The organism is Tellurirhabdus rosea, from assembly GCF_026278345.1.
In the GTDB taxonomy this organism is placed as follows: domain Bacteria; phylum Bacteroidota; class Bacteroidia; order Cytophagales; family Spirosomataceae; genus Tellurirhabdus; species Tellurirhabdus rosea.
The window spans coordinates 1-55,953 of sequence record NZ_CP111085.1 but is presented as its reverse complement, the minus strand read 5'-3'; the positions used below and the strand labels follow the sequence as shown (position 1 = coordinate 55,953).

The following is a 55,953-nucleotide window of genomic DNA, read 5'->3' as shown; positions in this document are numbered from 1 at the left end:
TCATTCAAAATTCATCAGTTGCCCACAAAGAACACCGCGTTGGCGAAGAGCAGTTTGCCGTTGTACCAGAAGCCCCGGAACAGCGGATCGTCCATCATGTAGATGACGCTGCCGCGACCGATTTGCTGGACGGCGTGAACCGGCGTGTTCTGCAGTTTTTCCCTGGCGTTTTTGCCGACAAAACCGGACACGTAGTTGTTGCTGCGCAGGTAGCCGACGTTCCAGCCGTCTTTCAGCAGGTCGTAGTCGTAGGCGTTCTGAACGAGCGAGTAGTAGCCGTTGGTATAGCCGAAGGCCAGCGGGTGGGTTTTGTCCAAGTCCACCCGGAAAATGCTGCCCGGCGTTTCGTCGGATACGGCGTCTCGCTCCCGCGAGCCGAAGCTTTTCAGGGAGTCCATCAGGTCGCTGTCCTTTTTGCCTTTTTCCTTGCTGTCTTTCCCTTTATCGGTCTTTTTCGCCAGACCAAAGTCGGCCTTGTCGGCAAAGGCGGAGGTGGCGCGTTCCATCGCAATCAGCTTTCCGCCGCCGCGAACCCATTCCCTGATGTCACCGAGCGTACGGTCGGAGAGGATGCGGCTGTAGCTGTAGCCATTGGGCAGCACCAGCACGTCGAGGTTGCGGAGATTGGCCGCGTTCAGGCCGCTGGCGTCGAGGAGCGTAACCGGATACTGGAGTTCCTGGTCGAAGAAATGCCAGACCTCACCGGCTGCCGTCGGAACGGTGCCGTCGCCCATCAGCGCGCCCACCCGGGGCGCTTTCAGGGCGAATACGCTTCCGGAGCCGAAATCAGCGCCTTCCGTCACAAAGCCGCTTCCCGCGGCAATCAGCCGGACGCCCTGTTTCTGCGCTTCTTCCTGAATAATCCGGTGGAAGCGGTCGCCCAGCCGTTCGTTTCCGCCGCGCGTGATGATCAGCGTCCCGGCATCAAACACGTCGTTGTTTTGCTTGAAGCCCCGTTCGGCCACCCGCACCCGGACCTTGTTTTTCAGCAGCGCCGCCAGAAAGGCCGCATCCTGGGCCGATTTCCAGCGCACCAGATAAGCGTACGGAGTGCCCGTAACGGCGGCCGCGGCCGGATTGGCGGGCTTGCCCGCTGGGTTCAGCCGTTCTTTCAGACCATACGTCCGCAGGCCATACGCGTAGGGCAGCGCCCACGACGTGATGTCGTAGGTAACCGAATCTTCGAGCACCGATTTTGGCTCGAAAAGAATTTTCAGGAAGGTCGATTTCGGCTGGTAGGCGCTGATGACCAGATCATTGTCTTCCACCGTGACGGCCTCCGACTTCTGAGAGAAGTAGTTGAATCCCTGCGTTTTCAGCGATTTTCCGGCGACGCCGTACTGAATCTGGTTATTGTCCAGCAACTGGGTCAGCGCCTGAATGCGGCCTTCCTCGTTCTTGGTCTTGATGACGTACGTTTTGTATTCACCCACCGGCGTCCGGGCCGCTTTTTCGAAGAAATTCCGGTATTCCATCACGACCTGATCGCCGCGGTCGGCGATGGACTCCAGCGTAGCGAAACTGGCCACGACGTGGTGGTCGATGCGTTCCCGGAGGGTCAGCGTGTCGCCGTCCGCCTTCTGAAGGGCCAGTCCGGCCCGGCCGCCGCCGCCCTGCTCGAACGTCATGCCGATGGCGCCGTTGTAGGTCGGCCAGGTGTCGCCGTAGCTGGGGTAGAAGAGGTCAAAATTTTCGCGGGTGAAATATAGCCAGCCGTTCTTGTCAAAATATTTCGTGTTGTACTGGCCGATCACCTGCTGAAATTCACGCTGCCAGGGCGTAATGTCCTCGTGGTAGGGGCGGGCCGCCGGGGAGAAATAGTACGGGCTTTCGGCCCCCATTTCGTGAAAATCGCCGTGCAGATGAGGCATCCACTGCTGGTACAGAGCCATGCGCTGGCGGGTGATTTCCTGGGTCTGCCAGGCCCAGTCGCGATTGGGGTCGAAGATGTAGTGCGTATAGCGACCACCCGGCCAGGGCTCGCTGTGTTCGCGGGCAAAGGCGGTCGGGTCAGGATTGACGCCCGCCATCTGGGTATACCAGTTCACGTAGCGGTCGTGGCCGTCGGGGTTGGCGCAGGGGTCCAGAATCACAACCGTTTTGTCCAGAATTTTCCGGGAAAGCGGGTCGTTGGCGTTGAGCAGACCGTGCAGGACCAGCATGAACGCTTCGGAACTGACGGCCTCGTTGCCGTGGACGTTGTAGGTAAGCCAGGCAATCGGCGGCCCGCCGGGGGTCGTGGGCGTGCCCGATAGGAGCCCGATCTGCTTCAGGTTATTGGTTCTGATTTCCTCCAGACGGGCCATGTTGGCTTCCGAGGCTACCACCACCGTCAGCAGGGGGCGACCTTCGTGCGTGGTACCGTACGGCAGGACTTTGACCCGGTTGGGAAACTGACGGGCCAGTTGCTCGGCGTAGGCGTTGACGCGGTGCTGCGGCGTAAACTTTTTCCCGACCGTGTAGCCGAGAAACTGATCAGGATGTTGAAGAGGTGTATTCTGGGAAAATCCGGCGGTGGCCGTTAAGATTCCCAACGCCAGTAAAAATTTTTTTTTCATTAATCGTGGGTTGGCAAGTAATTGGAACTGAACTCCCAAAAGTACTTCCAAACGCTGGAAATGCCGTTTTAAAACGTTCAAATTTTCATTTTTTGTGCCGGGGACTTGCATTGTTGAAATTTCGCCGTACCTTTGCACCACGATTTCGGAAGACGGTCACACAGAAAACGAAGTCAACAGAAAAGGCCGATTCGTCTAGCGGTTAGGACGGGACCCTTTCACGGTTCAAACAGGGGTTCGATTCCCCTATCGGTCACCAAGGTAGCAGAGTTTGCAGTGTTGAACCCTACCAGATTTTTAAAAACACTGCCTCATATAAGGCCGATTCGTCTAGCGGTTAGGACGGGACCCTTTCACGGTTCAAACAGGGGTTCGATTCCCCTATCGGTCACTGAAGCCAGTCAGCAATGACTGGCTTTTCTGTTTTATCCGGGGCCTGTTTCATGGTACAAACAGGGCCGGGGTCGCGCTCGACTTCGATTCCCCTATCGGTCACTTAAGCCAGTCATTGCTGACTGGCTTTTCTGTTTCTCTACCCGCCGGTTTTCCGGCCCGACGCGTCCCAAAGCGGGTGTTTACCGTCCTCAGAAACCGCTGGTGTAAAGAACGGCCCCCGCTTCCCGGCTTCTGATTACCTTTCTTCCAAAATGGCCTCTGTCCCTTCCCGGACCCGTTAACTACCAAACTCAGGAGATTATGTTCAGAACAAAACCCAAAACGACGAAAGCCGACAAAGGCCGCAAACCGGCCTGGAAAGAATGGCTCGATTCGCTGGTGTTTGCGGTCGTGGCCGCCACGGTGATTCGTTTTTTTACGTTTACGGCCTTCGCCATCCCGACCCCTTCGATGGAAGGCAGCCTGCTGGTGGGCGATTTCCTGTTTGTCAGTAAACTGCACTACGGCGCCCTGACGCCCAAAACGCCGCTCCAGATTCCGCTGACGCATCAGAAAATCTGGGGAACCAATCTTCCTTCCTACAGCCGCGCCATTCAGTTGCCCGCCTATCGCCTGCCGGGATTTACCACGGTCAAAAACGGCGATGTGGTCGTGTTCAACTACCCGCCCCCGATTGCCGGCGAGCCGGACCATCCGAGCGATCTGCGGACAAATTACATCAAGCGGTGCGTCGGCATTCCGGGCGATGTGCTGACGGTCAAACTGGGGGAAGTATACGTCAACGACCGCAAACTGCCGCTGCCGGAAGATGCCCGGTCGTCGTATTTTATCCGGACCACCGAGCCGCTCGGGGAGGCGTTTTTCAGGCGCTACGGCATTGTCAACGATTTCAACTCGGCCGAAGGACCATTTATCAACTGGCAGCCGCTGGAAGCGTACGATGCCGCCCGGCGGACGTCGGTTCCGGTTGGGTACCGCGTGTTTACGTCCCGCCGGGTAGTTGAGGAATTAAAGGCGCTGGACTGGGTGCAGGGCATTGAGCCCGTGCTGGAGCAGCCCGGCCGTCGGCAGGAGGGGATTTACGGAGGTTCGGTCTTTCCCTGGAATATCGATAATTTTGGCCCCGTACGCGTCCCCCGAAAAGGAATGACCGTTCCCATCAACCGGGAGACGATCGCGCTCTACGGCCCGGTTATTCAGCGGTACGAAGGCCATGAAATGCCGGTCGTGACCGCTACCACCGTGGAAATAGATGGAAAGCCGCTGAAGACGTACACGTTCAGACAGGACTATTATTTCATGATGGGCGACAACCGGCACAATTCGGAAGATTCCCGTTTCTGGGGTTTTGTTCCGGAAGACCATATCGTCGGGAAGGCGGTGTTTGTCTGGATGTCGCTTGATCCGGCTCCCAAAAACGGTTGGAATGCCATCCGCTGGAACCACCTCTTCAGCCCCGTCCGGTAAGCGCGGCCCGGGGCAGAAATCCGGAAAGGCAAAAGCCGGACCCGTCCTGGGTCCGGCTTTTTGTTGCTGGGCGATATGCGTTTTCGGACGGGGCCGGACGCGGTGTTTACAGAAAAGGCAGTCCCGGATCAGGAGCTTTCCATTTCCTCAATGATCTTTTTGAGCTTGGTGCGGCTGCGGCTCAGGCGCATTTTGACGGCGCTGATGCCCATCTGGCTGCGTTCGCTGATTTCTTCAATGCTGAGTCCTTCCTCGTAGCGCATCAGGATGATTTCCCGGTCCGTATCCGAGAGCTTTTTAAGGACTTCCTGAACCTGAATCCACTGTTCGTCTTTGCTGGGAGCGGAGGCATCTTCCGTCACCTGGAGGTTGGCCCAGGTCTGGGGTTCCAGGCGCACCGAAGGGAGCTGGTTTTGCAGCTCATCGACCACGTGATGGTGGGTAATGGCGTACAGCCAGGTCGAAAACCGGGATTGTCCCTTGAAACGGCCGATGTTGCGGTGCACTTTCATGAACACATCCTGGGTCAGGTCTTCGGCCTGCTCCGGATTGGTGGTCATGGTGAGGCATTTACGGTACACTTTGCTGACGTACCGCTGGTAGAGGGCTTCGAAAAAGACAGGATCATGGGATGTGCGGACAAGGTTGACAAGATCTTCGTCACTCATGTTGCCGGCTGTCGAACGTCGGTCGATTGGCTGGGAGGCCATAAATGCAGTCGGTTAGTTAAGTAATGGAACAGGTGGATAGCCGATAATTCCTTAGATTATTGCATGACCATGACTTCGTTATGTGCTTGTGCAAAAGTAAGGATTGCTCCGAAATACTGGTAAATCTATCAACAATAATAAATAAAGTTTCTTATGAACGGATACAAAAGTGAGAATTTTTATTAAGGCTGGAGCGAGGCGACGCAGGCTAGTTCGGAATCGACAAGGCGCGTGAGGGAGAGAAGAACTTCGGTATGGCTACCAAATTTGAAGGATACATTTTCCAGACCACTTCCCCGGGAATTGTGGGCAAAGTCGGAGAGTTCGATCCGCAGCGTAGTCATGGTCAGCAGGACGGTTTCCTGGAGTTCGGTAAGCCGGGAGATGAGACTGGCACGTTCGGGGTGCTGGGAAGCGGTATTTTCTTCCAGTTTTTCCAGAGTCTCAGTAAGTTGATAAAACCGGGTCTGCAAGTCCACAACTGCCTGATTCCACACGGTTTCGTCGCCTTGGGGGAAATACTTATCCTCGTTGTCAAAACTGGATGACTCGATTATCATTTTGGTTTATTCATCAAGCATTTGTTAGCCGTAAAAATACGTAAGTAATCTCCATATAAGCAAACGAAAAAAGGGCAACTTGTGCGGAAGTGCCCCAGAATTTCAGTGTCCGGAAAGGTAACGCTCAGACGTAGATCATTTTCTTGGTCATTCCGCCGTCGAGCGTAAAGTTTTCTCCGGTGATAAAAGAATTTTCTTCGGCCATCAGAAACAGGATCATCCGGGCAATGTCGTCCGCCTGCCCGACCCGGCCCGCCGGGTGCTGCTGGTGATCTTCCGGCCGCAGCGAATCATGTTTGGCCTTGCTTTTTTTCTTCCAGGCCGTCACGTCGATCCAGCCCGGACTGATGCAGTTGACCCGGATGGCCGGGCCCAGACTGACCGCCAGGGCGTGCGTGAGCGACACCAAACCCCCTTTGGAGGCCGTGTAGGCAAAGGTGTTGGGCTCCGACTGGAAGGCGCGGGTCGAGGCAATGTTGATGATGCTTCCCCGCGTCTCCTGCAGGTGCGGTGCGGCCAGTTTGGCGCAGAGGAACGGCCCCGTGAGATTGACGGCGATGACCCGGTTCCATTCGTCCAGCGTGAGCCGGTCGATGGGCTTTTCGATCATAATGCCCGCGTTGTTGATCAGATGGTCGATCCGGCCAAACTGGTCGAGCGTCAGTTTCAGCGCATTTTTCACGGCAACATCCGACGCCACATCGCAGTTGATCACGGCGGCCCGGGAATTGGCCGCCTTCAGCAAATCCCGCATTTCATCGAGCGCTTCGGGGTCGGTATCCCAGACGGCAACTTTATACCCATGCGTGAGAAGATACTGCGTTGTGACGCGCCCGATGCCCTGCGCGCCGCCGGTGATGATTACTGTCTGCATAGAAGATAGAAAGGGCGTTTCAAGAATTACAGGTTGTTTGTACGAATATGTAGTCTATAAAAATTATAGGCATATGTGCTTAAGTATCGTTTTCCTGTGAACATCTATGCATTTGATTTGTTCCAATATGTGAATTTGATTTATTGATTGGTAACAAAACCCATTGACTGGCCTACAAAGTATGCTGCGGATTGCCTTTGACCCCTTGTACATTCACCCGCTTCCCCAGGGACCTAACGGCGAACCGCACCGCTTTCCGATGAGCAAGTACGAACTGATTCCGGAACAGCTGCTGTACGAAGGAACCTGCACCCCGGAGAATTTTTTTAGCCCTCAGCCGGTCGAGGACCGCTGGGTGCTGGGCGTCCACACGGCGGAGTACGTCCGGATGCTCAAAACCCTGACCGTGCCTGATCGGATGATGCGAAAAGTGGGCTTCCCGCTGTCGGAAGGGCTGGTTAAACGGGAGTGGATTATCACCCAGGGCACCATCGACTGCAGTCGGCTGGCGCTCGAACACGGGGTGGCCCTGAACGTGGCGGGCGGAACGCACCATGCCTACGCGGATCGGGGAGAGGGTTTCTGCCTGCTCAATGACGTGGCCGTGGCGGCTCATTACCTCCTGGAAAACGGGCTCGTCCGGAAGGTACTCGTCGTGGATCTGGATGTCCACCAGGGCAACGGAACGGCCGTCATTTTCCAAAACGAAGACCGGGTCTTTACGTTCAGCATGCACGGCAAAGATAACTACCCGCTCCGGAAGGAAATCTCGGATCTGGACATCGCCCTGCCGACCGGCACCACCGACGAACCTTATCTGGCGGCCCTTGTTGAAACATTACCCCGCCTGATCGAAGAACAGAAACCCGATTTTCTGTTTTATATTTCCGGCGTCGATATCCTGGCAACCGACAAACTAGGAAAATTCAAAGTTTCTCTAGAAGGATGCCGGCAGCGGGACGCTTTTGTGTTCGAACAGGCGCGTCGGTACGGCCTGCCGATTGCCGTTTCGATGGGCGGAGGATACTCCCCCCGAATCGCCGATATTGTGGAGGCCCACTGCAACACCTACCGGCTCGCTGATCGTATCTTTTTCTAACGACAAAACCCATGAACGGCAAACGTATGAAGGTTGTATTCTCGCTCGTCCTCCTGCTCGGTATTTCCGGCGCGGCAGCGGGGCAGGGGACCGAACAGACCCAGCGGCGACTGCAGCGGAAAGAAACCCGCACGACCACTCCCGAACTCTACAAAGAGCGCGATACGCTGGTCAGTATGCTGAAGCAGCGGATGACGGCCCTGACCGACGCGGGCGGCCCGCTGGGTGGTTATTTTGGGGAGGAAGCGAAAATCACCGGTCCCAGCGGACAGGAGCAAAGCCCCGCCGATTACCAGAAACAGCAGGCGGGTCTGAAGGTGCGGGAATATCGCCTGAGAAACCTTCGGATCGAGGAGGCTACCGCTACAGCCACCGAAACCTACGTCTATACCGAACCGGGTTCCGCCGGTAAACCGAATGCCGATAAGAAAGCAACCGTAAACACTGACCTGCGCAAAGGCAGTGACGGCCGATGGTTCATTACCCGCATGCGAATTTCTTCCAATTAAGGCTCCGGCCTCCTTCTGCATTATGCCAGTTCATCCCATTTATTTCAGTATCGACCTCGGCGAAACCTTTACCGATCTGGTGCTCCTGGACGGCTCCGGGCGGGTCTACATTAAAAAGATTCCGACCACTTTCCACGATCCAACCGCCAGCATCATCGCGAGCATTGTCCGCTTTGTGGCCCGCCGTGAATTTACGTTTGATGACATCGCGGGGCTGGTGATCGGCATGAGCGTGGATGCCACACCCGACCGGGCAGTCACCTGCGTCGTCGAGCTGGACGAACAGCTTCGGAAGGTCGGCTTCAGGGCGCCCTTGTACCTGATTACCCGGCAGGGCGAACTGCTGTCCCTGGAAGAAGCCCGGCAGAACCCGGATGTCATCATGCACCCGGCCCGGATGGGCGGCATGGTGGCGGGTCGTTTTTTCGGGAAGCAGACGGGCTCCGAAAAGCTCATTCTGTTCCGGATGGGCGGGGCTTCGGCCAATATTTCCCTGCTGACCGAATTGTCGGCCGAAACCTCCGTACTGGCCGAACAGGGTCAGGAACTGCCTTTCGGCGGAGACAGCTATGTCCGCCTGAACGCCGCCGGGATGCCCGAAATTCTGTCGGAACATGCCCGTCACGAAACCGGACCGGCCAGTTTTGGCCGGTCAGCTCCGGGCGAATCCCAACTGCCCACGCTGACGGATGTGTACCTGGCGCTGGGCTACCTCAACCAGGATTATTTTCTGAGGGGAGAAATTCCGCTGCACCCCGAGGCGGCCTCGGCCGTCATCGACGAACACCTCGCCCGTCCGCTGGGCGTCAGCGTGGAAGAGGCTTCGTTCCGGGTGGTGCATGCGGTGGAGCAACTGGTGGCGGGCATCATCCGGGATATGACCGGGGAGGCCCTGGATGCCGAATCGGCTTACAGCATGCTCGTTTTTGGAGGCGCCGGTCCGCTGCACGCCTGCGGCATTGCCCGTTTGCTGGGCGTCCGGGAGGTGATCGTGCCGGTGGGCGTCGGGGTGGTGGCGGCGCTGGGATACGCGCTGCGCCTGGCCGAAATTCAGGGAAAACTGCCGCAGGAGGTCCACCGGTCAACCCCGCCGGGACGGGTCAGCGAACAGGACTTTGCGGCGCTGAAAGGCTACCGGACCGTGTTCCTCGACGAAGACCTGGTGCCCAGTTCCAGCCCCATCTACGACCGGTCCAAAATCTGGGCCCGCGACTGCCTTTCGGGACCAGCCATCATCGAGGAGCATGAAACGACGACGGTCGTTCCGGAACAAAGCTACGTGCGGATCGACCAGAACCGCAACCTCTTGATTTCCATGCGGTAACTCAGAGGCCGGCCACCTGCGGCCGGTTGCTGACGGTAAAGGAAGCAATGCAGTCGAACTGCTTGTAGCGGGAGGCGGATTTGGGCGCGGCGTAAACCCGCAGGGTCGCCGTGCCCTGCACACTTGCCTTCAGTCTCAGCGAGTAGGTGTCTCCCGTGCGGGTAATCACGACGGGCACTTCCACCCCTTTGCCCTGACCAAACCGGCTGACCGTGCAGAGAAAGTCCAGCGAACGGGGGTTTCGGAACGAAAGCTGGGCGGGCAGGTTGCCGCCAATCTGGCCGTCCTCCGGAAACTCCGGCCCAAAACCCATCGTGAAATACGGGGCGTACAGCTTCGGAAAGCGGTCGAATTCAGACTTCGTCACCGGCCGGGACAGCAGCTGCCAGCGGGTTTCCGTCGGGAAGTGCTGGGAAACGAACTGCTCGGGCGGCGTCAGGAAATAGAAATCATTGCTGACGGCTCCTTTTTCGGCGGTCGAGACGGCCCAGGCCAGGTCGAACAGGTACCAGTCGCCGTCGATGTTAACGGCGTTCCATTCGTGGTCCACCACCTTAACGGGCAGGCCGGACTCTTCATCGGTCGTGCGGGCGTACCCCCGGATGCAGACGGCCTGCACCCCGGCGCGCTGGAGCATGTGCTTGAACAGAAGCGCATAGCCCGTGCAAAGGCCCTTCCGTTTGTTGAGCACGCGGGTGGCGTATTCTTTTTCGGAATAATATTTCTGACGATACGGGCTGTTGGCGGCGGCCATATCGTACTGTACGTGCGATACCAGCCAGGCGTAGATTACCCGGACCTTGTCCATGTCCGTGCGCGCGGGCGCCGTCAGGTAGTCGGCCAGGCTGTTGATGCTGCGGGCGGCCGATTCCGGGGCGCTGCGGGCATAGGCATCAATGCGGCTGTATTCGTCACTTGGACTCACGGTTTTCAGCCCGTTGACCGTGGCCGGAAACCGCATCCCGCTCCCAACCGTGAGCAGGATAACAAGCATCAAAAAACTGGAAAGGCGGTGGTGCATAGTCGGTTAAATACTCGTCCATAGAACAGATTCCGCCGGCCGTTTATTGCTTGGCGGCATTTATTTTCAATTAAAACGAGGCGCCGGAACGGTCGGAAATTTCCCGCCATACGGGCCCAATTTTTTATCTTTGCCAACGTTCCGGAGCACTTCGTCACGGACCGTTCGTTTTTCGCTTATGTTCAGAATAAACCACTGGCCTGTCCTCCTGACGGGCCTGCTCGCTTTTTTGTCTTTCACCATGGAAGCCCAGACGCCACTCCGTACACCAATGCAAACCGTTACCATTCGGCTGCGGCCGGGTCAGGATTTGAAACAGGAACTCGACCGGCTGGTCAACGAGCAGAAGATCGAAGCCGGGGCGGTGCTGACCTGCGTCGGGAGCCTGACCGACGTACGGCTGCGGCTGGCGAATCAGGAGGGCGGCACCGACTGGAAAGGTCATTTTGAAATCGTGTCCCTTGTCGGCACCCTGTCGGTCAACGGCAGCCACCTGCACCTGTCGGTGTCGGATTCGACGGGCCGCACGCTGGGCGGACACCTGTTCGAGGGCTGCCGGATTTACACCACGGCGGAGATTGTTCTGGGCATTTTTCCCGAAATCACCTACGTCCGCGAACCGGACCCCACGTTTGGCTACCGCGAGCTGGTGGTGCGCCGGAAGGCCAGCCGACCCGCAAAGAAAAAATGAGCGGGAACGCCACCCGTCCGGCCGTTGTTGCCTACTCAATGACTCGATTAGAAATGACCGAATACGAATACCGCGCGCACCCCGCCTACGCCAACTCGGACCTGACGGAACTGCTGACTCTGCATACCTTTAAGCCGCTCAAAAAGGCGTCCCCCAAAACGATGCAGTACGGCACGACGCTCCACCAGCTCATCCTGGAGCCCGACCGTGCGGTAGACTGGAGCCGCCACTCGAAATCCGAAGGCCAGCGGATGCGGGAACTGGCGCTTTCGGTGCGGGAACGGACGGCCGATCTGCTGGGCGGACTGGCCTTCGAAAAACCCGTTTTCTGGCAGTGCGGCCTCACGGGCCTGCCCCTGAAAGCCAAGCCGGACGGCGTCCGGGCGGGTTTGGTGGTCGATCTCAAAACTACTTCCGCCCGTTCCTGCGAAGAGTTTGTGTCTAAATTTCAGTGGTACGGCTACGACCGGCAGGCGGCCTATTACCTGAAAGCCGTTCCGGAAGCCACCGAATTCCTTTTCCTGGGTGTGCAGAAAGCCAAGCCGCACCTGGTCTACGAAGTCTGGTTCAAACGCCACGACGAATTCATTGAAATCGGCACCAAAAAGATCGACCGCCTGCTCCGGCTGGCCCACGAGGAAAGCCGGAAGGAAGGCGGCTGGCGACCGTCGTCCTGGAAAATGACTGAATGATTGAATTTTGAATGACTGAATAGCTCCGCAAATTCTAGCCCTGCGGAGCTATTCAGTCATTCAAAATTCAGTCATTTACATTAGAATATTGTCCACCGCCTCGACCCGCTTCGGGATGTTCGTTTCGCCGAGCATTTCGCGGAGGTCGATTTCGATGTTGCGGCAGATGGCCGTGAGGGGGACGTCGTTGAGGCTGTTTTCAAAGGGGTTTTCGCTGGTGTCGCCCACAATTTCCATCGTGTTGAACATCCAGGCGATAATGACGTAGATGGGGACCATCAGCCAGGCGTACTGCGGGCTGGCTTTGACCAGTTCGCTGAGCAGGCCGAAGGGGAGGACCAGCAGAAACAGCCACACAAAAACGTAGCTGAAAAAGGCGTACTGGCGGGGAAACGGGAAGGATTTGATCCGTTCGCAGGCTCCCTGCTGGTTGTACAACTCCACCAGCAGGCGTTCCATTTCGACATGGTGGAAACTGGAAAGCAGGCCCACTTCCCGGAGCCGGTTCAATTCTTCGGATTGGCGGCGAACCAGTTGCGTGGCCGGATTCTGGTACCGGATCAGCCGCTCGATTTCGGCCGGGTCCAGAAAACGGCTCAGTTCCTTGTCCAGTCCGCACTGCTTGAAAGCCGAGATACGCTCGACGATGGCATGCGCAATGTCGTGGTGCTGCTGCCAGACGGTGCGCTGCCGAAGCTGCACCCGCAGCGCCGTGATGTAGGCCAGATGATAATAAATCAAATCGTGCTTGGTTTCGGCCAGCCGTTCGGCCGTCCAGTCGCCCGCCGCATTTTTCAGGCTTGGATAATCCAGCACCATAATGGCCCACGAGCGACTCGCGTTGACGATGCTGCCCCAGATTCTGCGGGCTTCCCAAAGGCGTTCGTAGGACGAATTATTCTTGAAACCAACGTAAAAAGCCACCGCCGTACCGATCACGCCGACGGGTACGAACGGGATCGGCAGAAAACGCCAGTTCAACCATTCATACAGCGCAAAAATGGTAAACGAATAAAGGAGAAAGAAAAGAAACGGACGCCAGCCGAAGGTGACGATAAGTTTGAAGTTGACGCGCTTTGCGGTGTACATGACCTGATTATTTTGTCGGTGTGGAGAGGGTTTCTGAGCCAGATTGCCGATTAGGCCAGGCGGTGCCCGGTTGGCCGGACGCGGATAAACAACAAAAAAGCCGATGGTCGTGAACCATCGGCTTCCAAGATAAGAATTGGCCGTTTATTACGCCACTCGCAGCGACGGAAAGCGACGCTGCAGCAGGGCATAGCCCCCGAACAGAACCGTGCTGAAGAACAGGTCTCCGAACAGGCCGTTCAGGAAAAAGGACTGTCCGTTATAGAACGCCAGACCGGCCGTGTAGCAGGCCAGCAGGCCGCCCGGCGTTTGCGGATAAAACGTACTGCCGTACCAGACGGCAAAGTTGGTAATCAGGAAAAACAGGACGGACGACAGCAGGGAAGCCGTCACCACCCGAACCGCCGTCGGGCGTTTCAGGAGGAAATAGCCGATCAGCCAGGTCAGTCCGAACGAGCCGTAAACGGCCGCCATCGTGCCGTGAAAACCAATCAGGGCATCGCTCAGCAGCATGGCTCCAAAAGCAACCACCAGCCCCTGCCACTTCCGCTCAAACATGGAAGCGCCAAAAAGGGCAATGGCGGCAATGGGCGTAAAATTGGGCAGGTGCGGCAGCAGGCGACTCAGGGCCGCCAGCAGAAGAATGGAAATTACCGAGGCAGTGCGTACGTGAACAGACTTCATGCGAATTCGTTACCGGTTGATGTATTGGACCGTATAATGGTTCTGAAAAATAGAAACCCGGCTGACCGAACCGTAGTCGAGGTGCAGCCGGTAAGCGTTGCGTAAAGATAGTTCTAAAAACAGACACAGCAAACAGCGAATCACGCCGCCGTGCGTCACCAGGGCAACGGCCGATTGATTGTCAGGGATTTCTGGAACGATGTGTTCTTCCCAGAAAGCCAGCACCCGTTCATAAAACGCCTGAAAGCTTTCGCCGTTGGGCACCTGAATATTCACAAAGTCCGCCATCCAGGGATTCAGCTGCTCGGCGGGAATGTCGTTCCAGGGAATATTTTCCCAGTCGCCGAAATGAAATTCTTTTAACCGGTCGTCGAAGTGGATGGGATTACCGAGGTCCGTCGCCAGCCGGGCGCAGCGGCTCAGCGGGCTGGACCAGATCGTCACCGGCCCCTCCGGCAACAGCGCCCGAATCCGTTGTTTCTCTTCTTCGTAGGTTTCCAGAAGCCCCACATCGGCCTGCCCGTAACAGATCGAACGGGACACCGAAACGGCGGTATGACGGATGAGGTAGAGATCCATGAGGAATGATTGAATTTTGAATGACTGAGTGATTGATTGACCGAATGACTGATGGGTTGAATGGTTGATTGATTGAATGGTTGAATTACTTCGCCAGTTTCTTGGCTGCGGAGCAATTCAGTCATTCAGTCATTCAAAATTCAATCATTCCTACAGCGAAATCCACTTGATGGACACCAGCGACAGGTACCAGATGACTTCGGTGAGTTGCTGGATGGCGCCGAGGCCGTCGCCGGTATAGCCGCCCAGCCAGCGTTGGTAGAGGCGTTTCAGGTACGTCCGGCCCAGCCACATGGGCAGCAGGAAGGTCGCGTAAATCCAGAGTTCGGTCAGGTAGATCAGGGCCACCAGGGGAACGATAGCCAGCAGAAAAGAAATCCAGAACGGACCCGTTTCGATGCCTTTGGAGATGGGTTTGGCCTTGCTTTCGGCGTCTTCGCGGGCGTAGGGCAGCGCCCGGATGACCGTAATCGCCATGAACCGGCTCAGGCTGTGGCCGGAGATGTACATCAGGGTGCCCGCGTACCAGTAGCGCTCGGTTTCCAGAATGTTTTCCAGCGCCATGTACTTGACGGCCAGCAACAGGGCCAGTCCGACGAAGCCGTAGGTGCCCAGCCGACTGTCTTTCATGATGGTCAGAATCTGACCCGACGACCAACCCCCGCCGAAACCGTCGCACACATCCGCAAACCCGTCCTCATGGAACGCGCCGGTAGCCCAGATGCTGGCGATGAGGCTGAACAGCACCGCCATTTCGGGCGGAAAAAGGACGGTGCCGAGCCAATACGTGCCCGCCGCGATGCCGCCGACGATCCAACCGATGATCGGGAAAAAGACCGTGGAGCGGTTCAGCAGGTCTTCAGAATGATCGATGTTTTTCGGCACGGGCAGCCGCGTATAGAACATCAGCGCGGTAAAGAAAAGACGCATAGGAAAACGGGTTTGGGGTTAGCCCACCGTTTCAACGGTGGGTAAGTCGAAACGGTGGAAATGGTTGGGGATGCCCGCAGGGAAACCGCTTTAACGGTTTTCTTCCTTCTGACTAATCCCCGCCGACGCAAACGAAGCCATGTCGTTGAGCATCGCCACGGCCGAAGCCAGCAGCGGATAGGCCAGCGCACAGCCCGTTCCTTCGCCCAGCCGCAGACCCAGGGTCAGCAGCGGCGAAACGCCGAGGTAGTTCAGCATGGCCGCGTGACCCTGTTCGTCGGACTGGTGGCTAAAAACGCAGTACTCCAGCACGGCCGGGGCCAGTTTGTGCGCAATCAGCAGCGCCGCGGTGGCAATGAAGCCATCGGCCAGAATCACCATCCCGTTTTCGGCGGCCTGCAGATAAGCCCCCACCATCGCCGCCAGTTCAAAGCCGCCCATCGCGGCCAGCAGGTCAAGCGGGTCGGTGAGCGAACGATATCGGGCGGAAACTTCCTCCAGAATAGCCAGTTTGCGACCCAGTCCGGCATCGTCGAGTCCCGTGCCGCGGCCGACGCAGTCGGCCAGCGGAAGCCCCGTGATCCGGTGCATCAGGAGAGTGGCGGCGGCCGTGTTGCCGATGCCCATTTCGCCCAGCCCGACGACGTTGCAGCCCCGGTAGGCCACCCCGTTGACCAGCGTGCGGCCGGCGTCCATCGCCGCCCCGCATTCATCGGCCGTCATGGCGGGTTCCTGCCGCATGTTCCGGGTGCCGGGCCGGATTTTGAACTTGACAAACGTCTCCGTGTTTTCGGCAAACGTACCGTTGACGCCCACGTCGCAGACCAGCAGGTTAAGGCCGTTCTGCCGACAGAACACGTTGATGGCCGCGCCGCCCGCAATGAAGTTCTGCACCATCTGGTACGTCACTTCGGCCGGGTAGGCGCTGACGCCTTCGGCCGCCAGACCGTGGTCTCCGGCAAACACAAGCACGTGCGGATTCGTCAGTTCGGGAGTCTCGCTCTGCTGGATCAGGGCCACCTGGGCGGCCAGTTTCTCCAGACGGCCGAGCGCCCCGACCGGTTTTGTTTTCAGGTTGATTTTCTGTTCAATGGCGGGGAAAATGGCCCGGTCGGGCGGTAAGATAGCAGGAAGGACTTCGTTCATAGACTCAGTTTCAGTTAGGCTGACGAACTGCAAAAATGGGGGATGGTTTTATGATAAAAAAAGAAAATCCGCCATGAACAAAATAGTAAATGTCGATTGGGAGACCCTGCTGGTCCCGTCTACTTCCGTGTTTGAGATGGTCGTGCGGGGTACGCTGACCTATTGGTTCTGCCTGTTGTACCTGCGTGTTTTCCGACGAGGGGCCAGCCAGGCCGGGATTACGGACCTGCTGCTCGTTACCCTGATTGCCGACGCCGCGCAGAATTCGATGGCCCATAGCTACGAGTCCGTTACGGAAGGGCTGGTGCTGGTCGGGACGCTCGTGTTCTGGAATTTTCTTCTGGATTATCTGGGCATGAAAACCCTGGTGATTCGCAAGCTGAACTCACCGGACCCCGTCCTGCTGATCAAAGACGGCCGGATGCTCCAGCACAACATGCGCAAAGAGTTTTTGCATGAAGAGGAATTAAGAGGCATGCTGCGCGAGCAGGGCGTAGACGACCCCGCCAGCGTGAAGGAATGCTACATCGAGAGCAGCGGGAACATCAGCGTGTTAAAAAAGGAGTGATGGCAGGAAGGGTGTGCGGACATCGAGCGGACTTAATTCATCCGAAAGTCCTCCAGTTGTTTCTTCAGCTTATCCCGCGTGCGTTTCAGACGCATCTTCACGGCGCTTTCCGACTGCCCGAGTCTGGCGGCAATGTCTTTCACCTCCAGACCTTCGTAATACTTCAGCCGGATTACTTCCAGTTCCTCCTCGGTCAGGCTCGTCAGGGTATGGTTGACGGCTTGAATCTGCTCTTCCATGTCAATGGCTTCCGAGGAGTCCTGCATATCGGGCGTAATCTCTGGATTGTAATTCACCGTATGCAGCCGCTGGCGGTATTTTAGCTGGTCCATGCAATAGTTCGACGAAACGGTATACAGCCAGGTCGAGAACGACGACCGTTCCTTAAACCCTTTCAGGTTGGTCATTGCCTTAATGAAAATATCCTGGGTATAGTCTTCAGCCACCACGGGATCTTTCGTGATGGACAGACAGCGGCGGTATACCTTATTGACATAACGGTTATACAACTGCTCGAATAGGTCGTTGCGGTTGGTGTCGATATACTGGCGTACCAGTTCTTCGTCAGATTGCTGTTTCGGTAGCATTCCGGCACTACAGGTTGGTGTTGTTGAGAGGCGTACAACAGGCTGGAAAACTGGCTCTGCCAATTGTCTGACAAATATGAAAATATTTTAGTATAAATACTTATATGAAAATGAAATAATTTAAAAAGTATATGTTCGTTAAATCCTTTTGCAAGAATACCAAAGTTTCTGCCCGCTAAAACTTTACTGATTTATCAAGCGGCAAAAACCGGGGCACTTGAAGGTTGATTATTTTAGGAAAATAACAAATCACTCCTCGTACGTGGCAGGAAGGGAGGCTGCAGGGGCGAACCGATAAATCCTTGTGGTTCGGGCGGAAAAAGCGCCGCTGGTCATTCGAAAAAATGGAATACCTGTCGTTTAATGCTTTCCCCAAAAGGGCGGGAAAGCCCGGCTGTCCATCCGGGTAGGTCCTCTTTTTCTTGTCTGGCAAAATAAGGTCGGAAGGCGGTTGCATCGTATCCTGAAAACAGCCTGATAGAAACCTGCGTTCAGAATCGTACCTTTGTGCTTCCTGATTATTCGAACAACACGACATATGGTACAGAACGACGAACTGATCCGCATCATAGACCTCCTCAATACAACCTATGAAGGGGAGGAGGCATGGCATGGCCCCTCTGTAGTGGAGGTGCTGCGGGGCGTCACACCGGACATGGCCGGCCGACGCGTCACGCCCAACACGCACTCCATCGCGGAACTGGTGTTTCACATGACAAGCTGGCGGATTTTCTGCGTCAAAAAGATGCAGGGCGACAAGGATTTTGACATCAAATCTCCGGAAAAGAACTTCGGCTCGCTTCCGCAGATGGATGAATTTGAGTGGGAGGCCCTCCAGATGGAACTGAGTCTCAGTCAGGAAGAACTGGTCAACGAACTCGACAAGCGCGACGACGATGAATTCCTTGAAGACATCGTTCCCGGCCGGGACTATACCTATTATGACATGCTGCACGGCATTATCCACCACGATACCTACCATGCCGGGCAGATTTCTCTCATCAAAAAAGCCCTTTTCTTCAAAGGCGCCGGCCGCAGCGAAGAACCGGAGGACCAGTACGGCTCCCGGTACGCGGATGATTACGACGATAATTATTGATTGATAGGTTGAATGGCTGAATGGTTAGATGGTTAAGCAGCAAAGTAACCATCCAGCCATTCAACCATCTATTAACCATTTCCCACCTGCTTGTATGAGTTATTGGCTTGTAAAATCGGAACCGGATGCTTACTCCTGGAGCCGGTTCGTTCGCGAAGGGCGGGCGGTCTGGGACGGGGTCCGGAACTACCAGGCACGGAATAACCTGATGGCGATGCGGACCGGCGATTCGGTGCTTTTCTACCATAGCGTCGAAGGCAAGGAAGTCGTGGGGCTGGCCAAAGTCAGCCGCGAGGCTTACCCGGACCCAACCGTTACGGAAGTGCCGAACCGCTGGGTCGTCGTCGAACTCGTGCCGGTGATGCCGCTGGCGCGCCCCGTAACCCTGAATCAACTGAAAGCCGAACCTCTGTTGGCGAATCTCTCCCTGATCCGGCAGTCCAGGCTGTCGGTCATGCCCATCCGTCCGGATGAATTTGAATGTATCCTGGCGATGGGAAAATAATTTAGTTCATGGTTGGGGAGTAGGGTTTAGAGTTTATGGTTTAGAGTTTATAGTTGCTCCGCCTCTTTACACGGTTTTGATTGAGGCGGAGCAACCATAAACTCTAAACCATAAACTTTAAACCCTCTCCCCAACCACGAACGTTAACCGATTACTATGCACTTACAACTCATGGCCCCGCCGGCCTGGACGGAATACGAACTGATCGACACCGGCGGGTTCGAAAAACTGGAACGCTTCGGGCCGTACGTGCTGAGCCGGCCGGAACCCCAGGCGATCTGGGATAAATCGTTATCGAAAGAAGAATGGCAGGGCCGGGCCAAAGCCGTTTTCCGCCGCGACAAAGGGTCGCAGGAAAAAGGCCAGTGGGAAACCCGGCCGGGCATGAACGACCGCTGGTTTGTCCCGTTCCGGCAGGGAGGACTCGATTTGTCCTTCAAGCTGTCGCTCTCGTCCTTCAAACATGTCGGAATCTTTCCCGAGCAGGGCGCCAACTGGTCGTACATTTACGATAAAGTGAAAGCGGTGCCGGTCGAGCGGCCGAAAGTGCTGAACCTGTTCGCCTATACCGGAGCGGCGTCGCTGGCCGCGCGGCAGGCAGGGGCGGAGGTGACCCATGTGGATGCCGTTAAGCAGGTCATCACCTGGTCGCGGGAAAATATGGAAGCCAGCGGACTGGACAACATCCGCTGGGTGGTCGAAGACGCCATGAAATTTGTCCGGCGGGAAGAGCGCCGGGGAAACACCTACCACGGTCTCATTCTGGACCCACCGGCCTACGGGCGGGGGCCGGACGGGGAAAAGTGGCTGCTGGAAGAACATCTGAACGAACTGCTGCGCACCTGTGCCCAGTTGCTTGACAAAGAGCATTTTTTCCTGATTATCAACCTGTACTCGCTGGGCTTTTCGGCCCTGATTCTGGAGAATCTGATGCGGGCTCATTTCGGCCCGCGGCCCAATACCGAATACGGTGAGTTATACCTGCCGGATTCGTTCGGGAAACGGCTACCGCTGGGGGTTTTTTATCGTTTTTCTTCCCTGTAACACGTATATTTGGGCTCGTTTTTGAGTACATGAGCAAGGGTCGGCTGTTTTTTCTCGGGAGTTTACTGGCAGCAGGGCTGCTGACGGGTTGTGACGACGACGCCCGGCGGCAGGCCCGGATTCCGCTTGTGCCCGGCAATTCGGCCGAAATCCGGAACCAGAAGGCGCTGGAAGCCCTCACCCGGGCCATCAACCGCAACGCCCCGGCTTCGGCCTACGCCCGCCGGGCGGCCCTGTTTCTGGAAAACGGACGCCTCAACGAAGCCCTGTCGGACATCGACGAGGCGCTGGACCGGGATGACGATGTGGGCCGGTATCACCTTATCAAGGCGCAGATTCTCCGGGGGCAGCATAAGCTGGACGATGCGCTGGAAAGCGCCCAGCGGGCAGAAGGTCTGGGCGTGAACACGCCCGAGCTGTACGTCGTGATGGGCGATTTGCTCCAGCAGAAAAAGCAGTTCGACCGGGCCCGGCTTTATCTGGCCAAAGTGCTTCAGATGGCTCCCTACGAAGGCGAAGCGTTTCATTTCAACGGCCTGGTGGCGGCCCGTCAGGGAGATACCGTCCGGGCGCTGAACCAGTACGCCCGGGCTCTTTCGCTGAAACCGCGTTACCTGGACACCTACACGCAGCTAACCTCGATTTATACGGCTCTGGGCGATTTGCAGACGGCGCTGAACTACAACCAGCGGGCCATTACGTACTTTCCCCAGAACGCCCAGCTGTACCACGGCCGGGGTCTGATCTACCACCGAGGTTACCAGCTCGACAGCGCTGCGCGGTACTACCAGCGGGCTATTCAGCTTCAGCCCGATCTGTACGCCGCTCATTTTCAGCTGGGGCTGGTGTACCTGAAATACAAAGCCTTCGGGCAGGCCCTGCGCCATTTTGAAGAGGTCGCCCGGGGCAAACCGGATTATCCGCGGGTCAACCTGTATCTGGCCGTCGCGCTGGAATACACCGGGCAGCTGGACCGGGCGCTGGAACTCCTGACGAAGGAATCGGAGTTAAATCCGTATGATTACCAGGTTCGTTCGGGTTTGTGGCGGGTGCAGCGGAAACAGTACGGCTATTACGGAGGAAACACGCAGCCCGAAGAATTTACCAAAGAGGAAGAAACCCCGACCCGACCCGGTTCGGTGCTCGATACGACCCGGGTGCGTATCCGGACGATACAGCCCCGTTCGCGTTTCAGCGTGTCGAACGATTCAACCCGAAATTAATTCATCGTTCAGAAGGTTTGAAGGTTAGTGCGGGACACTTTTTCCTGCGCCCACTTTTTAACCCTGAACCATAACCCGTAAACAATAAACTGGATTATGAGTGACCAAATTCGCATTACGCTGCCCGACGGGAGCGTACGAGAGTTTCCCAGCGGCGTGACGAGCCTGGAAATTGCCGCCAGCATCAGCGAGGGATTGGCCCGGAACGTTCTGGCCGCCAGCGTGAACGGTACCGTACAGGACGCCACACGCCCCATCACCGAAGATGCCACCGTCACCCTGCTCACGTGGAACGATCCACAGGGAAAAGCGACGTTCTGGCACTCATCGGCCCACCTGATGGCCGAGGCGCTCGAAAGCCTCTATCCGGGGGTGAAATTCGCCATCGGCCCGCCGGTCGAAAAGGGCTTTTACTACGACGTGGACCTGAACGGACAGCATTTCTCGCAGGAGGACTTCAAAAAAGTGGAGGACAAAATGCTGGAACTGGCCCGTCAGAAGAACGAATACGTCCGCCAGCCGGTCCCGAAAGCCGAAGCTATTGCCTATTTCGAGGAAAAAGGCGATCCGTACAAGATCGAGCTGCTTCAGGACCTCGAAGACGGCAACATCACGTTCTACACCCAGGGCGGCTTCACGGACCTTTGCCGCGGTCCGCACATTCCGAACACGGGCTTTATAAAGGCCGCCAAGCTGATGAACGTGGCCGGCGCGTACTGGCGCGGCGACGAAAAGAACAAGATGCTGACCCGCATCTACGCCGTCACGTTCCCGAAACAGAAGGAACTCGACGAGTACCTGTATCTGCTCGAAGAAGCCAAAAAACGCGACCACCGCAAGCTGGGCAAAGAACTGGACCTGTTCACTTTCTCCGAGAAAGTGGGCCAGGGCCTGCCGCTATGGCTGCCCAAAGGGGCGCTGATCCGCGAGCGGCTTGAAAATTTCCTGCGCCGGGCGCAGGTGCGGGCCGGGTACTCGCCGGTCGTAACGCCGCATATCGGCAGCAAAAGCCTGTACGAAACGTCGGGCCACTGGGATAAATACGGCGAAGATTCCTTCCAGCCGATCAAGACGCCGGACGAAGGCGAACTGTTCATGCTGAAGCCGATGAACTGCCCGCACCACTGCGAAATCTACAAATCGCGGCCGCGCTCGTACCGCGACCTGCCGCTGCGGCTGGCCGAATTCGGAACGGTGTACCGCTACGAACAGTCGGGCGAACTGCACGGGCTGACGCGCGTTCGCGGCTTTACGCAGGACGACGCGCACATCTTCTGCCGCCCCGACCAGGTGAAGGACGAGTTCAAGAAAGTGATCGACCTGGTGTTGTACGTGTTCAAGTCGCTGGGCTTCAACGATTACAGCGCCCAGATTTCGCTGCGGGACCCGGAGAACAAGGCCAAGTACATCGGCTCCGACGACTTGTGGGAAAAAGCCGAATCCGCCATCATCGAGGCGGCGGAGGAAAAAGGTTTGCCGACGGTAACCGAACTGGGTGAAGCCGCCTTCTACGGTCCGAAACTGGACTTCATGGTGAAAGACGCCCTCGGCCGGAAGTGGCAGCTCGGAACGATTCAGGTGGATTACAACCTGCCGAACCGCTTCGAACTCGAATATACCGGCGCCGACAACCAGAAGCACCGGCCCGTGATGATTCACCGGGCGCCGTTCGGTTCGATGGAACGTTTCATCGCGATTCTGATCGAAAACACGGCCGGGAATTTCCCGCTCTGGCTCTCACCCGACCAGATTGCCGTGCTGCCGATCTCGGAGAAATACGAAGACTATGCCAACGACGTGTTCCTGACGCTTCAGGAGCAGGACATTCGCGGCTACGTTGACCTGCGCGATGAGAAAATCGGCCGGAAGATCCGGGATGCGGAAGTCAGCAAAGTGCCGTTCATGCTCATCATCGGCGACAAGGAACAGAGCGAAGGCAAGGTGTCCGTCCGCCGCAAAGGCGAAGGCGACCTCGGTGCCCTCTCCCTGAACGAATTCATCGCCATGTTCCAGGAGCAGGTTAAACCTTGAAAGAGTTAAAAATTAAAAGTTAAAAGTTAAAAGTAGGGCTCCGCCGGGCAAGGTCCCTGAATAGGCGGAGCCCTACTTTTAACTTTTAACTTTTAATTTTTAATTGCCTCCTCTTGCCCTTGAAGCATTCTTTTCCTACTTTCCCCGAAACTTTTAAAAAACCGTTACGTTATAGCCAAGTAACGCATTATACAACTCTAAACAACATCTATGGCATTACAGCGTAGACCAATGCGCCCACCGCGCGTGGTCGAAGAACCTTACCGGATTAACCAACGCATTCAGGCCAAGCAGGTGCGCGTGGTCGGCGAAAACGTAGAACAGGGCGTATATGATATTCAGCAGGCGCTGGAAATTGCCCGTTCGATGCAGTTGGACCTGGTTGAAATTTCCCCCAATGCTGTTCCGCCCGTTTGCCGCGTCGTTGACTATTCCAAGTTCAAGTACGAACAGAAGAAGAAGCAGAAGGAAATCAAGGCAAAGGCACAGAAAGTCGTCATCAAGGAGATTCGTTTCGGTCCCAACACAGACGACCACGACTTCGATTTTAAACTTAAGCACGCCATCAGTTTTCTGAAAGAAGGAGCCAAGGTAAAGGCATACGTCCAGTTTGTCGGCCGCTCCATCGTCTTCAAAGAGCGCGGGGTCGAACTGCTCAAGCGTTTTGCGGAAGGTCTGGAAGAGCACGGCAAAGTAGAGGCCGAGCCCAAACTGGAAGGAAAGCGGATGTCCATGTTCCTCGCCCCGAAAGTGGTAGCCGCGAAGAAATAACCAATCCGGGAAGGAGAGGGAGGAAGGATGAAACGAGAGGAGGGAAGTTTATGCCCTTTTCTCCGGTGCGTCCTTTCTCCCTTTCCTTCTTTTTGTTATCTTTGCACCCTGTTTCACTTTTTTCTGCATAAACCAATGCCCAAAGTAAAAACCAACTCAGGTGCCAAAAAGCGCTTTCAGCTGACGGGCACCGGCAAGATTAAGCGGAAGCACGCTTTTCATAGCCACATCCTGACCAAGAAGTCGACCAAGCGGAAGCGGAATCTGGTGCACAACGCACTGGTATTCACGGGCGACGAGCGTCGGGTTAAAGTTATGCTCGGCCTGCAATAGTCGCTAAAATTTTTCTGGTTACCTCGTTTCACCCGACAACCAGCACCCAAGAACAGTTAAAAATTAAAAGTTAAAAGTTAAAAATTGAAGACAGGTCGTAAGGTCAATACTTTTCATTTTTAATTCTTAATTTTTAATTGACCCTGTCGCTGGCGTCAAAAAACACAACTTTTTACAATGCCACGTTCAGTAAATCACGTCGCCTCGCGGGCACGTCGCAAAAAAATCATGAAGCTGGCCAAAGGGTACTTTGGTCGCCGTAAAAATGTCTGGACGGTCGCTAAAAACGCCGTCGAAAAAGGGCTTGTTTATTCATTCCGTGACCGCCGCCAGAAGAAGCGGGACTTCCGTGGTCTCTGGATTCAGCGGATCAACGCCGGAGCGCGCGAGCATGGTCTTTCGTACTCTGCGTTCATCGGTAAACTGCATGCCTCCGGCATTGAGTTGAACAGAAAAGTTCTGGCTGACCTGGCCGCTAACCACCCGGAAGCATTCAAGGCAGTCGTTGAAACAGTGAAATAAGCAAAAAGTCCCGGCCTTGGCCGGGACTTTTTCATTTTCGGGCTCCACCGGCCTACGTCTCGACCACCATTGTCTTTAGTCCGGCCCAGTGGCCTTTTTCGTTGCGACCCAGCAGGTATAGATCAACTTCCGTTTCTCCCACGCGAAAAACCTGACGGCAGGTCAGGTGCCGGTTTATCTTCTCGCGCAGCGCCTTGAACCGTTCGACGGTCGCTTTTTCCTCTTCCTCGTACCAGTCCTGCTCCTCAACCAGCGGAGGCCAGAAATCCTCTTCAGTCCGTTCTTCTACCCTGGCGGCCGGATCGGCTTTGACCAGCGCTTTCAGCGAGTCGGCGGTCAGCGGCGTTTCGGCCGGTTCGGCAAAGTCAACCCATTCAATCGGCTCATCGGACTCACTCGGGTAATAGAGATCGGCCAGCAGGGCTGAAAGGTTCGTTTCCTGGTCTTTTTCCTTTGTATTCATCCTGAAAGCGTAATGACACATGGCGTCTTTGTCTTCTTTAACAATAAGACGGCAATGTGGTTAGAAAAGTAATAGTTACTTTCCAAAGATTTTTGCGTCAGGCAAAGTAACAACTCATTTCTATTTCAACCATCAAACCAACCTTTTGTATGCTTGATACTTTGATGAATCTGGTCCGCCAGAGTTCCGGCGATGCCGTCATTAATAACCCGGAAATTCCCAATGAGCAGAACAACGTCGCGCTGGAAGCCATCCAGAACGGTATTTTCGGCGGCCTGCAGCAACAGGCTCAGGGCGGTAACCTGGGCGGCCTGATGGGCATGGTCATGGGACAGGGCAGCGGCCAGCAGACGCAGGTGGTGCAGGGGGTAGAACAGAACGTCCAGCAGAACCTGATGCAGCGCCTGGGCATCTCGCCGCAGGTCGCTACCTCCATCGCGGCGGTGGTGGTGCCTATGGTTCTCAATAAACTGATGAACAAAGCCCAGGACCCGAACGACCCAAGCGTCAGCCAGAACGACATTCTGGGAGCCGCCACCGGCAAGCAGGGCGTCGACTGGATGGGAGCGGCCTCCTCGGCCATGGCGGACGGCCGACTCGATATGGGCGACCTCATGCGCGTAGCCGGTGGAATGATGGGCGGGGGCAGCAGCAGCGGCAACAGCCAGCAGTCCGGCGGCGGTCTCGGCGGCATGCTCGGCGGACTTTTCGGAGGAAAATAAAGGGAAACGGTTGGAGCTACCACGCTTGCCTCGCCTTTTCGTCGGCAGGTTAACGAGGTAATTACGCTTTACCGCCCGTTGTTTCGTCGCGTGGCGACCTGACGGTTTTGGTCACCAAAACCGTCAGGTCGCCACGCGACGGGAGGACGATTTGTTCCAGCGCTACAAACGTTGGGTCGCTACGCGACGGGAGAAGCGGCGGGGAGGCTATTCTTTTAACACCAGGTACTGTGCCGCAGCGGGGCTTTCGAAACGCTTCTCTGAATCAGAAAAAGCGCGCTGGCTTTTTTCCTCTGACTTTCTCCTTGCTTCGCTTCTCCTATCTGTCCTTTCGCCCTCCTTTTTCTTCTTTTCCTGTCAGTTCTCAGGCCACAAGCAAAGCCATTCAGTCAGCAAATTCTGCCAATCTGTCACAGAAAGGCATCTTTCCCGGCCGTGGCACATCCCTTGCAGAAAAGAAAGTAATGTCAGCATAACCAATAACCCTAGACATTCAGCAAACCAATATTATGGGAAAGATTATCGGTATTGACTTAGGAACAACCAACTCGTGCGTAGCCGTTATGGAAGGCAACGAGCCGGTGGTAATCCCGAACAGCGAAGGCCGTCGGACTACCCCGTCTGTCGTGGCATTTATGGATAATGGCAATGGCGAGCGTAAAGTCGGTGACCCGGCCAAACGTCAGGCCATCACCAACCCGAAGAACACAATCTCCTCGATCAAGCGCTTCATGGGCAAGCGTTTCAACGAGACGACGAACGAAATGAAAACGATCTCCTACTCGGTGGAACGCGGCCCCAACGACACGCCGCGCGTCCGGATTGGAGACCGCCAATATACTCCGCAGGAAATCTCGGCGCTGATTCTGCAGAAAATGAAGCAGACGGCAGAAGATTACCTCGGCCAGACCGTAACGGAAGCCGTAATCACCGTTCCGGCGTACTTCAACGACGCCGAACGCCAGGCAACGAAAGAAGCCGGTCAGATCGCCGGTCTGGACGTCAAGCGAATCATCAACGAGCCGACGGCGGCAGCCCTGGCCTACGGTCTGGACAAGACGCACAAGGACATGACCATCGCTGTCTTTGACCTCGGCGGCGGTACGTTCGATATTTCGATTCTGGAACTGGGCGACGGCGTTTTCGAAGTAAAATCGACCGACGGCGACACGCACCTGGGTGGCGACGACTTCGACCAGGTGATCATCGACTGGCTGGCTCAGGAGTTCAAGAACGACGAAAACATCGACCTGCGGCAGGACCCGATGGCCCTGCAGCGGTTGAAAGAAGCGGCTGAAAAGGCCAAAATCGAGCTATCGAGCTCGTCATCGACCGAAATCAACCTGCCGTACATCATGCCGGTGAACGGTATTCCGAAGCACCTTGTCCGTACGCTGAGCCGCGCCAAGTTCGAGCAGCTGGCCGATACGCTGGTGCAGCGGAGCCTGGAACCGTGCCGCCGTGCGCTGAAAAACTCCGGCCTGTCGGCCAGCCAGATCGACGAAGTGATTCTGGTCGGTGGCTCAACCCGGATTCCGAAAGTGCAGGAAGAAGTAGAAAAGCTGTTCGGCAAAAAGCCGTCCAAGAACGTAAACCCCGACGAAGCGGTGGCCATTGGTGCAGCTGTACAGGGTGGCGTTCTGACCGGTGAGGTGAAGGACGTGCTGCTGCTCGACGTGATTCCGCTGTCGCTGGGTATCGAAACAATGGGCGGTGTGTTCACGAAGCTGATCGACGCCAACACGACGATTCCGACTAAGAAATCGGAAACATTCTCGACGGCCTCCGACAACCAGCCGAGCGTGGAAATCCACATTCTGCAGGGCGAACGTCCGATGGCGACCCAGAACCGTTCCCTCGGTCGCTTCCACCTCGACGGAATTCCGCCCGCGCCGCGGGGCATTCCGCAGGTTGAAGTTACGTTCGACATCGACGCCAACGGCATCCTGCACGTGACGGCCCGCGACAAAGGCACGAGCAAAGAGCAGAAAATCCGGATCGAGGCATCCAGCGGTCTGAGCGACGCCGAAATCGAGCGCATGCGTCAGGAAGCGAAAGCCAACGAAGCCGCCGATAAAGCCGAGCGGGAAAAGGTCGAGAAGGTCAACCAGGCCGACTCCATGGTTTTCCAGACGGAGAAGCAACTGAAAGAATACGGCGACAAACTGTCGGCGGGCAACAAAGAGGCCATCGAAAGCGCCCTGGCGCAGCTTCGGACGGCCCACGGCAGCCGCGACGTGGCCGCCATCGACAGCGCCATGGAAGCCATCACGGCCGCCTGGAATGCCGCTTCGCAGGACCTGTACGCCGCCGGTGCCCAGCCGGGTGCCGATCCGACGGGTGGTGCCGGTTTCAACGGCGGGGGTCCGACGAACGGACAAGGCCCCACCAACGGCAACGGCCAGCCCGGCCAATCGAACGAAGGAAACGTTTCGGATGTGCCGTACGAAGAAGTAAAATAATCGGATTACCGACTAATAGCAAAAGCCCCCGCCGTTTCCGGCGGGGGCTTTTTTGTGGCCCGCCGGAAATATTTTGAAATTGAACCGCCCAACGGAAAAGCGGAGCATTTTTTGTTGGTACTCTCCGTCTGAAGGCAGAGTGAATTCGTACCCTGACCCTGTCGTCAACTAGATGAGAAAACTGAAGAACCCCCGTCAACTGCTTTATTTCGGTTTTATCTGGGCTTGCCTCGGCTTTACCCTCGGCTGCTTTACGCTGCTGGGCCCCGTCCGCTGGATCGTCACCTTTGCCCGGGATAACGATTTTTCCGAATCGACGGAAAACTGGCTGGTCCGGCTCGCCATGTTGCTTTTTTTCTTCATTTCGTTTCGGATGGCAACCCGCGCCGTTCGCAGGGCGGAGGAATCGCGGGGACCGCGCCTGAAATGGGGAATTCCGGCGGGTGCTCTGGCCGCTGCGGTCTTGTCGCTGGCGCTGTTTCTGAATCCGGAATTTTTGAACGGGACAACCGGCGGAAGTCTGGATACCTCGAATGAGGCTTTTACGTTCGGTCCGTATCCGACGCCCCAAATGCTCGGCGAGCTAAAAAAAGAAGGCTACGCGGGGGTTATTTCCCTGCTGCATCCGGCCGTTACGCCGTTTGAACCAATGCTGCTGGAGGAGGAGAAAAAGGCCGGAAAGCAGGTGGGGCTGGACATTATCAGCATCCCCATGCTGCCCTGGGTAAGCCAGAATGAGGCATCCATCAAGCAGATTCGCGACCTCGCCGCCAAACCCAAAGGCCGGTATTACGTGCATTGCTACCTCGGCAAGGATCGCGTGAACGTCGTGAAACGGATCATTGCCGGAAGCGGCGGAACGATGGTAAATGCCGACGGGGGCGTAGTGGCCCGGAGCCTGAGCGAAATTGATCACTTTGAGCGGGGACCGGTGGTCGTGCTGGGCAATGACGTGTATCTGACCCCGTTTCCGACCGATGAAGAGTACCTGGGTTACCTGATGGCCGCCGGGGTAAAACAGGTCGTCTGCGCCATGGACGGCTCCGACAGCGAAGCCAAAAAGCGGATTCAGCAGGAAGGGGCATTGCTCCAAACGTATCAGATCGCCTACCGCCATCTGCCAGTTGTGGACGAAAACGATGAGCAGGCGATCCACGAGCTGCTGACCGCCGTCCGGGGACTGCCTAAACCGCTGGTGATTCATCGCTTCTTTTCGGACCGGGCCACGGAAAAAAAGATTGCCGAAGCCTATTGGAAAAAGTACGGGAAGCCCGCTTTTTAAGAACAAATCCGGAGAAGTCCGTTTACTTTACAGAAAACGGCTTCAGGCATGACCTCCCGGTATATTGACACCAACTCGATTAAACTGCACCTGATGGAGGCCGGACCCGCCGACGGGCCGCTGGTGATTCTGCTGCATGGCTTCCCCGAATTCTGGTACGGCTGGCGCAAACAGATCGAGGCGCTGGCGGCGGCCGGTTACCGGGTTTGGGCACCCGACCAGCGGGGGTACAACCTCAGCGACAAACCGCCGGGTATCCACAGTTATCGCATCGACACGCTGGCGGCGGACATTGCCGGACTCATCAACGCGGCGGGCGTCGAGAAAGCCTTCCTCGTCGGGCACGACTGGGGTGGGGCCGTGGCCTGGTGGGTGGCGGCGCACTATCCGCAGCGGTTGCACAAACTGGCCATCCTGAACATGCCGCACCCCGATGTCATGGCCCGGTTCGTCAGGACCCATTGGCGCCAGACCGTGCGGAGCTGGTACATCCTCTTTTTCCAGTTACCCGGCTTGCCCGAATGGCTGGCCGCCCGCGACCAGTTTTCGCTTTTTGCCCGGACCCTGCGCGGCACCAGCCGTCCCGGCACTTTTTCCAGAGCCGACCTGAACGAATACCGCAAAGCCTGGGCGCAGCCCGGCCACGGAGGCCAGCCGGCCATTCGGACCATGATTCACTGGTACAGGGCCGCGATTCAGAAGCGACCTTCGGGAAAGCATGAAAAGCGTATCACCGTCCCGACGCTGCTGCTCTGGGGAACGGGTGATTCGTTTCTGCTGAAAGAACAGGCCGAGCCGAGTCTTGCCCGCTGTGATCACGGAAAACTGGTATTCTTCGAGAATACGACGCACTGGATTCAGCACGAGGAACCCGCGCGGGTGTCTGAGGAACTGCTGGCTTTTTTCGACCGGACCGACTGATTCAGTGCTGGTGTTTCATCGGTTTCAGATAGACCGTTTTGCGCCCCGCCAGCCAGCGCGGGTCGATTCCCGTCAAACCGAAAACCCGGTCCCAGGTCCGTTCAAAACAGTGCGCCGCGTCCGGGAAACTACACGAAAGAGCAAGGGCGTGCTGGTAAAAGCGTAGCGGCTGCTGCCGGATAACGTCCCGATGAACGGCGAACTGGGCACCCAGAACGAAGGTATACTCGGGCGGGCCTTCCTGCTCCAGCAGCGCCCGGTGAAAGCCCGCAAGATCGAGGCCGCGGCCGTCCTCGTTTTTACTCCAGTTCCGAAACAGGCGATCACCCTGCGCGTCGTCGGTGTCGATCAGATGACCGAGCCAGCGAAACGGACCAATGGCCTCCGGACGGGCAACGAACTCCCGCAGCAGGTGGTGAAAATTATAGGCGTGGTCGAACGGCTTTCCCTGACAGAAAACGGTCCACTCGGCCAGCGAATCGTAGCGGGAAACCAAGTGATACAGGTACGTGTGGGCTTCCCGGCCTTCGTTGGGCAGTTCGATGGCTCCCGGATGCCGGGCGTCGGGGCATTTATCGTACACGGTGACCGATAGGCCGGAGGCGGTCGGCACATTGCCCAGCCAGTTCAGATTTTCCCGGTAATGGGCCACCACCAGTTCAAGACGGTTCATTCAATGTGTAAGCTAATCTGTCCGCAAAGGTACGGAAAAGCCGACAGCCGCTTTCTCCCAAACGCCGCTCCGGATAAAACCCTTCCAGAACAGCCGGTCAGCCACCCGACTCAGACGCAGTTCTTCTTCCAGCAGCCGGGGCCAGTCGGGCAGACGACGGGCTTCAATGCTGGCCGTCAGCCGAAAGAAGCGGTACATCGACTGCAATAAAAAAGCTTTCCACGCGGTATCCGGCCGGAAAAAGTCGGTGCAGAACCACTTTCCGCCCGGGCGCAGCGCCGCGTACAGCGAGGGTAGGAGGTGGCCGACGAGCCGTTTTTCCGAAAATAAATCCAGCACGAATGGCGTGAAAACGGCGTCGAATTGCTCATCCGGTAAGAGGGACCGTTCCGTGCCGTGCCGAAAGTGTACCCGTCTATCCTCCCGAACCCGCCGGCGGGCCCGGTGCAGCATGCGCCCGGAAGCTTCCAGATAAACCACTTTACGGGGGGCGCATGTCGTCAGGATTTGTTCCAGCAGCCAGCCGCTGCCCCCGCCGACAATCAGGATTTTCGCTTCGGGCATTACTACCGGTAAAAAAGCCGCCTGGGCTTCGTTGAGGACGTTTCCAAAGACCAGCCGGGCCAAAGCGTCATAAAAGGGGGCAACCCGGTCAAAGCCGCTGTCGGGGTTTGTGCCGGACGGGTCTTCAGGCATGGGACGAAAATCGGTTCTGGATGAAAAATAATCAGTACGGCGCATGACCTCCCGCGGGGAATTGGCGTCCTACCGGTATAACGGTTTCCCTCTGAACCTGATTCGACTTATGAAGAAATTTACCGCCTTTCTGCTGTTCATTTGCCTTTTTGCTCACCTCACGAACGCGCAACGCAGATCACCGGCGCCATCCCGGGAAACCGGGTACGACAAGCCAGCGAGCGTGAGCGTGCGCGTCGGGCCGACCTTGTTGTTTGGCGACCTGAAGGAATCGCGGTCCGCCTGGACGGCGGGTGCGCAGCTTACCCTGCCCGTTAGTCGGATGCTGAGCGTGGGGCTGGCCGGGGATCTGGGGCGGCTAAGAGGCGAAGAAAGCGCGTTTTATCACGCCCGTTCCGACTGCCGTTTCGGGCAGGGAACGCTGGTCGGCATGCTGGATTTGCTGCAACTGGGAAAGGAAAAAGCAAGGCTGAGCGAATTCAACCTGTACGGCGGGGTTGGCCTGATTCTTTTTAACGCAAAGGCTTACGACCTGACCACCGACCAGCTGCTGCGGCTGACCAACAACGAGAACAGCTTCCGCTCCCGCGACGGCATCGAACAGCGAGGTCGCCGGGGCATCCGGAACACGCACGAACTGTCGGTTCCGGTCGGCGTTCGTTTCAGCAGTCCCCTTTCCCGGCGGCTGAGCGTCACCGGCGACATCCGTTACACGTTCGTCCGGACCGATAAACTCGACGCCACGCTGGACAATAATAATCTAACCCTGAAAGACGGCAGAGCGCAGACCGAGCAGATTCTTTATTCCCAAAACACCCACGACCGGTTCGGAGCGCTGTCGGTGGGAGTGGTGTATTATTTTGGGGAGAGGCAAAAAAATGACTGAATGATTGATTGACTGAATGACTGACCAGCTTCGCAGAGATAGCATTTGCGGAGCTAATCACCGCGGCGGCGGACCGCTCATTCAGTCAATCAATCATTCAGTCATTTTCCTACACTTCCGCTCCGCGCTCGACCAGGGCTTCGCTTTCGGCTTCTACCGTGACGGCTTCGCCGAGGAGGGAAATCGTCAGCGGCTGGTTCGAGAAGTTCTTCACGGTCACGTCGTTCTGGGTCACTGTTACCTGCAGCAGTACGTCGCGGAAGCGGATTTTGAACGAAAGCGAGGTCCAATGGTCCGGGCAGTACGGGTTCAGCACCAGCCGGTCGGCCTCGACGCGCAGCCCACCGAAGCCTTTGACCACGGCGAGCCAGGTGCCGGCCATCGACGTGATGTGCAGACCGTCTTCCGTATCGTTGTTGTAATCGTCGAGGTCGAGGCGGGCCGTCCGCAGGTACATTTCGTACGCTTTGTCCTTCATGCCCAGCTTCGACGCCTGCACCGAATGCACGCAGGGCGACAGCGACGACTCGTGAACCGTCAACGGCTCGTAAAAGTCGAAATTGCGGCGCAGCGTCTCGGTGTCGAACTCGTCCTCAAAGAAGTAAAGTCCCTGGAGCACGTCGGCCTGTTTGATAAAGCAGGACCGCAGAATCCGGTCCCAGGACCATTTCTGGTTCAGCGGACGGTCGCTGGCCGGAAGCTGGTCGACGGTCATGATTTCCTTGTCGAGGAAGCCTTCCTGCTGGAGGAACACCTGCCGCTCTTCATCGTACGGATAATGCATGTTGTCGATGATGTGCCGGGCTTTGGCCGTTTCGATGGCTTCGTCGAATCCGATGCGGGCAACCAGTGCCGCGTATTTTTCGGCATCCATTCCCTTTACCGTGTCGATGGACTCCAGCGTGTAGCGGAGCGTCCAGGCGGCGAGGTAGTTGGTATACCAGTTGTTGTTGACGTTGTTTTCGTACTCGTTGGGGCCGGTTACGCCGAGCATCACGTACTGCTTTTTGGCACCCGACCAGTTGACGCGCTGCATCCAGAAACGGCTGATGGCGATCAGAACTTCCAGACCGTAATCTGCCAGGTAACCGGCGTCCGTCGTGTAGCGGATGTAGTCGTAGATGGCGTAGGCGATAGCCCCGTTCCGGTGGATTTCCTCGAAGGTGATTTCCCATTCGTTATGGCATTCCTCGCCGTTCATGGTGACCATCGGGTACAGCGCCGCGCCGTTGGTGAAACCCAGTTTTTCGGCGTTTTCGATGGCTTTGCCGAGCTGTTTGTACCGGTACAGCAGCAGGTTCCGCGCCACTTTCTGATCGGCCGTCGAGAGATAGAAGGGGAGGCAGTACGCCTCAGTATCCCAGTAGGTAGAGCCGCCGTATTTTTCGCCGGTGAAGCCTTTGGGGCCGATGTTCAGCCGCTCATCTTCGCCCGTGTAGGTCTGGTTCAGCTGGAAAATGTTGAACCGGATGCCCTGCGCGGCGGCCGTATCGCCGTCAATGGCGATGTCGTTCATCTGCCACTTGGCGTCCCAGGCCTGCGCCTGTTCGGTCCGCATTTCGGCGAAGCCTTTGGACGAAATGCGTTTGATGTACTGGTGCGCCTGCGTCATCAGCTCCTCGGCGGCGTAGTTCATCGACGACAGGTTCACGGCGTATTTATACAAGACGGTTTCCTGACCTGGCTGCACGTCCAGAATGATGCGCGTGGCGGCGTATTTTTCGCGGCGGATGGGCTGCGAATGGAAATCGATCAGAACACCGTTCTGCTCCACCTCCACGCACATGCCGGTGCAGACGTGGAAGCCCGTTTTGCGGGTTTTCATTTCCAGATAAGCCTCGGCGTAGCCCGTTTCCTTGCGGACTTCATCCCAGAACTTTTCGTCGTAATTGGCGTCGCGGTTGCGCACGTCCCCGTCGATGTACGGCGTGAGGGTGAGTTTACCGTCGAAGTTCAGCGGCGTGATGCTGTAGCGGATGGCCCCGGCTTCGTCGTCGACGATGGAGCAGAAGCGCGTCGCTTTGACCTGGAGTTCCTTGCCGCTTTTCAGGCGGGCGACGAACGACCGTTCGAGAATGCCCTCTTTCATGTTCAGCACGCGGCGGAAATCGCGCACCTCGCAGGTGGCCAGGTCCAGCGTTTCGAACTCGACATCCACGTCGATGCCGATCCAGTTGGCGGCGTTCAGTACTTTGGCAAAGTAGTCGGGGTAACCGTTTTTCCACCAGCCGACGCGGGTTTTGTCGGGGTAATACACGCCCGCCACGTAGTTGCCCTGCAGGGTTTTGCCGGTGAATTTTTCTTCGAAGTTGCCCCGCTGGCCCATGCGCCCGTTGCCAAGGCTCATGCAGCTTTCGGTAATTTCATTGTACTCGCGGTGGAAGCCATCTTCAACGATGCACCACGGGTCATGCTGTAGGTAATTCTTCATCACAGGTTAGTTGTAATCGTACAAATTTAGGGAAGCGCCGGGAAGTGGGCTTCGTTCCTGACCCGCATCGCCTGCGCCAGATGCCGTTCGGTATGAGCGACCAGCATCTGGAAGGCATCGCCCATCCGGATTTTCAGCCAGTTGCCAAACAGGGTCGGCAACTGGGTCGTGTTCCAGTCGTAATAAACGGCCCGGTCGAGCAGCTGGAGCAGCAGCTTTTGCAACTCCACAAATTGTGCCAGAACCGAAGGCACGTCGAGGTCGCGGCGGGGTTGCACCACGGAAGGGGCCGGAAGCTTTATTTTAGCCTGAGGATCAACGGCGTACATAAGGGCTTTCCCGACCAGACCCTGGCTGACCGTCTGGTCGGTCGGGTTGTGCTGAACCAGACCCAGCTGGTCGGATTTGTGCTGGATGTTGCGGATGTAAAACCGCTCGGCCAGGTTCAGGTGCTGCAGGCACTCGATGATGCTCCAGCGGCCAGGCGCCGGTTTCCAGGCCAGCTGTTCCGGAGCCAGCGGCTGAAATTCGCGTTCCACCGTGTCCAGAACGGCCTGAAGCCGTTGCTGAAGCTGCCGGGCAAGTTCGAGTTTCTGCATGTGGTTATGAAGGTGTAAAAGTTTAACGTTTAAAGTTTAACGGTCAGCGGGAAAGCATATTCAGAAAGTGCCACCTTAAACGTTGAACCTTTAAACCTTAAACGGTAATTCAATCGCTTCGTTTACGGCCAGGCCACGCAAATCCGGTACAACCAAATCCGCTTCGGTTAGAATTTCCGGTGTGCCGATGCCCACGGTGCGCATCCCGGCGCGGCGGGCGGCTTCAATACCGGCCACGGCATCTTCAAAAACCACGCAGTCGGCGGGTTGCAGGCCCAGTTCTTCGGCACCTTTCAGAAACACCTCCGGGTCGGGTTTGCCGCGTTCGATCTTCGTGCCGTCGATAATGGCGTCGAAATCGTCCAGCATGCCGATGCGCTCCAGAATCAGTTTAGCGTTTTTGCTGACCGACCCGAGGGCGGTTTTCAGACCGGCGGCTTTGACCTGCACAAAAAAATCCGTTACGCCGGGCAAAATATCGCCGGGGGTCATCTGGCTGACCAGTTCAAGGTACCATTCATTTTTTTGAGTCGCCAGCGCCAGTTTCTGCTCTTCGGACAGCGTAACCCCGCCCTGCGCCAGAATGAGGTTCAGCGAATCCATGCGGCTGACGCCTTTCAGACTTTCGTTGAAATGCTCGGAAATATCAAACCCCAGCGAGTTCGCCATCCGCCGCCACGCCTGGTAATGAAAAACGGCCGTATCGACGATCACGCCATCGAGGTCAAAAAGAAAGGCTTTTGCTTTATTCATCAGTTGTATTCAGGAAAATAATAGCAAAAATAAATATTCCCTTACGTTTTTAACGAAAAAGCCCGGCGGCCAATTGGCTGGACGGGCTTTTTCCTAAAAAAATGCTATGAATACCGGGAATCAGCCGCTTCGGGTCACGAAGACTTATCCTGCGAACGCCCGGCTTTTTCTGGTCGTCGGGCCGGGTTGGTTACCGGCTCAGTTCCAGCACCAGGGCCGTTTTGGCCGGAATCCGGAGCGTTTTCAGATCGCTGATGGTCTGGCCGCTAATCACGTTCCGGGCTTTGGTGAAACCGTTCATCCGTTCGGCAAAGCGGGCCGTTTCGAGCGTTTTTTCGCTGTCCTGCTGGTTGGTGGCGACCATGACCGTTTTGCTGCCGTCGTACCGGAAATACACGTACACCCCGTCCTGCGGCAGGTACTGGGTCAGTTTGCCGCTCTGCAGGGCGGGAGTTGCCCGACGATAGTTGGCCAGCGTCCGGACATAGCCAAACGCCTCGGTCTCCCTGCCCTGACGACCGCCCGCCGTGAACTTATCCGCTTTGTCCCCGGCAAAACCGCCCGGGAAGTCGCGCCGTACTTCGGCGTCGGACGGGTTTTTGGTGCCTTTCATCAGCACTTCGGTGCCGTAATACCAGTGCGGAATACCCCGCTGGGTCAGCAGCCAGGTCACACCCATTTTGTACTTGTCGAAATCTTCCCCGATCACCGAGACGAACCGTTCCGTATCGTGGTTTTCGAGGAAGGTCACCAGCTTCAGCGGGTCGGCGTAGAGGGCGTCGGCGGCCACGGCCTGGTGCACCCGATTGACGCCCGTATCCCAGCCGAAGCCTTCGCGCAGGGCGGCGTTGATGGCGTCATAAAGGACAAAGTCCAGACCGCCCGGCTGATTGGATTTGAACTTCATATTCATTTTGTTTTTCACAAAAAACGACTGCGCCACCGGATTGCCGACCCACGATTCGCCGAAAATATGGATTTTAGGGTATTCGGCCAGCAGCGCGGCATTGCTGCGGTTGAGGAAGTCGAGGTCGTTGTATTTGTAGGTATCCACCCGCCAGGCGTCCAGATCAAACGTTTCGGTCGACCAGATGGCGTGCTGAATGAGGTAGTTGGCCATGAACGGGTTGCGCTGGTTCAGGTCGGGCAGGAAGGGCGTAAACCAGCCGTCGAGCAGCGTTTTTTTGTCGGAAGCGGGGGCGTAGGGGTCGTAGAGCACCACGTCCTTGTGGTTGCTGCCGGTATAGGCGGGCCAGGTGTTGATCCAGTCCCGGAAGGGCTGGTCTCTGTAGAACCAGTGGTCGTCCGAAATGTGGTTATATACGGCGTCCTGCACCAGCTTCATGCCGCGTTTGTGCAGTTCCTGCGCCAATTTTTTGTACGCCGCCTCGCCGCCGAACCGTTTGTCGATTTTGTAATGATCCGTGAAGTGGTAGCCGTGATACCCTGCCTGCATCCGGTCGGGCGCTTCCTGTTTGAGAGTCTCGTCGTTTTCGATGACCGGCGTCAGCCAGACGGCCGTTACGCCGAGGTCTTTCAGGTAATCCAGTTTGTTAATGACGCCCTGGATGTCGCCGCCGTGGCGCAGGTGCGGAATGCTGCGGTCGGCTTTGGTATCTTTCATGTCCGTAAAGGCGTCGTTGGACGGGTCGCCGTTGGCAAAACGGTCGGGCATGATGAGGTAGATGAAATCCGCCGTGCTGACACCCTGCGCCTTAACGGACTTTTCGCGGGCCTTCAGTTCGTACCGGCGGGTGACGGTCTGTCCGTTGCCGCGTCCGACAAGTTCAATCGTTCCCGGCTTTGCGTTCGGAGCGATGGTCAGGTCCAGAAAAGCGTAATTCGGGTTGTCGGCCTTGTGCTGCTTGACGAGCCGGATGCCGGGGTAGCTGGCCAGGCTGTAGGTCAGGGTTCCCGCCTGCGGACCGTAAACAAGGAGTTGCAGGGATGGATTTTTCATGCCCACCCACCAGTTGGTCGGGTGAATGCGGGTGATGGCGGGTGCCGTCTGCGCCGCGACCTGCCCGGCCAACAGCGTGAGAATCAGGCACCCTTTCAGGATGGAGCGTATCATAGGTGTTTATTCTGTAAAATAACGCGGCAAAATAGTGATTTATGATGAAAGTGGATATGGGTAGAGCGTAACGGAAAAGGGGAGAGGCTACCCACTCGGACAGGAGGGGCCGATGGTCTTTCCCGTAAACGATCCGTAGTGCGCTTACTTTCCAGCCCATCGTTTTGCGGATACTCAAAAAAGGACCAGCCATAGAAGAGAAAGGTTTGTAAGTCGGTATATTGGCTTATAAATCAAAGGCTTTGGCTGTTTCCCAACGCAGTTTGTCGGGTTGGCAAAAGGGCCGCGCTCGCTATGATTTACCAGAAACTGCCTCCGTCACCGCACCTCGCCCCGTTTGTGGAGTGTTACTTCGTCTGGGAGAAAGACCCGGTGCCGGAGCACCCCTTTTGCGTGGAATCGCCGCCCTCCGGGTACGCCTCCATGGTTTTTTCCTACGGGGATGCCTACCGGGTACGGACGGAAAAACAGCAGATCCTGGTGCCTCCAGCCTTCCTGACCGGCCAGGCCACCCACCAGTACAGCCTCGAACTGTCCGGCCGAATCGGCATGATTGGCATTGTTTTTAAGCCAGCCGGGATGAGTAGCCTGTTTGGGCTGCCGATGTACGAGTTTACGGAGGAACGGGTCGCGCTTACCGATGTCCTGGGAAGGGAAATGGCCGATCTGTACGAGCAGATCTGTCAGGAAACAACCACCTACGCCCGGGTGACACGGCTGGAGAATTTTCTAACTCGGCAGCTGATGCGAAGGGGAAACTGCTTCGACCGCACCGACTACGCCGCTAATCTCATCGTCGAAAAACAGGGAATCATCACCATTGGCGACATCATGGACGAACTCTACGTCTGTCGGCGACAGTTTGAGCGGCTTTTTCTGCACAAGGTCGGCGTCAGTCCCAAGTACTACGCCCGCATTCGTCGGGTCGGCCATATGTGTGCCCTGCTGGTCCGGCACCAGTGGCAGGTGACCGACTGGCAGGACCTCATCCACCAGGCGGGTTATTACGACCAGTCTCATTTTATCCGTGAATTCACGCAGTTCACCGGCAAGCCACCCACCGCTTACGTGCGTCAGAACGTCGAGCTGGCCCGCTATTTACAAGGGTAAAATGTCGCAAATGTACAATCACAGGGGCGGCAGGGCAGGTACTTTTGTCCTGGTAACCAACCTCTTTTTCCCATGAAAAAATTGATTGTCTTCTTACTGATGAGCAGCCCCTTGCTGGCGCAGACACCCGCCCGCTTATGGACCGAGGCGGACCGTCAGTATACGCTTGAAAACCTGCGGCGCACGCGCGACGAACTCGTCCGGGAAACCGAGCACCTGACGCCCGCCCAGTGGGCATTTCATGAGTCTGCCGACCGGTGGAGTATTGCGGAAGTGGTGGAACATCTGGCGCTGTGGGAGATTATCTGGTCCCGGGAAATCAGCATCGGTAGCCGCAACAAACCCCAGCCCGAATTACTCAAAAGCACGAAGCCGGATTCGTACTACCTCACCTTTATCCTGGAGCCTGCTCCGCATCAATCGCCTGACTTTTCCCGTCCCACCGGGTTTATGGAGGGCAAGAACACCCTGACGTTCTTTACAAGGCTGCGTGACCAGACGATTTCCTTTGTCGAAAAAACGGAGGCGGACATGCGGGCCCATTACGAGCTGACGGCCACGGACAGCCCGCGCAATATGCACCAGGTCTACATTTATCAGTGGGGGCACGTGGACCGGCATCTGCGCCAGATCCGGAAAATAAAACAGCATCCCCAGTATCCATCCACAATCGTATCCTCCAAATAACCTCTTGATAGCCATGCAAACTGCACAACAGGAATCGCTTTCACAACTAAGCCAGAAAGGCACCTGCCTGGCGTTCTTCACTGCCTACGACGACCTCGATACGGCCCGCATGATTGGTCTGGCAGCCCCCGACGCCACCGTCCACTTCCTGCCGTTAGGAGAGGCCGGAAAAGGGTCGTTCTGGGAATTCGGAAAAGCGGTCTGGGATATGTTGATTGACTGTTTCCCGGACATCACCAACTCGGTTGACAGCCTGGCGACCGAAGAGGAAACCATCCGGGCGAACGTGACCATTGAAGGCACTCAGGCAAAGGACTTTCTGGACATCGCCAGCAAGGGCATGAAATTCAAGTCCGACCATATTTTCGTGTTCCGGTTCAACGAAGCGGACCGGATTCAGCACCTGACCATCACCTGGGACCACGCCAGTTTTGTGAAGCAGCTGAGTCAGGAATAAGCCGCCGGTCGGGCTGAAAAATAAGAAAGGGGTGTGTATCAGGACAGATACAAACCCCTTTTCGATTAATGAAGTAGTTGTTTTCTGCGAAGGACCCGTTTAGCCTACCAGTACCTCACTGGCGTACTTTTCCTGCATTTCCCGGATGAACCGATACCCGTTCTCGGCCATGTCCCAGGGGTCGTTGTACTCGCGCCAGACGCCGATGGAGTTGGCAAAATCCACGTCGTTGCGGCTAAACGCCTCGATGGTCATCCAACCTTTGAAGCCGACTTCGGCCAGCGTCCGGAAGGTGTCGTCCCAGGGCACGTGGCCGCTGCCGGGCGTTCCGCGGTCGTTCTCGCTGATGTGGACATGGGCCAGCACCGGCGCGATGGTCCGGATGGCGGCCGGAAATTTCTTCTCTTCCATGTTGGCGTGGTGGGTGTCGAACATGGCCCGCACGTTCGGGTGGCCGGTCAGTTCGATCAGGTGGTGCAGCTGCTCCATCGTGTTGCAGAGGTAGCATTCGAAGCGGTTGAGGGCTTCCGGGCACAGCACCAGACCGGCCTGCCGGGCGTATTCGCCGGCGGCGTTCAGCACCTCGGCGCTGCGCCGGTATTCGTCGGTCTGCGGCTCCCGCTTCGTGAAGGTCGCAAACGCCGAGTGCATGGGGCCGCACAGGATGGTGGCGTTCATCGCCTGCGCCCGGTCGATGGCGGACTTGATAAAATCCAGCGCCGCCTGCCGGATCTGGGGCGACTCGCTCGCCGGGTTGGTGTCCGGTCCGACGACCATCACGCTGGTGCTTTGCAGGCCGAGCTGGCTGAGGTGGTTGCCGAAGGCCGTATAATTGGTCAGGGCGGAGCCGTCGATGAAGCACTCCACGCCGTCGTAACCGATGGTTTTCAGGCGGTCGGCGATGGGGTTCAGGTTCTCGGAAACGGCCGCCGTCCAGGCCAGGACGTTGAAACCGATGGGGTTGAGGTTGGGCATGGTGGATGTTGGGGTCTTATTTCAAAAATTCTTTGACGTTAGCCTGCGTCACCAGCTTGAACGGAATCATCACTTCCGACTGGAACTGCTTGCCGCCCGCGGCTTTCATGGCCGTTTCGATGGCCTGGGCACCCTGCTGTTCGGCGTTCTGAAAGAGGGTCGCGTTGAGTTCGCCTTTCTGGACCGATTGCAGGGCGTCGGGGATGGCGTCGATGCTGACCACCAAGACTTTATCTTTCAGGCCCGCCGCCGTGAGGGCTTTCACCGCGCCCATGCCCATTTCGTCGTTATGGGCAAAAACGGCGCTGATCTGGTTGCCGTACGACTGAATCCAGTTTTCCATCAGCGACATGGCTTTCGAGCGGTCCCATTCGGCAGTCTGCGTAGCGAGCATTTTGAGGCCGGGATATTGCCTGAGCACTTCTTTGGCCGCCTGCTCGCGCTGAAGCTGCGCCGCCTGACCCATGTATCCCTGCATCATGACGATATTGCCCTTGCCGCCGAGCTTTTCGGCCAGGTATTTCATCGCCATTCGGCCCGATTCCACGTCGTCGGAGCCGACAAAGGCCGTGGGTTTGGTACTCGTGGCCGAATTGACGTTGATGATGGGAATTTTGGCGGCCAGCGCCTTCTGCACGGCGGGCGATGACGCCTCGACCTCGCAGGGGTTCAGGATGATGGCGTCCACGTTCTGAGCGATGAAGCTTTCGACCTGTTCCACCTGTTTCAGCGGCGACCGTTCGGCGTCCACCACAATCAGCTCAACGCCCGCGGCATCCGCTTTTTTCTGCATCTCGTCCGCCACATTCACGATAAATTCGTTCTGCATGCTGAGCATCGAAACGCCAATAGTGAGGGATTTTCCGGAGGTCGCGGTGGAGGACGATTTTTCCTGAGAGCAACCGGTGGCGAGTTGTAAACAGAGGAGCAGCGATAAAAGGGATAGGCTTTTTACTTTCATTTTAGATAAAATAGGTTTGTTAATCAGGTCAAAACGCTCCACGACAACCACCGGAAGCCAATTCTTAACTTTTAACTTTTAACTCCCTCCCCCCGTCCAGCACCACGGCCGCAATGATAATGGCGCCCATCACGACCTGCTGGTAGTACGAACTGACGTTGAGCAGGTCGAGGCCGTTGCTGATGACGCCGATGAGCAGGGCACCGATGAGCGTGCCGGTGATGGTGCCGCTGCCGCCCGCCGTGCTTGTGCCGCCGATGATGGCCGCCGCAATGGCGTCGAGTTCAAAGCCGACCCCGGCGTTCGGCTGCCCGGTGGTGATGCGGGCTGTCAGGACGATGCCCGCCAGTCCGGCCAGTCCGCCGCAGAGCGTGTAAACCCAGAGCTTCACCCGGCCCACGTCGATGCCCGACGCTCGCGCCGCCGCTTCGTTGCCGCCCACGGCGTACATGTACCGTCCCAGCACCGTTTTTCGTAGCAACACCCAACTGGCGGCAAAGGCAACGGCCAAAATAAGAATCGGCACGGGAATGCCCAAAACCGCGCCGCCCCCGATAAAATTGAAGCTGTCCGACAAATTGGAAACCGGGCGACCTTTGCTCAGAATGAGCGCCAGTCCGCGGCCGATGGTCATGGTGCCGAGCGTGACGATGAACGGCGGCACCTTGCTCCGGGTAATCAGAAAGCCGTTGAAAGCGCCAAAGCCGATGCCCGTCAGCAACCCGGCCGCCAGGGGGACGAGGAGCGGATAATCGTCCGGGTGGGCAAAAAGGGCGGCCGTCACCCCGGCCACGGCGACCATCGAGCCGAGCGAAAGGTCGATGCCGCCGGTCAGAATGACAAATGTAACGCCAAACGCCAGCAGGGCGTTGATGGAAACCTGCGTGATGATGATGACCCAGTTCGAGACCGTCAGGAACCGCGGCGCAACAACCGCCAGCCCCACGCAGATGATCAGAAAAGCCAGAAAAATACCGTATTGGGACAGCCTCCGGACGCGGCTGGGAAGGGTCGGAGCTGGCTGGGTTTTCGGAGGAATTGATTGCGTTTCCATAGTCAGGGTTTGTTACCGCGGGTTTGCCGGAAAGTCCCGGCGTTCGGGCGGTCAGGAAAAATTCATGGCGTATTTCAAAACGGTCTCTTCGGTCGCTTCTTTTTTCTCCAGAAAACCGGCGGGTCGCCCTTTGGCCAGCACCAGCAGCCGGTCGCTGAGGCCGAGCAGTTCGGGCATGTCCGAAGAAATGAGCAGCACGGCCATACCGCCGCTGGTCAGCTGCCGGATGAGCCGGTAGATTTCGGCCCGTGCGCCAATGTCAATGCCGCGCGTGGGCTCGTCCAGAATGAGCAGGTCGGGATGCGTGAGCAGCGTCTTGCCGATGACGACTTTCTGCTGGTTGCCGCCGCTGAGTTGGCCCACAGCCTGGTGCGGTCCGGCGGCGCGGATGTTCAGACTTTGCATCAGCCGGGTCGCGCTGGCGGCCTCGCGGTCAGACTGGATGAACAGGCCCCGGGCGTGGCGGGAGAGGCTGGCGAGCGTCAGGTTTTCGCTGATCGACAGGCCGGGTACAAAACCGTCGCCTTTGCGGTCTTCGCTGACGTACCCGATACCGAGCCGGATGGCGTCCTGCGGTTTGCGGATCGCGACGGGGCCGCCTTTCCAGAAAAGCTCGCCGCGGTCGTAGGGTTCCAGACCGAAAAGACTTCGGGCCACTTCCGTACGGCCCGCGCCCATGAGCCCGCCCAGCCCCAGCACCTCGCCCCGCCGCACCTCGAAACTGATGCCCGAAAAAGCACCGGACCGCCCGAGGTTCCGAACGGACAGCACGACTTCGCCCGTTTCGGCCGAAGCGGCGGGGTAGAGGTCCGTTATTTCCCGCCCGACCATCAGGGAAATGAGGCCCGCTTCGTCGAGGTCGGCGGTGGGTTTGGTCGCTACGTAACGGCCATCGCGCAGGACGGTCACCGTATCGCAGAGCGACAGCACTTCGTCCATTTTGTGCGAAATGTAAATAATGGCGACGCCCCGGCTTTTCAATTCCCGAATGAGAGCCAGCAGCCGGGCGGACTCCCGCTCCGACAGGGCGGAGGTCGGTTCGTCCATGATGAGGATTCGGGCGTCGTTGGACAGGGCTTTGGCGATTTCGACCAGCTGCCTTTCGGCCACACTCAGGTCTTTGAGCGGCGTGCGCGGGTCGAGCGGGGAGCCAAGCTGCTGAAGCAGGGCAGCGGCCTGCTGCTGGATAGCCCGGTCGTTGGTAAACAGCTTCAACCAGCCGCGCTGCCCCTTTTTTTCTTTGCCCAGAAAGATATTCTGCGCCACCGTCAGTTCCGGCACGACCAGCATTTCCTGATGAATCATGGAAATGCCGCGCCGCAGGTTCTCGCGGACGTTGCCGGGCCGCAGTTCGGTGCCTTCAAGCAGGATTTCGCCGGAGTCGGGCGTTTCCAGGCCCATCAGGATGCGCATGAAGGTCGATTTCCCGGCCCCGTTTTCGCCCATGAGGCCATGCACTTCGCCCCGCCGGAGCGTCAGCTGAACGTCCTGAAGCGCCCGCACGCCGGGGAAGGACTTGGAAAGGCGACGAACGGTGAGAAGGGCTGGTTGCATACGGAAAAAGTTGATTACAAAGAGTCGGGTAGGGCCGTGGCGGCACCAGTCCGTCGGAGCTGCCCGGAGCGGCGCCGGTGAGCGGTCGCCGCTCGCCCCCAAACGCTTAACCCGGAACCATAAACAAACACTGCTGACCAAAGAGACCAGCAGTGTCGGGATTACTCATACCTATGGTATAACTCTCAAAAGAATTTGCCCATCAGGCGACGCTGAGGTTCGCGGCATTCTGGGAGACGCCCGTTTCCACGCCGGTATCCTGCCAGCTCCGGGTTGCGGCCGAGGTCAGGACGGCTTCGAGCACTTTCTGTGTTTCGTAGGCGTCGCGGAAGGTGGGGTTGCAGGGTTCGCCGGACTCCAGACTGGCCAGGAAGTCGGCCACCTGGTGGATAAACGTGTGTTCGTAGCCAATGATCAGGCCCGGCACCCACCACTTGTTCATGTAAGGCTGGTCGCCGTCGGTCACGAGGATGGACCGCCATCCGCGGACAATCGACTCGTCGCGGTGGTCGAAGTATTCCAGCCGGTTCAGATCGTGCAGATCCCAGCGAATGGATGCGTGTTCGCCGTTGATTTCCAGGGTGTACAGCGCCTTGTGGCCCCGGGCGTAGCGGGTAGATTCAAACAGACCCAGCGAGCCGTTTTCGAAGTGGCAGTGAAAAATACAGGCGTCGTCGATGCCGACTTTCTGCTTCTGGCCGCTTTCGGCGTGCACGCGCTCTTTGACAAAGGTTTCCGTCACGGCCGAAACATCGGTGATGCCGCCGTTGAGCCACATGGCCGTGTCGATGCAGTGGGCGAGCAGGTCGCCGGTGACGCCCGAGCCGGCGGCGTCTACGTCCAGGCGCCAGGTGCCGGTACCGCCCTGCGGAACGTCCGGGCTGATGGTCCAGTCCTGCAGGAAGTTGGCGCGGTAATGGAAAATCTTGCCCAGTTTGCCCGAATCAATGATCTGCTTGGCCAGCGTCACGGCCGGGATGCGGCGGTAGTTGTACCAGACCGTATTCGGGACGCCCGCCTTTTCGATGGCTTCGACCATGGCCTTGCCTTCGGCCAGTGAACGGGAAAGCGGTTTTTCGCAGAGAATCATCTTGCCCGCAGCGGCGGCGGCAATGGCGATTTCGGCATGGGTATCGTTGGGGGTACAGATGTCGACGGCGTCGATATCGTCGCGGGCGATCAGGGCGCGCCAGTCTGTTTCGAACGATTCGTAGCCCCACTGTTCGGCGAAAGCCTGCACTTTGTCGCGGTTGCGGGCGCAGACGGCTTTCAGCACCGGCCGGTAGCCGAGGGCCGGAAAAAAGTCGTTGACGCGCTTGTAACCATTGGTATGGGTACGACCCATGAAGCCGCAGCCGATGAGTCCGATCCGGAGTTGTTTTTTGTCTGACATTTCTAAAGAGTTAAGAATTAGGAGTTAGGAATTATGAGTTATGAATTAAGAGTTATGGGTTGGGCTTTGCTGCTCATTTTAGCAAAGCTTAACTCATAACTCTTAACTCATAACTCTTGACTTCATTCCTGCCATCCGTGGGCCTGACGCACCTTGATCATGACGGCCAGGATGTCGTTCCAGGTTTGCTGGTTCTGCATGACCTGGTTGGGGAACATACAGCCGTCCCAGCAGATGTGGCGGAACGCTTTGGTGAGGTTGCCGTTCTCGTCGCGCAGCCAGTGCCCGGCATCCTGAACGATGTCGAGTTTGCCGTTGGGATCGGTGGCCTGGCAGTGGCGGCCGGTTTTGTCATGGGAGCCGGAGCCGAAAACCGTGCCGTCGTTCTGGGCGACGTGGAAATCGAGTGTCCACGGGCGCAGGGCGGCGGTCATTTTCTTCAGGGCGGCGGTCAGGGCTTCGCGGTCGTTCCAGTCGTAATACTCAGGCAGCAGGCGGTCTTCGGGGCTGTTGTAGCCGAGCAGGTAGAGAAAGGTATGCGACATATCGGCCTGAAAGCCCATGTTCGGCCGGTCAACCTGTTCCAGCGTTTCGAGCGTGGCGCGCCACGATTGCAGACCGCCCCAGCAGATTTCGCCCTCGGCGGCCAGTTTTTCGCCGTATTGGGCGGCCACGTCGCAGGCTTCGCGGAAGGTCTCGGCGATCAGCTTCGTATTGCCCACGGGGTCTTTGGAAAACGCTTCGGGCGAGGATGCCGAGTCGATCCGGACGATGCCGCTGGGCCGGATGCCCATTTCGCGCAGTTGCTGGCCCACTTCACAGGTCCGGCGCACCATGTCCACAAATTGGGCGCGCTGCTCCTGGGTACCCATCGCCGGACCACCCCAGATGGGAGCAACCAGACTGCCGATTTCGAGGTTACGCGAGGCGACTTTATCCGCCAGCCGTTTGACGTCGTCCGGCGAGCAGTTGACGTTGAAATGCGGGTCCATCAGGCCGAGGTCAACGCCGTCGAACTTAACGCCGTCCACTTCCGCGGCGGCGGTCATGTCGAGCATGTCATCGAGCGAAATGGGCGGTTCCGAGTCGGGGCCTTTGCCGACCAGACCGGGCCAGGTGGCGTTGTGAAGCTTGGGATAATTATTTTCGGGCATGGGTGAAATAGGAGTTAGGGGTTACTGATTTTTCAGAAAAAAGGGGTTTCTCGCAGATTCAAGCGGATTTTAGACGCAGATTTACGCTGATTTTCTATTATTATCTGCGAAAATCTGCGTCTAAAATCTGCTTGAATCTGCGAGAAATAAACTCACAGGACCAGATCCGGATTGCCGGGGCCGAAGTGTTTCAGCATGACAATCGGGTCGGTCTGGGAGGCGTTCGTGATGGTGACGCCTTCGCGGGCGGCGTTCTCGCTGACAAAGAACTCGTCGTTGGTCAGCTGTCCGTAGCGGATCAGGGCCGGAGTTTCAATTTCCCAGACGCCCATCGTGCCGCGACCCTGCATCATGATCAGGCCGTAGGCGGCGCTGTCGCGGATGGTGACGGTCTGCCCCGGTAGCACCGTCAGTTCCTTGGCGCTGAAGGCTTCGTTTTTGTAGCAGATCCAGGTTTCGAGATACCCTTCGGCCTCCATTTCAGCCACCGGACGCACGGGTTTAGGCCGCATGAAGCGGTTCTGCATCATGTTCGGGTCGAGGTTCAGATCCCAGTCGAGCACCTCCACCAGTTGGTCGAAGTTGCCGCGCTCTTCGGGCGGGGTGCCGTTCCAGAGCAGGTCTTCGTCGATAATCGCCTCGTTGACCAGCGACTGGTACATGGCAAACACGTCCGAGGCTTTCTGCGGCTCGTAGGTGCAGAGGCTGCCCGGAGCGTGCAGCAGACCCGGCGGTACATCCCAGCCGGTGCCGGGTTCGAGGCGGTAGGCCTGCGAAATGTTGGTAATCTTGTTGTCGCCTTTGGTGAAATTCTTCAGGCATTCCAGCACCTGCTCTTTGGTGGTGCCCGGCGTGAGGCCGAAGAACGTGTAGGGAAAATCGCCGCCGTGGTTGTTCAATTGGGGCGGGAAATAATACGCTTCCGGTTTGCCCAGCTGCCCGATTTTGGCCGCGTGTTCGTCGTTGTGGTGAACGTGGTGCGGCAGCGGACCCATGTTGTCAAAGAATTTGGAATACATCGGCCAGCTTTGGTACTCGTTCCAGAGCCGCTCGCCGATGAGTTCGCCTTTCAGCTCCGCGACCGCATCCCGCAGCAGAAACTGCACTTCTTTGCCGCCATCGTTGAACACAATCTGGCTCAAACCTTCATTTTCGCCGGTCAGCGGACCGTTTTTGGCCGGGGTGGTCGACGACAGCCAGCGCTCGTCAATGCCGCCGCGTTTGCCGCCGAGCACATAATAGTCGTCCGGATGCAGCTTAATCCGCCGTCCCGGTACGCAGAACGAACGGGGAACCCAGGTAGGAGCAAGGCGAAGAATTCCTTTGCCCTGTTCAAGCGCCTTTTCGGCCAGGCTTGTGGCATTCAATGTTTCCATTAAAGGATAGGTTTAATGTTCCTGATGGGTTGAGGTATGAGTTGGTAAACTATTAAAATATTCGGAATCAGACGGTACCACTTCCAGCGAAAGCTCATAAATACGGGAATCTTCCGGTTCCAGAAACAGGAGTTCCTGCCGGGCGCGGGCGGCGGCCTGTCCGATCGGGGGATGGGTGCCGGGTTCGAGGCCGGTGACGTACTCCCCGCGTCCCCAGTGTTGCCAGTTGGTCAGCCAGGGCAGCTGCTCCTTCCGGAAGCGGATCAGGGCGGCGATGCCCAGCGCCGGATTGTGGACGCCGCAGACACACTGGCCGTTTTCATCCGCTTCCGGACGGATAAAGGCCGCTTCCTCGCCGCCGCCCGCGTGTTCGTCCAGCGGGGGCGGGCATTTGCGAAAGTCGTTCTCCGGCCGGAAAATGCGGGCGTTTTCGCCTTCCCGGGCCTGCCAGTCGCCCTGCCAGATCAGCTCCGCGCCTTCATCCACAAGCGGCCAGCCGAAATTGACGTGGTACAGCAGCATGTGCGGCGCGGGGGTGTTGCCCCGGTTGACCACCTCGTCCCGTATCTGAATGCGCGCCTCGCCGAGCCGACCCGAGATCGTGCGCCGAAGCTCCAGGCAGGGCCCGAACACCTGCGTCTGCCGGATGCGGCCGGTCAGGCTGAACTCCAGACGACCGGCGGCGGGGTCGGGCTGCAGAATGGATTCCAGTTCGGCGGGCAGGTTGCTGATGGGGCCGTGCACGCCCCGTTCGCCGTAGGCATCCGTTTCCGGGCCGCCGATATGGGTCAGGCCGCAGGTGGTCAGCAGGCCCCCGCCAAAATTGCGGAGCCAGCCGATGCCCCGGTCCGTGGATGGGTCCGGGGGCGCCACGCCGAGGTGACTCAGCCAGGCCAGACTGTGCTGGTTGTAAAACGCCTCGGCAATGTCCATCGCCCGGTCGAGCACCACTTTGTAACGCAGCCCAGTGCCCGTGTTGATCCAGGCGATGCGCGTCCCGCGACCCCGGCCGTTGTCCAGCACGGCCGTTTCGATGCCCCCGACCTGGGCCGGATTGATGAATTTATGTTTCCAGTTTCCGGATGTCACGGCTGACTTTTGGTTAACTCCTTCTGAACGGGTAACTGCTTCAGCATCAGGTTTCGGTACTGCACCTGCATGGGCGGCCCGACGTGGACCTGTACGCCTAAAAGACCTTTCTGCCGTCCATTTACCGCATCCTCGTCAATGACTTCGCTCATCAGCACCCCGTTGATGTAGTGCCGGAGGTGGTTGCCTTTGATAATCAGATGAAACGTGTTCCAGTCTTCCTGTTTGATGAACGTTTTCAGCGAGTCCGAGCTGCCGAGCGAACCGACGACTTCCATGCCCGTCCAGGCGTTTTTGCTGACCTTTTCGCGCACGGCTTCGGGAGAAGCCGCTCCGTCATAGGGTTTGATGCGGGTTTTCTGGCCCCGGTAGGCGAGGGTGGTGCGGCGGCGTTCCTCGTAATTTTGGCCGGTGTAGCGGTTCTGCCCGTCGATGTCGGCCTGGTAGCCCCGGAGCGCAAACGGAATGTCGGTCAGCTGTTCACTCCGGTAATTGATGCCGGAATTGCCCGCGCCGGTGATCTTGAATTCGCCTTTAAACTCAAAATCCTGGGGAGAGCCGCCGCGCCAGATGATGAACGAGTTGGTTTTGAGCAAACGGTCCGGCCGGATTTCGCCGGTCAGGGTTCCGTTTTCCACCCGCCAGTACGCCGTATCGCCGTCCCAGCCTTTCAGCGTTTTGCCGTCGAAGATGCTGACGTAGCCGTCTTTCCTGTCTTTTTTGGTTTGAGCCAGACAATCGGTAAAACCGCCGATCACCGCCAGCGAGCCGGCGATGAAAAGCGGTTTTACAAAGCTCCCTGTTGCTTTCAACATTCGGTATTGATTTGAAAATGGGTGGCAGAATTCGGTTACTTTCCTTTACCGGAGCCCGCGGCGGCCTTGTACACCTGATGATCCTGGTTGCCGCCCGCCATCAGAAACGCCATCAGGTCCTTCAGTTCGTCCGGATTCAGGCTGTTGATGAGGCCCGGAAGCATGATGGACACGTTGGACAGCGTTGAGGACGTCACCTCTTTCTTCGGCACTTTCCGCAGCTGGTCCGGGGCAAACGGGTTCTGCGAGACGTAGTAGGCGTCCTTGTCCTCATTGACCAGCCGACCCACGACCGATTCGCCTTTTTTCAGGTTGAACTGGGTGGCGGCGTACTGGTCCGAAACGGCCTTGCTGGGTTCCAGAATGGCTTCCAGCATGTCTTTTTTGGAGAAACGCGTCGCCAGCTGCGTCAGGTCCGGCCCGACGGCACCGCCTTCGCCGCGCATGGTGTGGCAGCGGCCGCAGGTGATGGCGTTGTACATGTTCCGCCCGTTTTCAAAGCTCCGGCCTTCCAGACCCTGATCCACGACGGCCAGCGCATCGGTCACCGACCAGCGGCGGCCCGGTCCTTTCGGGTAGGCACCCACCACCAGATCGTTGCCGTTTTTCGACAGCAGTTCCTCGCCCGACAGTTTGCTGTAGGTCGCCACCTGCTCCTTCGGAACATTCTGCAGGGCCAGTTTCCGGGCGCGGTCGATAAAGCCGATGTAGCTGTGACCGCCCTGGTAGTTGAGCGCGGTGCGGAACCAGGAGAAATACTTCTGACGCTGCGCCGGGGTCCAGCCCGCCTTCTGGCCGCTCAGCATCGTCGCCAGATAGGTCTGCTGCATGGGCGGCACTTTGGCCAGCATCCGGGCGATGTCGAGGCCGTACTGCGGGTTGCGCATGATGAGGTCGCTCGAAGCCGTGGCCGTTTCGTCGGCGGTGAGGTCGTTCGGGATTTTCTGGTCCATCAGCGCCAGCGTTTTAACCAGTCCCTGCGGATCGTCGAGGGTCACCAGCAGGCGGCAGTAAGCGCGGTCCAGCTGGGCGGATTTGGACGGATACCCGGCATTCAGGAAAGCGCTGAGCTTGGTTTTCAGTTCGCCGTCCGGAGTACCCATACGGGCCATGACCACTTCCAGGGCGCGGAGGACATCCTGCTTTTCCATTTCATTCAGTTGCGCAAATCCGGGAACCATCAGGTTGGTCAGCAGCTGGCTGCGCACTGATGCCGAGGTAGAATCGGCGTGGCGGGCCAGCGCGATGGCGGCCTGCGGCACGGCCCGGGGCGCTTTTTCGGCCAGAGCCCTGCCCTGCCATTCCGATACCGGCTGGTGTTCCACCGCGATTCGGGCGGCGTACTGGATAAACCGGTCGGCGTGTTTCAGGTACGGCCAGGCGGCTTCCACGGCTCCGGCTTTGGGGCCGCCCGTGTGGTAGGCTTCGAGGCTGGCGCGGATTTTATGGGCTTCCGGCAGCGGCAGCGTGGCGTTAGTGGCGACGGGCTTTTCCGGGCCATCGTAATACACCCGGTAGAGGCTCGATTCCAGCCGCCGGCCGCCCGTCAGGAAGTACAGCGCGCCGTCGGGCCCGATGAGGCCGTCGGTCAGCGGCAGCGAAAGCCCCGAAAGGAATTCTTCGCGTTCGCCCGAATAGGTGGCCCCGTTGGGCTTTAGGTGGATGGCGTGCACGATGCCGAAGCTCCAGTCGAAAGCCAGCAGGGTGTTCTGGTATTTTTGCGGAAAACGTCCCCGATTGACGTAGATGAGGTTGGTGGGCGACCCCTGGCCGATGTTCACGACCGGCGGCAGGTTGTCGGTGTAGCGCGCCGACCATTTGCTGTTGCCGGTCCGCCAGCCGAATTCCGCCCCGCTCGTCACGTGGCAGATGCGGGTGGGCCGGTACCAGGGCAGGCCGAAGTCCCATTCCATATCCGAATCGTAGGTAAACATGTCACCCGCTTCGTTGAAGGCTACGTCGAACTCGTTCCGGAACCCGGCGCCGAGCAGTTCCCAGCGTTTGCCCTCGGGGTCTACCTGGGCAATCCAGCCGCCCGGAGCCATGCGGTTGTTGGCGTGGCCGCGGGGGTCTTTGATGAGCGGGAAAAGGTTGTCCTGTTTCCAGACTTTGGGCAGGCGGTAGGCGTCCATCTCCGGTACGTCGGTATGGTTGCCCGCCACCACGATCAGCGATTTTTTATCCGGCGACAGCACCACGCTGTGCGGACCGTGCTCGCCTTCGCCGACCAGTTCCTTCAGCAGGGTGACTTTATCGAACTGATCGTCGCCGTTGGTGTCCTGAAGCCGGTACAGCCCGCTGGGTTTGGGAAAACGGGCGGTGGGTCGGTTGTTGACCATCACGTAAAGGCTGTTGAAGGCATACAGCAGCCCCTGCGCGAAGCCCATGCCCCCGACGGCGGAGGTATCGGTGCCGATGGTTAGTTTTTCGATGGTAGGGGTGGCGCTGCCCGAGGCCATCGCCGGGATGGTCAGGCGGAAAAGCGCCCCGTACTGGTCGGAGGTAATCATCCGGCCCTTGTCGTCGAAGGCCATCGACACCCACGACCCCTGGCCGTTTTCGGAGGGGCTGTAGAGGTGTTCGGCCTTGAAGCCTTCGGGCAGTTTCAGTTTGGCGACTTTAGGGTCGGGGGCGGGGGCGACGATTAGGTGCTCCTCCGCTTGGGGGAAGGTATGCCAAAGGCCGACCAGCCCCATCATCCCTAGCAGTGGCAGCAATTTGACGTTTAAGAAAGTTGACTTCATCGTCTTAGAAGGAAACAAAATGGGTGTAAGAAATGCAGTTAAGAAAGGCGGGAAAGGAGTGACTTTACTAGTCAAAAGCCAATCCTTTCCCGAAATGGTTAAAAATGCGGCGTCAGGTCCGACTCAATGGCCGGCAGCGGATAATAAATTTCCAGGTTGGTGAAAGCGTTTGGCGGAGGCACCGCCCCGGCTGGGAAATAATACGCCGCCGGATTGGCCTTTATCCGTTCACCGTACGGGACGATCACCTGCCGGACCCGGTCTGTACGGACCAGGTCAAACCAGCGCTTGTTTTCGAAGGCCAGTTCCACCCGGCGCTCCCGGAAAATGGCCTCCCGCAGGGTAGCCTGGGTAGCGGCCGTGGTCGGGGCCAGCCCCGCGCGGGCACGTACCTGATTCAGGAACGGAATGGCCTCGGTGGTTTTGCCCTGCTCGTTGAGCACTTCAGCCATAAACAGCAGCGCCTCGGCAAACCGGTACACGGGCCAGTTCTGGCCGGTATTGTTGTGCAGAGCGTGCGGGCGAGCATACTTTTTGATGTAAGGGTACACCTTGTTGTCGCGCAGGCTCTGGCTGAGCGTTACATAGCCAATGGAAATATCGCGCCGTTTATCCCCGGCTTCATAGGCGGCAATGATGTCGGGGGTTGGGACGTTGTTGTTTTCGCCCGACAGCGGCTGCGGATTTGAAGTGCCGGTGATGGGTGCCAGTTCGGCCGCCGTAATGGGCGTCGGGATGAAGCGGTAGATCTGGTTGCCGTTAAAGCCCGCCGCCCCTTCGAGGTACTGCACCTCAAAGATGGATTCCGCATTGTTCTTGTTCGCGCTGGTGAACGAGAACGCGTCGTTGTAATCGGGCATCAGCTGGTACGTATCGTTGTTGATGATCTCGCGCAGCAACGGTTCGGCTTCGGCCCATTTCCGCTGATGGATGTACACGTTGGCCAGCAGCATGCGAGCGGCTCCGGCCGTAGCCCGGCCAGCCTCCTGCGCCGCTTTTTTGGGCAGCAGCGGAATGGATTCCAGCGCGTCCTTGGTAATCTGGGTGTACAATTGCTCGGTCGTCGCCAGCGGCTGCGCGGCGTCTTCCCGGCTGCTGGCCGGTTTCAGATGCAGAGGCACCCGTCCGAAGTAGCGCACCAGTTCAAAATAGGCAAACGCCCGCAGGAAAAGGGCCTGCCCTTTCAGGTTGCTCTTCAGCGTGTTGTCCGTAAACGTGACGTCGTCGATGCGTGACAAAACCTGATTCGTCCGGACAATAATCTGGTAATCAAAGCGGTATTGCCAAAGCACATGGTCGTTGGGCGTGACGCCGTTGGCGGAGGGCACCGCGAAATCCGCCACGTTCTGCGTGTTGTCCACCGCCCCAAACAGGACATTCCGGGCGTAATAGGTATTGTCCGAGTGCATTTCGCTCAGAATCCACGAGCGCTCATTGAAGATGGGCCGTAGCGGCACATACGCACCATTGACCGCCTGCTGGAAATCGGCGTCTTTGGTAAAGAACGTGGCCGAACTGAGCGCCGTTTCGGGTACAACCGTCAGAAAGTCGTTGTCGCAGGCGCTCAGCGAAAGGGCCAGCAGACAAGTGGTTATATACTTGATTTTCAT

General features: G+C 57.6%; 52 protein-coding genes and 2 tRNA genes. 25 read left to right on the top strand and 29 right to left on the bottom strand.

Annotation, left to right across the window (positions count from 1 at the left end; genetic code table 11):
* Positions 1-14: 14 nt before the first annotated feature.
* Positions 15-2,558: a M14 family metallopeptidase gene (locus tag ORG26_RS00270; protein WP_266366249.1), complete on the bottom strand. Its 2,544-nt coding sequence runs from the start codon at positions 2,556-2,558 to the stop codon at positions 15-17.
* A gap of 184 nt (positions 2,559-2,742) precedes the next feature.
* On the opposite strand from ORG26_RS00270, the gene ORG26_RS00265 reads away from it, so the two are divergent.
* The 3 genes from ORG26_RS00265 (at position 2,743) to lepB (ending at position 4,421) form a co-directional block, all read left to right on the top strand.
* Positions 2,743-2,817: transfer RNA gene (locus tag ORG26_RS00265), tRNA-Glu, on the top strand.
* Positions 2,818-2,877: 60 nt separating this feature from the next.
* A tRNA-Glu gene (locus ORG26_RS00260) sits at positions 2,878-2,949 on the top strand.
* A 305-nt stretch (positions 2,950-3,254) separates the two neighbouring features.
* Positions 3,255-4,421 carry a signal peptidase I gene (gene lepB, locus ORG26_RS00255; RefSeq protein ID WP_266366247.1) on the top strand — a complete coding sequence of 389 codons (1,167 nt, stop codon included), beginning with the start codon at positions 3,255-3,257 and terminating at the stop codon, positions 4,419-4,421.
* 128 nt (positions 4,422-4,549) lie between these two features.
* Here lepB and ORG26_RS00250 read toward each other — a convergent pair whose 3' ends face one another.
* The 3 genes from ORG26_RS00250 to ORG26_RS00240 form a co-directional block, all read right to left on the bottom strand.
* Positions 4,550-5,131, bottom strand: a complete 582-nt coding sequence (locus tag ORG26_RS00250) for an RNA polymerase sigma factor (RefSeq protein WP_266366245.1) — start codon at positions 5,129-5,131, stop codon at positions 4,550-4,552.
* 182 nt (positions 5,132-5,313) lie between these two features.
* Positions 5,314-5,691: a hypothetical protein gene (locus tag ORG26_RS00245; RefSeq protein WP_266366243.1), complete on the bottom strand. Its 378-nt coding sequence runs from the start codon at positions 5,689-5,691 to the stop codon at positions 5,314-5,316.
* Between the two features lie 124 nt (positions 5,692-5,815).
* Positions 5,816-6,565: a glucose 1-dehydrogenase gene (locus ORG26_RS00240; protein WP_266366241.1), complete on the bottom strand. Its 750-nt coding sequence runs from the start codon at positions 6,563-6,565 to the stop codon at positions 5,816-5,818.
* A gap of 181 nt (positions 6,566-6,746) precedes the next feature.
* On the opposite strand from ORG26_RS00240, the gene ORG26_RS00235 reads away from it, so the two are divergent.
* Genes ORG26_RS00235 through ORG26_RS00225 form a run of 3 tightly spaced genes read left to right on the top strand, consistent with a single transcriptional unit; the run spans position 6,747 to position 9,497 of the window.
* Complete coding sequence (locus tag ORG26_RS00235; protein ID WP_266366239.1) at positions 6,747-7,664, top strand: histone deacetylase family protein; 918 nt, start codon at positions 6,747-6,749, stop codon at positions 7,662-7,664.
* A gap of 26 nt (positions 7,665-7,690) precedes the next feature.
* Complete coding sequence (locus ORG26_RS00230; protein ID WP_266366237.1) at positions 7,691-8,173, top strand: hypothetical protein; 483 nt, start codon at positions 7,691-7,693, stop codon at positions 8,171-8,173.
* 22 nt (positions 8,174-8,195) lie between these two features.
* Positions 8,196-9,497 (top strand): hydantoinase/oxoprolinase family protein, encoded by a 1,302-nt coding sequence (locus ORG26_RS00225; RefSeq protein WP_266366235.1) that lies wholly within the window; start codon positions 8,196-8,198, stop codon positions 9,495-9,497.
* Between the two features lies 1 nt (position 9,498).
* Here the strand turns inward: ORG26_RS00225 and ORG26_RS00220 are convergent, their stop codons facing one another.
* Entirely contained in the window at positions 9,499-10,518 is a 1,020-nt protein-coding gene (locus ORG26_RS00220; protein ID WP_266366233.1) for a transglutaminase domain-containing protein, read from the bottom strand.
* Between the two features lie 271 nt (positions 10,519-10,789).
* Here ORG26_RS00220 and ORG26_RS00215 point away from each other — a divergent pair, with 271 nt between their 5' ends.
* Together ORG26_RS00215 and ORG26_RS00210 are read left to right on the top strand one after the other, a co-directional pair.
* Entirely contained in the window at positions 10,790-11,209 is a 420-nt protein-coding gene (locus ORG26_RS00215; RefSeq protein ID WP_266366231.1) for a PPC domain-containing DNA-binding protein, read from the top strand.
* A gap of 38 nt (positions 11,210-11,247) precedes the next feature.
* The gene (locus tag ORG26_RS00210) at positions 11,248-11,901 is read left to right on the top strand and encodes a PD-(D/E)XK nuclease-like domain-containing protein (RefSeq protein WP_266366229.1); all 654 of its coding nucleotides are present in this window, start codon (positions 11,248-11,250) and stop codon (positions 11,899-11,901) included.
* Between the two features lie 75 nt (positions 11,902-11,976).
* Here ORG26_RS00210 and ORG26_RS00205 read toward each other — a convergent pair whose 3' ends face one another.
* The 5 genes from ORG26_RS00205 to cobT form a co-directional block, all read right to left on the bottom strand.
* Positions 11,977-12,990, bottom strand: a complete 1,014-nt coding sequence (locus ORG26_RS00205; RefSeq protein WP_266366227.1) for a bestrophin family protein — start codon at positions 12,988-12,990, stop codon at positions 11,977-11,979.
* A 147-nt stretch (positions 12,991-13,137) separates the two neighbouring features.
* The gene (locus ORG26_RS00200) at positions 13,138-13,674 is read right to left on the bottom strand and encodes a DUF6580 family putative transport protein (RefSeq protein WP_266366225.1); all 537 of its coding nucleotides are present in this window, start codon (positions 13,672-13,674) and stop codon (positions 13,138-13,140) included.
* A 9-nt stretch (positions 13,675-13,683) separates the two neighbouring features.
* Positions 13,684-14,253: an alpha-ribazole phosphatase gene (gene cobC, locus ORG26_RS00195; protein WP_266366223.1), complete on the bottom strand. Its 570-nt coding sequence runs from the start codon at positions 14,251-14,253 to the stop codon at positions 13,684-13,686.
* Positions 14,254-14,403: 150 nt separating this feature from the next.
* Complete coding sequence (locus ORG26_RS00190) at positions 14,404-15,183, bottom strand: adenosylcobinamide-GDP ribazoletransferase (protein ID WP_266366221.1); 780 nt, start codon at positions 15,181-15,183, stop codon at positions 14,404-14,406.
* A gap of 90 nt (positions 15,184-15,273) precedes the next feature.
* Positions 15,274-16,329, bottom strand: coding sequence for a nicotinate-nucleotide--dimethylbenzimidazole phosphoribosyltransferase (gene cobT / locus ORG26_RS00185; RefSeq protein ID WP_266366219.1), 1,056 nt, complete (start codon positions 16,327-16,329; stop codon positions 15,274-15,276).
* 73 nt (positions 16,330-16,402) lie between these two features.
* Here cobT and ORG26_RS00180 point away from each other — a divergent pair, with 73 nt between their 5' ends.
* Positions 16,403-16,897 (top strand): DUF421 domain-containing protein, encoded by a 495-nt coding sequence (locus tag ORG26_RS00180; protein WP_266366217.1) that lies wholly within the window; start codon positions 16,403-16,405, stop codon positions 16,895-16,897.
* Between the two features lie 32 nt (positions 16,898-16,929).
* Here ORG26_RS00180 and ORG26_RS00175 read toward each other — a convergent pair whose 3' ends face one another.
* The gene (locus tag ORG26_RS00175) at positions 16,930-17,484 is read right to left on the bottom strand and encodes an RNA polymerase sigma factor (protein ID WP_266366215.1); all 555 of its coding nucleotides are present in this window, start codon (positions 17,482-17,484) and stop codon (positions 16,930-16,932) included.
* 538 nt (positions 17,485-18,022) lie between these two features.
* Between ORG26_RS00175 and ORG26_RS00170 the strand changes: the two genes are divergently transcribed.
* The 8 genes from ORG26_RS00170 (at position 18,023) to rplT (ending at position 25,012) form a co-directional block, all read left to right on the top strand.
* On the top strand, positions 18,023-18,583 hold the full coding sequence (locus ORG26_RS00170) for a DinB family protein (protein WP_266366213.1): 561 nt from the start codon (positions 18,023-18,025) through the stop codon (positions 18,581-18,583).
* 94 nt (positions 18,584-18,677) lie between these two features.
* Complete coding sequence (locus tag ORG26_RS00165) at positions 18,678-19,088, top strand: EVE domain-containing protein (protein WP_266366211.1); 411 nt, start codon at positions 18,678-18,680, stop codon at positions 19,086-19,088.
* A gap of 156 nt (positions 19,089-19,244) precedes the next feature.
* Positions 19,245-20,132 carry a class I SAM-dependent methyltransferase gene (locus ORG26_RS00160; protein ID WP_266366209.1) on the top strand — a complete coding sequence of 296 codons (888 nt, stop codon included), beginning with the start codon at positions 19,245-19,247 and terminating at the stop codon, positions 20,130-20,132.
* A gap of 29 nt (positions 20,133-20,161) precedes the next feature.
* A complete protein-coding gene (locus tag ORG26_RS00155) occupies positions 20,162-21,355 on the top strand; it encodes a tetratricopeptide repeat protein (RefSeq protein ID WP_266366207.1) in 1,194 nt (397 codons plus the stop codon).
* A 96-nt stretch (positions 21,356-21,451) separates the two neighbouring features.
* Positions 21,452-23,386: a threonine--tRNA ligase gene (thrS, locus tag ORG26_RS00150; RefSeq protein WP_266366205.1), complete on the top strand. Its 1,935-nt coding sequence runs from the start codon at positions 21,452-21,454 to the stop codon at positions 23,384-23,386.
* A 210-nt stretch (positions 23,387-23,596) separates the two neighbouring features.
* On the top strand, positions 23,597-24,157 hold the full coding sequence (gene infC / locus ORG26_RS00145; protein ID WP_266366203.1) for a translation initiation factor IF-3: 561 nt from the start codon (positions 23,597-23,599) through the stop codon (positions 24,155-24,157).
* A 135-nt stretch (positions 24,158-24,292) separates the two neighbouring features.
* Positions 24,293-24,490, top strand: a complete 198-nt coding sequence (rpmI, locus tag ORG26_RS00140; protein ID WP_266366201.1) for a 50S ribosomal protein L35 — start codon at positions 24,293-24,295, stop codon at positions 24,488-24,490.
* Between the two features lie 177 nt (positions 24,491-24,667).
* Positions 24,668-25,012 carry a 50S ribosomal protein L20 gene (gene rplT, locus ORG26_RS00135; RefSeq protein WP_266366199.1) on the top strand — a complete coding sequence of 115 codons (345 nt, stop codon included), beginning with the start codon at positions 24,668-24,670 and terminating at the stop codon, positions 25,010-25,012.
* A 52-nt stretch (positions 25,013-25,064) separates the two neighbouring features.
* On the opposite strand, the gene ORG26_RS00130 is transcribed toward rplT, so the two are convergent.
* On the bottom strand, positions 25,065-25,475 hold the full coding sequence (locus tag ORG26_RS00130) for a nuclease A inhibitor family protein (RefSeq protein WP_266366198.1): 411 nt from the start codon (positions 25,473-25,475) through the stop codon (positions 25,065-25,067).
* Positions 25,476-25,624: 149 nt separating this feature from the next.
* On the opposite strand from ORG26_RS00130, the gene ORG26_RS00125 reads away from it, so the two are divergent.
* The 4 genes from ORG26_RS00125 (at position 25,625) to ORG26_RS00110 (ending at position 30,862) form a co-directional block, all read left to right on the top strand.
* Positions 25,625-26,197: a hypothetical protein gene (locus ORG26_RS00125; RefSeq protein WP_266366196.1), complete on the top strand. Its 573-nt coding sequence runs from the start codon at positions 25,625-25,627 to the stop codon at positions 26,195-26,197.
* A gap of 509 nt (positions 26,198-26,706) precedes the next feature.
* Positions 26,707-28,659: a molecular chaperone DnaK gene (dnaK, locus tag ORG26_RS00120; RefSeq protein WP_266366194.1), complete on the top strand. Its 1,953-nt coding sequence runs from the start codon at positions 26,707-26,709 to the stop codon at positions 28,657-28,659.
* 172 nt (positions 28,660-28,831) lie between these two features.
* Positions 28,832-29,941, top strand: coding sequence for a hypothetical protein (locus tag ORG26_RS00115; RefSeq protein WP_266366192.1), 1,110 nt, complete (start codon positions 28,832-28,834; stop codon positions 29,939-29,941).
* 48 nt (positions 29,942-29,989) lie between these two features.
* Positions 29,990-30,862, top strand: coding sequence for an alpha/beta fold hydrolase (locus ORG26_RS00110; RefSeq protein ID WP_323134327.1), 873 nt, complete (start codon positions 29,990-29,992; stop codon positions 30,860-30,862).
* Position 30,863: 1 nt separating this feature from the next.
* Here the strand turns inward: ORG26_RS00110 and ORG26_RS00105 are convergent, their stop codons facing one another.
* Together ORG26_RS00105 and ORG26_RS00100 are read right to left on the bottom strand one after the other, a co-directional pair.
* Positions 30,864-31,535 (bottom strand): DUF3431 domain-containing protein, encoded by a 672-nt coding sequence (locus ORG26_RS00105; protein ID WP_266366190.1) that lies wholly within the window; start codon positions 31,533-31,535, stop codon positions 30,864-30,866.
* Between the two features lie 12 nt (positions 31,536-31,547).
* Positions 31,548-32,231: a class I SAM-dependent methyltransferase gene (locus ORG26_RS00100; protein WP_266366188.1), complete on the bottom strand. Its 684-nt coding sequence runs from the start codon at positions 32,229-32,231 to the stop codon at positions 31,548-31,550.
* A gap of 109 nt (positions 32,232-32,340) precedes the next feature.
* Here ORG26_RS00100 and ORG26_RS00095 point away from each other — a divergent pair, with 109 nt between their 5' ends.
* Complete coding sequence (locus tag ORG26_RS00095) at positions 32,341-33,117, top strand: hypothetical protein (protein WP_266366186.1); 777 nt, start codon at positions 32,341-32,343, stop codon at positions 33,115-33,117.
* 109 nt (positions 33,118-33,226) lie between these two features.
* Here the strand turns inward: ORG26_RS00095 and ORG26_RS00090 are convergent, their stop codons facing one another.
* The 4 genes from ORG26_RS00090 to ORG26_RS00075 form a co-directional block, all read right to left on the bottom strand.
* Positions 33,227-35,548: a glycoside hydrolase family 65 protein gene (locus ORG26_RS00090; RefSeq protein WP_266366185.1), complete on the bottom strand. Its 2,322-nt coding sequence runs from the start codon at positions 35,546-35,548 to the stop codon at positions 33,227-33,229.
* A gap of 26 nt (positions 35,549-35,574) precedes the next feature.
* Positions 35,575-36,147 carry a DinB family protein gene (locus ORG26_RS00085; protein WP_266366184.1) on the bottom strand — a complete coding sequence of 191 codons (573 nt, stop codon included), beginning with the start codon at positions 36,145-36,147 and terminating at the stop codon, positions 35,575-35,577.
* Positions 36,148-36,237: 90 nt separating this feature from the next.
* Positions 36,238-36,900, bottom strand: coding sequence for a beta-phosphoglucomutase (pgmB, locus tag ORG26_RS00080; RefSeq protein WP_266366182.1), 663 nt, complete (start codon positions 36,898-36,900; stop codon positions 36,238-36,240).
* A gap of 190 nt (positions 36,901-37,090) precedes the next feature.
* A complete protein-coding gene (locus tag ORG26_RS00075) occupies positions 37,091-38,974 on the bottom strand; it encodes a glycoside hydrolase family 13 protein (protein WP_266366180.1) in 1,884 nt (627 codons plus the stop codon).
* 294 nt (positions 38,975-39,268) lie between these two features.
* Here ORG26_RS00075 and ORG26_RS00070 point away from each other — a divergent pair, with 294 nt between their 5' ends.
* The 3 genes from ORG26_RS00070 to ORG26_RS00060 all read left to right on the top strand — a co-directional run bounded on the left by ORG26_RS00070 (position 39,269) and on the right by ORG26_RS00060 (position 41,228).
* On the top strand, positions 39,269-40,084 hold the full coding sequence (locus ORG26_RS00070; protein WP_266366178.1) for a DUF6597 domain-containing transcriptional factor: 816 nt from the start codon (positions 39,269-39,271) through the stop codon (positions 40,082-40,084).
* A gap of 72 nt (positions 40,085-40,156) precedes the next feature.
* Entirely contained in the window at positions 40,157-40,771 is a 615-nt protein-coding gene (locus tag ORG26_RS00065) for a DinB family protein (RefSeq protein WP_266366176.1), read from the top strand.
* A gap of 13 nt (positions 40,772-40,784) precedes the next feature.
* Positions 40,785-41,228, top strand: a complete 444-nt coding sequence (locus tag ORG26_RS00060; RefSeq protein WP_266366175.1) for an ester cyclase — start codon at positions 40,785-40,787, stop codon at positions 41,226-41,228.
* A 99-nt stretch (positions 41,229-41,327) separates the two neighbouring features.
* On the opposite strand, the gene ORG26_RS00055 is transcribed toward ORG26_RS00060, so the two are convergent.
* The 11 genes from ORG26_RS00055 to ORG26_RS00005 form a co-directional block, all read right to left on the bottom strand.
* The gene (locus ORG26_RS00055; protein WP_266366173.1) at positions 41,328-42,203 is read right to left on the bottom strand and encodes a sugar phosphate isomerase/epimerase family protein; all 876 of its coding nucleotides are present in this window, start codon (positions 42,201-42,203) and stop codon (positions 41,328-41,330) included.
* 16 nt (positions 42,204-42,219) lie between these two features.
* The gene (locus ORG26_RS00050; protein WP_266366171.1) at positions 42,220-43,164 is read right to left on the bottom strand and encodes a sugar ABC transporter substrate-binding protein; all 945 of its coding nucleotides are present in this window, start codon (positions 43,162-43,164) and stop codon (positions 42,220-42,222) included.
* Between the two features lie 64 nt (positions 43,165-43,228).
* Positions 43,229-44,218 carry an ABC transporter permease gene (locus ORG26_RS00045; protein WP_266366169.1) on the bottom strand — a complete coding sequence of 330 codons (990 nt, stop codon included), beginning with the start codon at positions 44,216-44,218 and terminating at the stop codon, positions 43,229-43,231.
* A 51-nt stretch (positions 44,219-44,269) separates the two neighbouring features.
* Positions 44,270-45,772, bottom strand: coding sequence for a sugar ABC transporter ATP-binding protein (locus ORG26_RS00040; protein WP_266366167.1), 1,503 nt, complete (start codon positions 45,770-45,772; stop codon positions 44,270-44,272).
* Positions 45,773-45,974: 202 nt separating this feature from the next.
* Positions 45,975-47,165, bottom strand: a complete 1,191-nt coding sequence (locus ORG26_RS00035) for a Gfo/Idh/MocA family protein (protein WP_266366165.1) — start codon at positions 47,163-47,165, stop codon at positions 45,975-45,977.
* A 122-nt stretch (positions 47,166-47,287) separates the two neighbouring features.
* Entirely contained in the window at positions 47,288-48,319 is a 1,032-nt protein-coding gene (locus tag ORG26_RS00030) for a sugar phosphate isomerase/epimerase family protein (RefSeq protein WP_266366163.1), read from the bottom strand.
* Positions 48,320-48,471: 152 nt separating this feature from the next.
* Entirely contained in the window at positions 48,472-49,695 is a 1,224-nt protein-coding gene (locus tag ORG26_RS00025) for a class I mannose-6-phosphate isomerase (RefSeq protein ID WP_266366161.1), read from the bottom strand.
* A gap of 12 nt (positions 49,696-49,707) precedes the next feature.
* Positions 49,708-50,784, bottom strand: a complete 1,077-nt coding sequence (locus tag ORG26_RS00020) for an aldose 1-epimerase family protein (protein ID WP_266366159.1) — start codon at positions 50,782-50,784, stop codon at positions 49,708-49,710.
* Positions 50,781-51,599 (bottom strand): 3-keto-disaccharide hydrolase, encoded by an 819-nt coding sequence (locus tag ORG26_RS00015; RefSeq protein WP_266366157.1) that lies wholly within the window; start codon positions 51,597-51,599, stop codon positions 50,781-50,783. The genes ORG26_RS00020 and ORG26_RS00015 overlap by 4 nt, the downstream gene beginning before the upstream one ends.
* A 35-nt stretch (positions 51,600-51,634) precedes the next feature.
* On the bottom strand, positions 51,635-54,343 hold the full coding sequence (locus tag ORG26_RS00010) for a heme-binding protein (RefSeq protein ID WP_407704806.1): 2,709 nt from the start codon (positions 54,341-54,343) through the stop codon (positions 51,635-51,637).
* 98 nt (positions 54,344-54,441) lie between these two features.
* On the bottom strand, positions 54,442-55,953 hold the full coding sequence (locus tag ORG26_RS00005; protein ID WP_266366153.1) for a RagB/SusD family nutrient uptake outer membrane protein: 1,512 nt from the start codon (positions 55,951-55,953) through the stop codon (positions 54,442-54,444).

What these genes read in the sequence shown, in the direction of transcription:
- ORG26_RS00270 (WP_266366249.1), bottom strand. Translation starts at nt 2,558, where the DNA reads ATGAAAAAAAAATTTTTACTGGCGTTGGGAATCTTAACGGCCACCGCC.
- lepB (WP_266366247.1), top strand. Translation starts at nt 3,255, where the DNA reads ATGTTCAGAACAAAACCCAAAACGACGAAAGCCGACAAAGGCCGCAAA.
- ORG26_RS00250 (WP_266366245.1), bottom strand. Translation starts at nt 5,131, where the DNA reads ATGGCCTCCCAGCCAATCGACCGACGTTCGACAGCCGGCAACATGAGT.
- ORG26_RS00245 (WP_266366243.1), bottom strand. Translation starts at nt 5,691, where the DNA reads ATGATAATCGAGTCATCCAGTTTTGACAACGAGGATAAGTATTTCCCC.
- ORG26_RS00240 (WP_266366241.1), bottom strand. Translation starts at nt 6,565, where the DNA reads ATGCAGACAGTAATCATCACCGGCGGCGCGCAGGGCATCGGGCGCGTC.
- ORG26_RS00235 (WP_266366239.1), top strand. Translation starts at nt 6,747, where the DNA reads ATGCTGCGGATTGCCTTTGACCCCTTGTACATTCACCCGCTTCCCCAG.
- ORG26_RS00230 (WP_266366237.1), top strand. Translation starts at nt 7,691, where the DNA reads ATGAAGGTTGTATTCTCGCTCGTCCTCCTGCTCGGTATTTCCGGCGCG.
- ORG26_RS00225 (WP_266366235.1), top strand. Translation starts at nt 8,196, where the DNA reads ATGCCAGTTCATCCCATTTATTTCAGTATCGACCTCGGCGAAACCTTT.
- ORG26_RS00220 (WP_266366233.1), bottom strand. Translation starts at nt 10,518, where the DNA reads ATGCACCACCGCCTTTCCAGTTTTTTGATGCTTGTTATCCTGCTCACG.
- ORG26_RS00215 (WP_266366231.1), top strand. Translation starts at nt 10,790, where the DNA reads ATGCAAACCGTTACCATTCGGCTGCGGCCGGGTCAGGATTTGAAACAG.
- ORG26_RS00210 (WP_266366229.1), top strand. Translation starts at nt 11,248, where the DNA reads ATGACTCGATTAGAAATGACCGAATACGAATACCGCGCGCACCCCGCC.
- ORG26_RS00205 (WP_266366227.1), bottom strand. Translation starts at nt 12,990, where the DNA reads ATGTACACCGCAAAGCGCGTCAACTTCAAACTTATCGTCACCTTCGGC.
- ORG26_RS00200 (WP_266366225.1), bottom strand. Translation starts at nt 13,674, where the DNA reads ATGAAGTCTGTTCACGTACGCACTGCCTCGGTAATTTCCATTCTTCTG.
- cobC (WP_266366223.1), bottom strand. Translation starts at nt 14,253, where the DNA reads ATGGATCTCTACCTCATCCGTCATACCGCCGTTTCGGTGTCCCGTTCG.
- ORG26_RS00190 (WP_266366221.1), bottom strand. Translation starts at nt 15,183, where the DNA reads ATGCGTCTTTTCTTTACCGCGCTGATGTTCTATACGCGGCTGCCCGTG.
- cobT (WP_266366219.1), bottom strand. Translation starts at nt 16,329, where the DNA reads ATGAACGAAGTCCTTCCTGCTATCTTACCGCCCGACCGGGCCATTTTC.
- ORG26_RS00180 (WP_266366217.1), top strand. Translation starts at nt 16,403, where the DNA reads ATGAACAAAATAGTAAATGTCGATTGGGAGACCCTGCTGGTCCCGTCT.
- ORG26_RS00175 (WP_266366215.1), bottom strand. Translation starts at nt 17,484, where the DNA reads ATGCTACCGAAACAGCAATCTGACGAAGAACTGGTACGCCAGTATATC.
- ORG26_RS00170 (WP_266366213.1), top strand. Translation starts at nt 18,023, where the DNA reads ATGGTACAGAACGACGAACTGATCCGCATCATAGACCTCCTCAATACA.
- ORG26_RS00165 (WP_266366211.1), top strand. Translation starts at nt 18,678, where the DNA reads ATGAGTTATTGGCTTGTAAAATCGGAACCGGATGCTTACTCCTGGAGC.
- ORG26_RS00160 (WP_266366209.1), top strand. Translation starts at nt 19,245, where the DNA reads ATGCACTTACAACTCATGGCCCCGCCGGCCTGGACGGAATACGAACTG.
- ORG26_RS00155 (WP_266366207.1), top strand. Translation starts at nt 20,162, where the DNA reads ATGAGCAAGGGTCGGCTGTTTTTTCTCGGGAGTTTACTGGCAGCAGGG.
- thrS (WP_266366205.1), top strand. Translation starts at nt 21,452, where the DNA reads ATGAGTGACCAAATTCGCATTACGCTGCCCGACGGGAGCGTACGAGAG.
- infC (WP_266366203.1), top strand. Translation starts at nt 23,597, where the DNA reads ATGGCATTACAGCGTAGACCAATGCGCCCACCGCGCGTGGTCGAAGAA.
- rpmI (WP_266366201.1), top strand. Translation starts at nt 24,293, where the DNA reads ATGCCCAAAGTAAAAACCAACTCAGGTGCCAAAAAGCGCTTTCAGCTG.
- rplT (WP_266366199.1), top strand. Translation starts at nt 24,668, where the DNA reads ATGCCACGTTCAGTAAATCACGTCGCCTCGCGGGCACGTCGCAAAAAA.
- ORG26_RS00130 (WP_266366198.1), bottom strand. Translation starts at nt 25,475, where the DNA reads ATGAATACAAAGGAAAAAGACCAGGAAACGAACCTTTCAGCCCTGCTG.
- ORG26_RS00125 (WP_266366196.1), top strand. Translation starts at nt 25,625, where the DNA reads ATGCTTGATACTTTGATGAATCTGGTCCGCCAGAGTTCCGGCGATGCC.
- dnaK (WP_266366194.1), top strand. Translation starts at nt 26,707, where the DNA reads ATGGGAAAGATTATCGGTATTGACTTAGGAACAACCAACTCGTGCGTA.
- ORG26_RS00115 (WP_266366192.1), top strand. Translation starts at nt 28,832, where the DNA reads ATGAGAAAACTGAAGAACCCCCGTCAACTGCTTTATTTCGGTTTTATC.
- ORG26_RS00110 (WP_323134327.1), top strand. Translation starts at nt 29,990, where the DNA reads ATGACCTCCCGGTATATTGACACCAACTCGATTAAACTGCACCTGATG.
- ORG26_RS00105 (WP_266366190.1), bottom strand. Translation starts at nt 31,535, where the DNA reads ATGAACCGTCTTGAACTGGTGGTGGCCCATTACCGGGAAAATCTGAAC.
- ORG26_RS00100 (WP_266366188.1), bottom strand. Translation starts at nt 32,231, where the DNA reads ATGCCTGAAGACCCGTCCGGCACAAACCCCGACAGCGGCTTTGACCGG.
- ORG26_RS00095 (WP_266366186.1), top strand. Translation starts at nt 32,341, where the DNA reads ATGAAGAAATTTACCGCCTTTCTGCTGTTCATTTGCCTTTTTGCTCAC.
- ORG26_RS00090 (WP_266366185.1), bottom strand. Translation starts at nt 35,548, where the DNA reads ATGAAGAATTACCTACAGCATGACCCGTGGTGCATCGTTGAAGATGGC.
- ORG26_RS00085 (WP_266366184.1), bottom strand. Translation starts at nt 36,147, where the DNA reads ATGCAGAAACTCGAACTTGCCCGGCAGCTTCAGCAACGGCTTCAGGCC.
- pgmB (WP_266366182.1), bottom strand. Translation starts at nt 36,900, where the DNA reads ATGAATAAAGCAAAAGCCTTTCTTTTTGACCTCGATGGCGTGATCGTC.
- ORG26_RS00075 (WP_266366180.1), bottom strand. Translation starts at nt 38,974, where the DNA reads ATGATACGCTCCATCCTGAAAGGGTGCCTGATTCTCACGCTGTTGGCC.
- ORG26_RS00070 (WP_266366178.1), top strand. Translation starts at nt 39,269, where the DNA reads ATGATTTACCAGAAACTGCCTCCGTCACCGCACCTCGCCCCGTTTGTG.
- ORG26_RS00065 (WP_266366176.1), top strand. Translation starts at nt 40,157, where the DNA reads ATGAAAAAATTGATTGTCTTCTTACTGATGAGCAGCCCCTTGCTGGCG.
- ORG26_RS00060 (WP_266366175.1), top strand. Translation starts at nt 40,785, where the DNA reads ATGCAAACTGCACAACAGGAATCGCTTTCACAACTAAGCCAGAAAGGC.
- ORG26_RS00055 (WP_266366173.1), bottom strand. Translation starts at nt 42,203, where the DNA reads ATGCCCAACCTCAACCCCATCGGTTTCAACGTCCTGGCCTGGACGGCG.
- ORG26_RS00050 (WP_266366171.1), bottom strand. Translation starts at nt 43,164, where the DNA reads ATGAAAGTAAAAAGCCTATCCCTTTTATCGCTGCTCCTCTGTTTACAA.
- ORG26_RS00045 (WP_266366169.1), bottom strand. Translation starts at nt 44,218, where the DNA reads ATGGAAACGCAATCAATTCCTCCGAAAACCCAGCCAGCTCCGACCCTT.
- ORG26_RS00040 (WP_266366167.1), bottom strand. Translation starts at nt 45,772, where the DNA reads ATGCAACCAGCCCTTCTCACCGTTCGTCGCCTTTCCAAGTCCTTCCCC.
- ORG26_RS00035 (WP_266366165.1), bottom strand. Translation starts at nt 47,165, where the DNA reads ATGTCAGACAAAAAACAACTCCGGATCGGACTCATCGGCTGCGGCTTC.
- ORG26_RS00030 (WP_266366163.1), bottom strand. Translation starts at nt 48,319, where the DNA reads ATGCCCGAAAATAATTATCCCAAGCTTCACAACGCCACCTGGCCCGGT.
- ORG26_RS00025 (WP_266366161.1), bottom strand. Translation starts at nt 49,695, where the DNA reads ATGGAAACATTGAATGCCACAAGCCTGGCCGAAAAGGCGCTTGAACAG.
- ORG26_RS00015 (WP_266366157.1), bottom strand. Translation starts at nt 51,599, where the DNA reads ATGTTGAAAGCAACAGGGAGCTTTGTAAAACCGCTTTTCATCGCCGGC.
- ORG26_RS00010 (WP_407704806.1), bottom strand. Translation starts at nt 54,343, where the DNA reads ATGAAGTCAACTTTCTTAAACGTCAAATTGCTGCCACTGCTAGGGATG.
- ORG26_RS00005 (WP_266366153.1), bottom strand. Translation starts at nt 55,953, where the DNA reads ATGAAAATCAAGTATATAACCACTTGTCTGCTGGCCCTTTCGCTGAGC.